43 protein-coding genes (1 of these 43 cut by a window edge) are annotated in these 47,139 nt (G+C 43.5%); 28 read left to right on the top strand and 15 right to left on the bottom strand.

The window, feature by feature from the left end; all coding sequences use genetic code 11:
- On the top strand, nucleotides 1-683 hold the 3' end of the coding sequence (locus L1028_RS01350; RefSeq protein WP_234530214.1) for an ABC transporter ATP-binding protein. The gene continues 1,009 nt to the left of window position 1, outside the view; only the last 683 of its 1,692 coding nucleotides appear in the window; the start codon falls outside the window, past its left edge; the stop codon is at nucleotides 681-683.
- Between the two features lie 130 nt (nucleotides 684-813).
- Here the strand turns inward: L1028_RS01350 and pgmB are convergent, their stop codons facing one another.
- Together pgmB and L1028_RS01360 are read right to left on the bottom strand one after the other, a co-directional pair.
- Nucleotides 814-1,506: a beta-phosphoglucomutase gene (pgmB, locus tag L1028_RS01355; RefSeq protein WP_234530217.1), complete on the bottom strand. Its 693-nt coding sequence runs from the start codon at nucleotides 1,504-1,506 to the stop codon at nucleotides 814-816.
- Between the two features lie 20 nt (nucleotides 1,507-1,526).
- Nucleotides 1,527-3,815, bottom strand: coding sequence for a glycoside hydrolase family 65 protein (locus L1028_RS01360; RefSeq protein ID WP_234530219.1), 2,289 nt, complete (start codon nucleotides 3,813-3,815; stop codon nucleotides 1,527-1,529).
- Between the two features lie 111 nt (nucleotides 3,816-3,926).
- Between L1028_RS01360 and L1028_RS01365 the strand changes: the two genes are divergently transcribed.
- The 4 genes from L1028_RS01365 (at nucleotide 3,927) to L1028_RS01380 (ending at nucleotide 6,733) form a co-directional block, all read left to right on the top strand.
- Nucleotides 3,927-4,676 carry an AraC family transcriptional regulator gene (locus L1028_RS01365; RefSeq protein ID WP_234530221.1) on the top strand — a complete coding sequence of 250 codons (750 nt, stop codon included), beginning with the start codon at nucleotides 3,927-3,929 and terminating at the stop codon, nucleotides 4,674-4,676.
- Nucleotides 4,677-4,888: 212 nt separating this feature from the next.
- Nucleotides 4,889-5,239, top strand: a complete 351-nt coding sequence (locus L1028_RS01370) for a hypothetical protein (protein ID WP_234530222.1) — start codon at nucleotides 4,889-4,891, stop codon at nucleotides 5,237-5,239.
- A 101-nt stretch (nucleotides 5,240-5,340) separates the two neighbouring features.
- Nucleotides 5,341-5,970, top strand: coding sequence for a hypothetical protein (locus tag L1028_RS01375; protein WP_234530224.1), 630 nt, complete (start codon nucleotides 5,341-5,343; stop codon nucleotides 5,968-5,970).
- Nucleotides 5,971-6,394: 424 nt separating this feature from the next.
- Entirely contained in the window at nucleotides 6,395-6,733 is a 339-nt protein-coding gene (locus L1028_RS01380) for a hypothetical protein (RefSeq protein ID WP_234530226.1), read from the top strand.
- A 16-nt stretch (nucleotides 6,734-6,749) separates the two neighbouring features.
- Here the strand turns inward: L1028_RS01380 and L1028_RS01385 are convergent, their stop codons facing one another.
- Nucleotides 6,750-7,439, bottom strand: coding sequence for a Crp/Fnr family transcriptional regulator (locus L1028_RS01385; RefSeq protein WP_234530228.1), 690 nt, complete (start codon nucleotides 7,437-7,439; stop codon nucleotides 6,750-6,752).
- Nucleotides 7,440-7,519: 80 nt separating this feature from the next.
- Here L1028_RS01385 and L1028_RS01390 point away from each other — a divergent pair, with 80 nt between their 5' ends.
- A complete protein-coding gene (locus tag L1028_RS01390; protein WP_234530231.1) occupies nucleotides 7,520-8,278 on the top strand; it encodes an HAD-IIB family hydrolase in 759 nt (252 codons plus the stop codon).
- Nucleotides 8,279-8,392: 114 nt separating this feature from the next.
- On the opposite strand, the gene L1028_RS01395 is transcribed toward L1028_RS01390, so the two are convergent.
- From L1028_RS01395 to L1028_RS01410, 4 genes are all read right to left on the bottom strand, one after another.
- Nucleotides 8,393-9,592, bottom strand: a complete 1,200-nt coding sequence (locus L1028_RS01395; protein ID WP_234530302.1) for an MFS transporter — start codon at nucleotides 9,590-9,592, stop codon at nucleotides 8,393-8,395.
- A gap of 66 nt (nucleotides 9,593-9,658) precedes the next feature.
- Nucleotides 9,659-10,276, bottom strand: coding sequence for a sugar O-acetyltransferase (locus tag L1028_RS01400; RefSeq protein WP_234530233.1), 618 nt, complete (start codon nucleotides 10,274-10,276; stop codon nucleotides 9,659-9,661).
- 30 nt (nucleotides 10,277-10,306) lie between these two features.
- Nucleotides 10,307-11,347, bottom strand: coding sequence for an ROK family protein (locus L1028_RS01405; protein ID WP_234530235.1), 1,041 nt, complete (start codon nucleotides 11,345-11,347; stop codon nucleotides 10,307-10,309).
- Nucleotides 11,348-11,457: 110 nt separating this feature from the next.
- Nucleotides 11,458-11,967, bottom strand: a complete 510-nt coding sequence (locus L1028_RS01410; RefSeq protein WP_234530237.1) for a GNAT family N-acetyltransferase — start codon at nucleotides 11,965-11,967, stop codon at nucleotides 11,458-11,460.
- 150 nt (nucleotides 11,968-12,117) lie between these two features.
- On the opposite strand from L1028_RS01410, the gene L1028_RS31590 reads away from it, so the two are divergent.
- From L1028_RS31590 to L1028_RS01460, 11 genes are all read left to right on the top strand, one after another.
- Nucleotides 12,118-12,288 carry a helix-turn-helix domain-containing protein gene (locus tag L1028_RS31590; RefSeq protein ID WP_423802995.1) on the top strand — a complete coding sequence of 57 codons (171 nt, stop codon included), beginning with the start codon at nucleotides 12,118-12,120 and terminating at the stop codon, nucleotides 12,286-12,288.
- 339 nt (nucleotides 12,289-12,627) lie between these two features.
- On the top strand, nucleotides 12,628-13,152 hold the full coding sequence (locus L1028_RS01415; RefSeq protein WP_234530239.1) for an RNA polymerase sigma factor: 525 nt from the start codon (nucleotides 12,628-12,630) through the stop codon (nucleotides 13,150-13,152).
- Between the two features lie 2 nt (nucleotides 13,153-13,154).
- Entirely contained in the window at nucleotides 13,155-13,979 is an 825-nt protein-coding gene (locus L1028_RS01420; protein ID WP_234530241.1) for a hypothetical protein, read from the top strand.
- Nucleotides 13,969-14,832 (top strand): ABC transporter ATP-binding protein, encoded by an 864-nt coding sequence (locus L1028_RS01425; protein ID WP_234530243.1) that lies wholly within the window; start codon nucleotides 13,969-13,971, stop codon nucleotides 14,830-14,832. The genes L1028_RS01420 and L1028_RS01425 overlap by 11 nt, the downstream gene beginning before the upstream one ends.
- 5 nt (nucleotides 14,833-14,837) lie before the next feature.
- Nucleotides 14,838-15,965, top strand: coding sequence for an ABC transporter permease subunit (locus L1028_RS01430; protein WP_234530245.1), 1,128 nt, complete (start codon nucleotides 14,838-14,840; stop codon nucleotides 15,963-15,965).
- 166 nt (nucleotides 15,966-16,131) lie between these two features.
- Nucleotides 16,132-19,218 (top strand): sensor histidine kinase, encoded by a 3,087-nt coding sequence (locus L1028_RS01435; RefSeq protein ID WP_234530304.1) that lies wholly within the window; start codon nucleotides 16,132-16,134, stop codon nucleotides 19,216-19,218.
- Nucleotides 19,215-20,327: a response regulator gene (locus tag L1028_RS01440; protein ID WP_234530246.1), complete on the top strand. Its 1,113-nt coding sequence runs from the start codon at nucleotides 19,215-19,217 to the stop codon at nucleotides 20,325-20,327. The genes L1028_RS01435 and L1028_RS01440 overlap by 4 nt, the downstream gene beginning before the upstream one ends.
- A gap of 206 nt (nucleotides 20,328-20,533) precedes the next feature.
- Entirely contained in the window at nucleotides 20,534-27,799 is a 7,266-nt protein-coding gene (locus L1028_RS01445) for an Ig-like domain-containing protein (RefSeq protein ID WP_234530248.1), read from the top strand.
- Nucleotides 27,800-28,001: 202 nt separating this feature from the next.
- Nucleotides 28,002-29,072: an S-layer homology domain-containing protein gene (locus L1028_RS01450; RefSeq protein ID WP_234530250.1), complete on the top strand. Its 1,071-nt coding sequence runs from the start codon at nucleotides 28,002-28,004 to the stop codon at nucleotides 29,070-29,072.
- Nucleotides 29,073-29,351: 279 nt separating this feature from the next.
- The gene (locus L1028_RS01455) at nucleotides 29,352-29,843 is read left to right on the top strand and encodes an RNA polymerase sigma factor (RefSeq protein WP_234530252.1); all 492 of its coding nucleotides are present in this window, start codon (nucleotides 29,352-29,354) and stop codon (nucleotides 29,841-29,843) included.
- Complete coding sequence (locus L1028_RS01460; RefSeq protein ID WP_234530254.1) at nucleotides 29,840-30,841, top strand: anti-sigma factor; 1,002 nt, start codon at nucleotides 29,840-29,842, stop codon at nucleotides 30,839-30,841. Before L1028_RS01455 ends, L1028_RS01460 begins: the two co-directional genes overlap by 4 nt.
- Nucleotides 30,842-30,917: 76 nt before the next feature.
- Here L1028_RS01460 and L1028_RS01465 read toward each other — a convergent pair whose 3' ends face one another.
- A complete protein-coding gene (locus L1028_RS01465; protein ID WP_234530256.1) occupies nucleotides 30,918-31,250 on the bottom strand; it encodes a winged helix-turn-helix transcriptional regulator in 333 nt (110 codons plus the stop codon).
- Between the two features lie 95 nt (nucleotides 31,251-31,345).
- Between L1028_RS01465 and L1028_RS01470 the strand changes: the two genes are divergently transcribed.
- The 9 genes from L1028_RS01470 to L1028_RS01510 all read left to right on the top strand — a co-directional run bounded on the left by L1028_RS01470 (nucleotide 31,346) and on the right by L1028_RS01510 (nucleotide 37,970).
- Nucleotides 31,346-32,278 carry an aldo/keto reductase family protein gene (locus L1028_RS01470; protein ID WP_234530257.1) on the top strand — a complete coding sequence of 311 codons (933 nt, stop codon included), beginning with the start codon at nucleotides 31,346-31,348 and terminating at the stop codon, nucleotides 32,276-32,278.
- Nucleotides 32,259-33,041 carry an NAD-dependent epimerase/dehydratase family protein gene (locus L1028_RS01475; protein ID WP_234530259.1) on the top strand — a complete coding sequence of 261 codons (783 nt, stop codon included), beginning with the start codon at nucleotides 32,259-32,261 and terminating at the stop codon, nucleotides 33,039-33,041. Before L1028_RS01470 ends, L1028_RS01475 begins: the two co-directional genes overlap by 20 nt.
- Nucleotides 33,042-33,124: 83 nt before the next feature.
- Nucleotides 33,125-33,325 carry a Rossmann-fold NAD(P)-binding domain-containing protein gene (locus L1028_RS01480; protein ID WP_234530261.1) on the top strand — a complete coding sequence of 67 codons (201 nt, stop codon included), beginning with the start codon at nucleotides 33,125-33,127 and terminating at the stop codon, nucleotides 33,323-33,325.
- Nucleotides 33,301-33,807, top strand: a complete 507-nt coding sequence (locus L1028_RS01485) for an NAD-dependent epimerase/dehydratase family protein (protein WP_234530265.1) — start codon at nucleotides 33,301-33,303, stop codon at nucleotides 33,805-33,807. The genes L1028_RS01480 and L1028_RS01485 overlap by 25 nt, the downstream gene beginning before the upstream one ends.
- A 102-nt stretch (nucleotides 33,808-33,909) precedes the next feature.
- Entirely contained in the window at nucleotides 33,910-34,149 is a 240-nt protein-coding gene (locus L1028_RS01490) for a hypothetical protein (RefSeq protein WP_234530266.1), read from the top strand.
- Nucleotides 34,150-34,282: 133 nt separating this feature from the next.
- Nucleotides 34,283-34,942 carry a class I SAM-dependent methyltransferase gene (locus L1028_RS01495; RefSeq protein WP_234530268.1) on the top strand — a complete coding sequence of 220 codons (660 nt, stop codon included), beginning with the start codon at nucleotides 34,283-34,285 and terminating at the stop codon, nucleotides 34,940-34,942.
- Between the two features lie 115 nt (nucleotides 34,943-35,057).
- On the top strand, nucleotides 35,058-36,089 hold the full coding sequence (locus L1028_RS01500; protein WP_423802998.1) for a CapA family protein: 1,032 nt from the start codon (nucleotides 35,058-35,060) through the stop codon (nucleotides 36,087-36,089).
- Between the two features lie 538 nt (nucleotides 36,090-36,627).
- On the top strand, nucleotides 36,628-36,885 hold the full coding sequence (locus L1028_RS01505) for an AbrB/MazE/SpoVT family DNA-binding domain-containing protein (protein WP_042125931.1): 258 nt from the start codon (nucleotides 36,628-36,630) through the stop codon (nucleotides 36,883-36,885).
- Between the two features lie 356 nt (nucleotides 36,886-37,241).
- On the top strand, nucleotides 37,242-37,970 hold the full coding sequence (locus tag L1028_RS01510; protein WP_234530271.1) for an HAD family hydrolase: 729 nt from the start codon (nucleotides 37,242-37,244) through the stop codon (nucleotides 37,968-37,970).
- 406 nt (nucleotides 37,971-38,376) lie between these two features.
- Here the strand turns inward: L1028_RS01510 and L1028_RS01515 are convergent, their stop codons facing one another.
- Genes L1028_RS01515 through L1028_RS01540 form a run of 6 tightly spaced genes read right to left on the bottom strand, consistent with a single transcriptional unit; the run spans nucleotide 38,377 to nucleotide 45,072 of the window.
- The gene (locus tag L1028_RS01515; RefSeq protein WP_234530273.1) at nucleotides 38,377-39,507 is read right to left on the bottom strand and encodes a YheC/YheD family endospore coat-associated protein; all 1,131 of its coding nucleotides are present in this window, start codon (nucleotides 39,505-39,507) and stop codon (nucleotides 38,377-38,379) included.
- Nucleotides 39,489-40,007, bottom strand: a complete 519-nt coding sequence (locus L1028_RS01520; RefSeq protein WP_234530275.1) for a GNAT family N-acetyltransferase — start codon at nucleotides 40,005-40,007, stop codon at nucleotides 39,489-39,491. Before L1028_RS01520 ends, L1028_RS01515 begins: the two co-directional genes overlap by 19 nt.
- Nucleotides 40,008-40,032: 25 nt before the next feature.
- Nucleotides 40,033-41,145, bottom strand: a complete 1,113-nt coding sequence (locus tag L1028_RS01525) for a YheC/YheD family endospore coat-associated protein (protein WP_234530277.1) — start codon at nucleotides 41,143-41,145, stop codon at nucleotides 40,033-40,035.
- On the bottom strand, nucleotides 41,142-42,515 hold the full coding sequence (locus L1028_RS01530) for a YheC/YheD family endospore coat-associated protein (protein ID WP_234530278.1): 1,374 nt from the start codon (nucleotides 42,513-42,515) through the stop codon (nucleotides 41,142-41,144). Before L1028_RS01530 ends, L1028_RS01525 begins: the two co-directional genes overlap by 4 nt.
- Nucleotides 42,516-43,694 carry a YheC/YheD family endospore coat-associated protein gene (locus tag L1028_RS01535; RefSeq protein WP_234530280.1) on the bottom strand — a complete coding sequence of 393 codons (1,179 nt, stop codon included), beginning with the start codon at nucleotides 43,692-43,694 and terminating at the stop codon, nucleotides 42,516-42,518. It lies immediately after the preceding gene.
- Nucleotides 43,695-43,704: 10 nt separating this feature from the next.
- The gene (locus L1028_RS01540; RefSeq protein ID WP_234530282.1) at nucleotides 43,705-45,072 is read right to left on the bottom strand and encodes a YheC/YheD family endospore coat-associated protein; all 1,368 of its coding nucleotides are present in this window, start codon (nucleotides 45,070-45,072) and stop codon (nucleotides 43,705-43,707) included.
- A gap of 265 nt (nucleotides 45,073-45,337) precedes the next feature.
- Between L1028_RS01540 and L1028_RS01545 the strand changes: the two genes are divergently transcribed.
- Entirely contained in the window at nucleotides 45,338-45,676 is a 339-nt protein-coding gene (locus L1028_RS01545) for a YlbF/YmcA family competence regulator (protein WP_042186485.1), read from the top strand.
- Nucleotides 45,677-45,801: 125 nt separating this feature from the next.
- On the opposite strand, the gene L1028_RS01550 is transcribed toward L1028_RS01545, so the two are convergent.
- Entirely contained in the window at nucleotides 45,802-46,377 is a 576-nt protein-coding gene (locus tag L1028_RS01550) for an LURP-one-related family protein (RefSeq protein WP_234530284.1), read from the bottom strand.
- Between the two features lie 192 nt (nucleotides 46,378-46,569).
- On the opposite strand from L1028_RS01550, the gene L1028_RS01555 reads away from it, so the two are divergent.
- Nucleotides 46,570-46,854 carry a hypothetical protein gene (locus L1028_RS01555; RefSeq protein ID WP_234530286.1) on the top strand — a complete coding sequence of 95 codons (285 nt, stop codon included), beginning with the start codon at nucleotides 46,570-46,572 and terminating at the stop codon, nucleotides 46,852-46,854.
- Nucleotides 46,855-47,139 lie beyond the last annotated feature (285 nt).

Raw genomic sequence — 47,139 nt, forward strand, 5'->3', positions numbered from 1 at the left:
ATGTGTCAATGACTATAAAAAATGGAGAAAAGTTAGCTATAGTAGGCCAAAATGGCGCAGGTAAAACGACTTTTATTAAACTGCTTTGCCGATTGTATGAACCTGATCAAGGAGAGATTCTTCTGAATGGAAGATCTATTCAAGATTATCGATACGATGAATATATGAAAATCTTAGGTGTTGTGTTTCAGGATTATAAATTATTTTCATTTTCTATCAAAGACAACTTATGCGCGAAGAATAGCGAAATATCGGATAAAGAAATGGAAGAAGTGCTTAATCAAGTAGGATTGGAAGCAAAAACGAAATATTTAGAAAGAGGACTAGATACACAGGTATTTAAAATCTTTGATGAAAGAGGCACAGACTTTTCGGGTGGTGAAAGTCAGAAGATTGCAATTGCTAGAGCTTTACTAAAAAAGTCACCTATTCTTATTCTGGACGAGCCTACAGCTGCGTTAGACCCTTATGCGGAGTTTGAGATGTACAACAACTTCAATCTTTTGGCAGCAAATAAAACCGTTATTTATATCTCACATCGGTTATCTGCTTGTAAATTCTGCGATAAAATCGCACTTTTTAACAATGGTGAATTGCGCGAATACGGTCCACATGATCAATTGTTGAAAGACCAACAGGAGTATAGCACGATGTGGAAAGCGCAAGCGCAATATTATCAATAGGTTATTGATGTTCGGAATCAGAAGCGGGTGTTCTGAAAATATATTTCAAACATAAGCCGGCAAGCTTCCCTTAGGAGCTTGCCGGCTTAGTTCATAACTTACATATATTGAGACTGGGATGCCCAATTATTTAGCTTACTCTATTCTTTATAGCAGCGAACTGCTGGTTTAGCTCAGAGTAGTTAAGTTCAGCAGTGTGGTTCAAGTTCATATCAGCGATGGACATATTCTCCTGTAAGGAGATATATACAGCGAACATACCTGCCGCTTTGATCGCTTCTACCCCGGCGACTGCGTCTTCGACCCCGACGCAAAATTGCGGATCTACACCAAGCGCATCGGCGGCGGTCAGGAACACTTCCGGGTCTGGTTTGTTGCGAGCAAGCTTGGCGGCATCTACAATAACTCCGAAGTCTTTCTCCATACCTAGAAGGCGGATAACTGTAAAGGCATTTTTGCTAGCGGAGGCAATGCCAGTCTTCACTCCGTGGGCCTTCAGCTCGGCGAGCAATTCAGAAATACCAGGCAGCACATCGGCCGGGGTTACCTGCTGAATAAGTTGCTGATAAAACTCATTTTTTCGGGTCGCCATCTCCTCCATCTCTTCGGGAGAGTAGGTGTGCGGAGTTGCCGCTTGTCCAAGTAGCAACTCCAGTGAGGCAATGCGCGATACACCTTTGAGGTTCTCATTGAACTCTCGGGTGAATGGGAGACCCAGCTCTTTCGCAATCATTCCCCAAGCCTGATAATGATATTCTGCGGTATCGGTAATAACGCCGTCTAGATCAAAGATTACGGCTTGAATTTGAGATGTTGCATTCATTGTGTTTCGCTCCTTATGAATTAGGCTTGCAGCGCCTGAGTTAACGGCTTCTCGTTGCCCAGAGTTAACGATTGGCCGTAGAGCGTAAGTTCAAGGGTTTCACCCTCTAGCAATTCAAGCTCCACACCTTTCTCGCGAATGGTTACAGCAATGAGACGGCCGCGGAAGGTGAGGCGGAAGTTATATTTCTGCCAGCCCGCAGGTAGGGACGGAGCGAGCGACAGGCCATTTTCTTTGAGACGTGTTCCGGCAAAACCGTACACAATGGCCATCCACGTTCCTCCCATATTGGCGAGATGTAATCCGTCTTTAGTGTTTCCGTGCGTATTGTCGAGATCGAGCCGCGCCGTCTCTATAAAATAGTTATACGCTTTGTCCTTATACCCGATTTTCGAAGCCATAATGCTGAATATGCAAGAGGACAAAGAGGAATCATGGGTAGTGATTTGTTCATAATAATCGTACGATTTGCGAATAGTTTCTTGCGACTGCTCGTCTTCCAGCAAGTAATGAGCGAGTACAGTATCGGCTTGCTTGCAGACCTGATAACGGTACAGCGTGAGTGGATGGTAATGCAACAACAGCGGATGTTTCTCCGGTGGTGTATTCTCGAAATCCCAGACCGCTTTGCGTAAAAAAGTATCATCCTGCGGATTAATGCCCAGCTTCTCGTCGTAAGGAAGCAGCATGTCATTCGCCGCCTTCAGCCAGCTATCTGCTTCTGGTCCAGTCACATGCAGGCGTACACACAAAGCTTGGAATGCAGCCTCGTCATATTTTTGAAGCCGCGCAAAAATGCGTGCGGCCCATTTTAAATTATGTTTGGCCATTACATTGGTGTAATAGTTGTTGTTCACAAGACATGTGTATTCGTCCGGTCCAGTCACTTCATCGATGTGAAACTTATCTTCGTAGTAATGACCGATCTCCATCCAAAGCCGCGCTGTCTCAAATAGCACCTCGGCGCCGTATTGGAGCAAGAACGCGTCATCTTCTTCCGCTAGATGGTATTGGATAAAGCTGTAGGCTACATCGGCGCTGATATGATATTGAGCTGTGCCGGATGGGAAGAAGGAGGAACATTCCGTACCTGAAATCGTCCGCCATGGGAACAATGCCCCTTGGGCATGGCCCATCTCTTTAGCACGTTCCCTTGCCTCCTCCAGCTTGGAATACCGGTACAATAGGAGCTGCCGGGCCAAGTCAGGCGAAGTCATTAGGAACACAGGGAACATATAAATCTCCGTGTCCCAGAAATAATGGCCTTCGTACCCTTCACCGGATAAGCCTTTAGCAGAGATGTTGCTATGCGCGTCGCGTCCGGCTGATTGCAGCAGCTGATAAAGGTTGAAACGTATACCCTCCTGAAGCGACAAGTCGTTCTCAATGACTACATCGGAACGCTTCCAGAAGTCAGCCAAATAATGCTCCTGCTGTTCCAGCATGTCTTCAAAGGAGAGGTGCTTCAATGATTCCTGTACCTGAATACCGGTATCTACAAGCATTTGTTCATGTCGTAGTGTATCGGTATAAACATTCCATTTGGTAAGCGATAGTGGCCCAGACAAGGAGGCGGTTGCCGTCACTGTAGCATCGGTTTCTCCAGCTTGAGTTTCAACCTGCCATTCACCTTCCCATTCATGCCTGGTAACACAGGAGGTCCGCAGGGCCGAAGCCATCGTCTCGTTCTCCAGGCATACATATTCACCGCGAACTTCACACGCTACTACGCTCAGGCGTTTGGAATGTCCTGCAGCTACACGCGGGTCATTCGGGTTAGTATAGTTGCTAACATCGCCATTTACACGAGAGACAACCCGAATTGGACCGGTGAAATTGACAGGCTCAACAGTCAGATGAATGGCAAAAAGTTCACGGGTAGTGAAAGAAACGAGTCTACGGAAATGCAGCTTGAGTTCTTTACCGGAGGGGGATTTCCAGTGGATTTTACGCTCCGAGTATCCCTTGTCCAGATGGAGGTTACGCTCATAGGCGAGGACACTCTCTGCTGTAAGTGCAAATGGCTCCATATCTTCACCTATATAAATATTTATCCCTTGGGAATCTATAATATTAACCAGTTTTTGCTGGGTACCTGGAAAAGCGAATAGCTTCTCCCCATAGGGAATGTCAATCACATCGTGAAAGGCGTTCAAGTATGTTCCGCGGATACTACGGATTTCTTTATCAGAATATCCTTCTTCAAAATTGCCACGCACGCCCAAATATCCATTCCCCAGCGCAAAAATACTTTCCAAATTCAGTAGGGTATCTGCCGACAATCCCTGATTGGCAATGCTCCAGCTCATGCTTATGTTTCCTCCCTTGATGGTTATGAATTGAATTTTAAGTCCGAAAGGGCTAGAATTATACTAAATTATTTAGGATATTATCAAAATTTTTAGGTGAGGTTAACAAGTATGGATCAACTTAAAGGGAAACATAAACTGCCGGAATATTGGTCCACACGTTCTGTGGATCTGTCAGAGGGATTTGTTCATCCTCCGCTGGATTATGAACATGAGCTTTTGGAAGCGATCCGACTCGGTGACGAGAAGCGGGCACTGGAAGCACTGCATAGAATTAACGCAATGGAAGCGGCTATGCTAGCCCGATATCCGCTGCGCTCCAAGAAAAACGCTATGATTGCATCCTGCACCTTGTTTACACGTGCGATTATCCGGGGTGGTGTTGACCCTGAGACAGCTTTTCAGCTGAGTGATACGTTCATCCGTGCGGTGGAAGCTACGACGGAGATTGAGGCCCTTCATCGATACGAATATGAAATGGTCCTGCAATTCATTACAGTGATGCGCCAGCAGAAGGAGAACCTTCACTATTCACATATTGTCAATCTATCCGTATATTTTATACGCGAGCATTTGTTTCAAGATTTGAACCTTAGCCTGATCTCCGGGCATGTCGGTGTGCATCCCAGTTATTTGTCCGACCGCTTCAAGCGTGAAACGGGTATGCCGCTCACGGAATTTATCAACCGGCGTAGAATTGAGGAATCGCGGTCGATCCTCATTCATACGAATCAGTCTATTTCCGAAATCGCTTTGATGTTTAAATTTTGCAGCCAAAGTTACTATACACAGTTATTTAAAAAATACACTGGCTTGACCCCCAAGCAGTTTCGTCGGGACGGTGGAGCGATTACGAAATGAGAGAAGTTGAATCATTAACGATTCAGCTTCAATAGCCAAAATCGTCTTTGTCCGCTATAAATGAGATTATAAAACCACTAAAAGTAAGAGAGATGATCAGATGGCTCATAGCCGCGCAAAGTAAACTGAAGGATATCTACCTGGCGCGGGATCAGATTGCGAAGGCGTAGACAGCCTATAAGGTATATCAGGCGTTTGGAAATCAGACTCAAATGGAAGCAATGCATAAGCTAGCGGAAGACGCACGCAAGAAGCTGGAATCTTTGGGTATAGACGAAGTCCAGTATCAGGCGGGTAAGGATCTAAGCACTTATTTTAAGAAACCAGCGGTTAAGGCATGTGATTATGATCCGTCTATCACTAGTAGAAGCGTACCCCTAGTGCAGAATGAAGCGTATCAGTTGTTACTACGGACGGCAATGGAAAAAGGGAAGAAGGGAGCCTGGGCAAAAGGCCAACTGGAAGGCATTCAAACCACCATGGAACAGATGATTGCTACTGGAGTAAGTCTGGGTGTGCACGTGATGACAAACCAAGGTGGAAAATTAGCCCGTTTGATATAAAATTGAAGGTATCCAAACCTAAGAATCTCAGAGCAAATGAAAACGACCTATTCTGGATAATTGAACTGGATGTCGATTTTATTATTAAAGGAGTAAGATAAATGAGAGTACGTTTTAAAGAGGATTTAGAGAAAAAAGAGAATCTGTCAATAAATAAAAAATATATGGTTTATTCTGTGGAAACAAGCAAAGACGGCGAGGAACTATATAGATTGGAAAATGAAATAAAACAAGTTGTACCTTATTCAATCTCTTTATTTGACATTGTATCCGAGAAAGTAAATTCTGATTGGATATTGTGGAACAAGCCCAATAATAGTTCAGCTTTATTACCGAAGCAATTTGCTTATCTAAGTTTTTGGGAAGATTATTATAATGATGAATTAGAGGCTTTAAAAATATTTAATTTGGTTAAGGAACAGCTATTTCAAGAAGAATTAGATGAGAATGAGATGCGTGAGATTTTTGAACTAGAGAACGAGGATGAGATTACATTCGTTCTTAATGTTGTTTTTAAGACAAAAGACAATAGATTTATTTATCGAGTAATTCAATATGTAAAAACAAAATTGGAAGATAATTATGGAATAGACAATACAACACTACTTGCATTTCAATATCTGAGTCTATTCAAACAAAGTGAAGTAGAAGATTATTTCATTTATTATTTGACTAACATTGAGTTAGGAAACGACCAATTAACTGCGGTAGTAAATGAATATTTTAGTTAAGAAGTAAATGACACGAATGGTGGTTAGGTCTTGCTTTTTGTCTTCGTGCAATTATTATTGTGGGGGCTACCCAGTGCCGAATGAACCCATCATTCAACCAATAACACAAATAACCCATGTAATACCCGTATGAAGATTTCGTCATTTTGTGTGTACTCACATCAAATGCTTTAATTTTATAATCTAAATATCGTTATTCCGTTACATAAAGCAGGTCGATTATGGTCAGATACCCTCATGATTGACCTGTTTTTTTTTATTCATTTTCCGGTGCCCATCCAATATCCCTCCCTAGTAAAGATTTAAAAAGGAGTAAAGCACCCCCAAAAGGGCTTTACTCCTTTTTAACATCTAGTCTAAGCTATGTTATTATTACCTTATATTTTCCTATAAATAACAAAATATAAAGTTGGGAGGTTTATGAATGAGAAGTAAGCCTAACTTGATAATGCTGTTATTGTTTGCTTTGACGATTATACTTTCAGCCTGTAATGATAAAAAATCTGCGATATTATCCATGGATGAAGTACGGGATCTAGCTCAGCAAGGCGAGGCGTTGTCGTGGAAGGATTTTGAAGGTTATCCCTTTGAAGACGTCGGTTCAGGCTTGTACATCCGCAAATATGAAATCAATGAAAACTACCATGTGTTGGTTGGTGGCGGAAGTGTTGATGAAGCTCCTCTGTATATAAATCTTGTCAAAAGAAACGGAGAAAAGATCGATATCCGTTATGATGACATCGATCATTTTATCTTCAATTGAATGATGAACTTTTAGGTTATTCAAATCTTATTCCGTTAGACATTTCATCCAAACGCTCCCAGTCGAGTACAACAATTTCTTGTTTAACTTTATATAAGATTTCCATGTCGGTGAGCCGCTGAATGACACGGTTTAAGTGGCGGGGAGTTGTCCCAATTAACGAAGCTATATCTGGGATATAAGGCGTCTGAATTTCTTTTCCAAACTCCCGTTGGAGCTGTATCGTTAATAAATAACTTGCAAGTCGTTCCTCAACAGCGCCTAGTAAGTTCGTTCGTGATGCGGATGTGCAGGTTAGAAGCTTGTAAGAAAGATGTTTCAGCAATAAGTCTTTAAAGCTATGGTTATCCATTAGGTCAGACTCAACCTTTTGTTTCGGGATAAATAAGAGGGTGGTTTGCTGTACGGCTTCCACTTGTGATTGGACTACAACCTCTTGCACGAACTCAATGTCCCCGAATAATGACAAGGGTGAGCAGAAACGTAATAACAAGGATTTCCCCGTTCCCACACTTGAAGAAACCTTAGTACGCCCCTCCACTTGAAAATAAATTCCGTCCAGCTCATCGCCCTCATGCAAAATGATTTCATTCTGCTCATAGACACGTAACTGAATTAAAGCATGTTTTGATGTCGTGAATACTTGATTTAGATTAAATTGGGTAATGTAATGTGCTATAAGATTTGGATCCTGAATAGTTTTCATTGCGTACTCCTTTTTGGACATCGGTCCTTTCTATTATATACGAACTCGTTATTATAGAGAAAAAGGGGAGGATACAGACGATGAAATTTATTTTTGATTTAGATGGAACCATATGTTTTAGCGGCAAACCTTTGAGTGAACGAATCGTACAAGCCTTGGATGAACTTATTGAAAAGGGACATGAGGTCATCTTTGCGTCAGCCCGGCCTATTCGTGATTTATTACCTGTGTTACCTGCCCATATGCATTATTATCCGATGGTAGGTGGGAATGGCGCGTTTATTGCAAAGGGTGGGAAGGTTATTTCGACGATACATTTTGACCCGCAGACTGCGGAGAACATCCTGAATTTGATTCAAGAATTTGATGCAACTTATTTGATTGATAGTCCCTGGGACTATGCATATTCGGGTTCTGATGATCATCCCATTCGAAGAAATGTAGATCCAGAACAACGCGCCAAAAATGTAAGTCCATCTGAGCTGGATGAGCTTGTGAAAGTAGTTATTTTGAGTAGCCGAAACGGGGAACAGTTATTAGATCAGCTACATAGACTACCTGTTGTGATTTATAGACATGGTCAAGAGGACATTATAGATATTAGCCCTAAAGGCATAAATAAATGGACAGGATTACAACAATTAGGCGTAGAAATGCAGCAATTTATCGCTTTTGGTAACGATGCTAACGATATAGAAATGTTTAGACATTCTGCTCATTCGGTTTGTGTTGGAGAACACACAGAGCTTGGTGAATTGGCAACGGAAAAGGTGAGCAATGAAGAGGAGCAAATTGTTAGAAAAATGCGGGAGCTGATGAGTGGGCTGCAGATCGCTTAGTCCATCAACTGATGATCTTGGTCACCGTTCGGTGCAGCACGGATAAGGAAACTCTATGATCAACAAAAAACCTGCCGATTAAATCGACAGGCTTTTTAAGTAATATAGATGAGGTTAGATAAGTTCTTGACGGCGATGTAAATAACGATATAACACACAACCGGATATTGCACATATCGCCGCACATAATCCGATAAAAGCATAACCAGCTTGAAGTCCGCGTAGCAAGCCTGTTTGTGACTCCGCACCATAAAGCCGCTTTACGCCTTCGATCACAGCACCTATAGCATAGTTGCCGATTACGCTACCCACTCCCATTAACGTGACTGTAAATGTGATGGCGGTGTCGCTACCATGTGGATATCTTTTCGCGATAAAAGCCATAACAGTAGGATAGATCATCGCAATCCCGATTCCTGCTGCGGCGAATAGAAAGGCGAGCTTTTCTCCACCCAAAATTGCGGCAAATGTACACAGGGCAGAGAAGGCTGAAAATATGATAAGCGATAGGTTAAATCCAATCTTATCAGTAACGGGTCCGAGCAGGAGTCTTGCTAACGAGAAGCAGAGAAAGAAGGTCGACAGCATCCCAGAGGCAGTAACCGTATCCCACAGGTATGCTTTTTCAAGGAAATTTACGAGCCATCCGCCTACGGCAAGCTCCGACACTACTCCGAAGGAAAGGATAAGAACCATTAGCCATAAAGCAGGATCACGGACAAGCGTTTTTAAGGGAATACGGTCCTCATATGGAAGATCGTCACCCGGAAACGTACTCCGTAAGGCAAATAAAATAGGCAGTAAAGAAAGGCTAAGCATTATTAGATACATTCCGCGCCAATCCAGAATATGACCGAATACACTTACCGTCATCAGCCCTGTTGCCAGTAGGGGAGCTAACGTGGAACTAAATCCGTAAAAGAAATGGGATAAGTTCATCATGGTCCCGGTATTTTTAATGAAGATACGTGCTCCCAGAATGGCAAGTCCAATCTCAAGCATTCCGTTTCCGATATACATCAGGAAGTATGAAGCCGAGAAGAGGGGATAGCTATGTGAGATGTAAATTAGAACGCCAGAGAATATCATGGATGCGAAAGCAATAATACTGACAGCCTTGATCCCCCACTTACGAACCAATACAGCTGTAAAGGAACAGGCGATCAAATAACCTAGTGCATTTAGGGATAGAAGGGTGCCCAGCTGCTTTTCATCCAGACTGAAGTCAAACTGAATTCTTGGAATGGCTGGCCCTTTAATATTTTCCGATATCCCAAACACAATAAACCCCAAAAAGATCGTTGCCAATTGCATGGCATAGACCTTATTAAATCCGCCAAAACGCTTTTTCAACGTGAGAACCTCCAGAATCGGGTATCTTTATTGCTCGGTGTCTCTATAGTACTCTTCTTTAAGCTTTTCCCAGTGTTGTTTATCGTCCTCTGTAATTTCTCTTAGCACTCTGCAAGGATTCCCCACAGCGATTACATTGTCAGGGATATCTTTAGTCACGACGGAGCCTGCGCCGATGATTACATTGTTGCCAATATTTACTCCGGGATTGATAACGGCATTTCCGCCAACCCAGACATTGTTTCCAATCGTAATCGGTGTGCCGAATTCAAGCATACTAATACGAACGTCCGTATCAATGGGGTGGCCAGCGGTATAAACGCTTACTCTAGGTCCAAATAGAACATTCTCACCTATCGTTACTTTTGCTACGTCCAGGATAATGCAGTCGAAATTGGCGTAAAAGTTATTTCCGACGGTAATATTGCTGCCATAATCACAGCGGAAAGGTGGTTCAACATGCAACGACTCACCCGTAGATTCGAATAATTGCTTAAGTAATTCTACTCTATATTGGCCTTGTTCTTCCGTCGTATTGTTAAATAAACGAGTGAGCATTCTAGATCTTTTACTATCTCTAGCTAATTCTTCTCCACCAGCCATGTATAGCTTTCCTGCAATCATATTCTCTTTGTTTGTTGCCATTCGTAATTCCTCCTGAAGTTCTTGTTGGTTTTACCGCCGCTTCTCAACCAGCTGCAACGAATAGGTCAAGCTTTCCAGCGTGATCGCAATTAATCCGTTCATATAGTGATTATCAGGTTGATCCAGCACGATTAAGTGAGGCATATGCTCCTCCGGAATGACTTCCAGACAACTTCGATAAATATGTGGCACATCCACTTGTCTGATTTGATTCCCTGTGAGGGCAATAGTCTCAGGATTAATAACGGCCGTCAATGACGAGATGGTGTGAGCTACCAAAGGGATAAAGGTATCGGTTTGGCCCATATGAATAATTTGCTCTTCACGCGAGATTCCAAAGGGTAAAAAAGAGACTTCACCCGCAAATCTGGTATTGCCTTTGTGAATATGGCCGTCGATCATGATCCCTGCACCGGGAAAAGTTCCTTTGATAAAAGTCACCACAACAATGGTTTTATCCTCTTCATAATCCTGCTGTTTATAGAATCCGTAAACAGTCAGATTCATGTCATTTTCGATCGTAACCTCAATCTCGTATTTCTCACGTAATTGTAATTCTAGAGGAACATCAATTAACGTATAAATATCACAAATATTGATAACGCCTCGGTGATCTAGCCCAGGGATTCCAATGCCCACTGCTTTGATGTTGTTATATTGTTTGATTAGTGTACCCAATAGATGATCGATGGCTGCTGCGTCAACGCACTCTAATTCTAAAAATCCATGATCAACACGCTCACCGACTGAATTGGCCACAGCATAAGTTAAAGATTCTATACCATCTTCTATCTTGGCGTAGATACATGCAATATAAGAAAAATCCACATTATAGATAAATCTTCGAGCCGGCCGACCTCCATTCGAAGCCTCCAGTTCCGTCTCAATGACTTCACCTGTCTCGATAAGCTCATTCAGAATATTTCCGCAAGTGGCAATACTTAACCCGGTGGCAGTAGCAATCGTTGATTTGGTTCCTTCTTTCATTGACTTCAAGGCTTGCTTGATAAGCTCCTGATTGATCTTTTTAACACGAATAGAATTGTTTGCGATTTGGTTTATTGTATTCACCTCTAGACTTTTGAAAATGGTTATTAAAAGTGTTATCAATACTATAACTTGGTGTTTCACAAATGTCTATATTAGTTGAACCTTTTAGATTGTTTTCAAGTTCAAAATGTCTAGCCAATGATCTTATAATAAAAAATCGTCGCATGTAATTCACCATTAGCTGATATCGCATAGCTCGGTATACGTCCAGCTTGTATGTAGCCCATTGAAGTATAAAGGAGGTTGGAAGAGTCACCTTCTCTTGTATCAAGCACTAATAACGATCGGTCTTCCTGCATAGCTCTTTTTTCAGCCTTTTCTATAAGAGAACGTGCAATACCGTTACGACGATAATTAGGGTGTGTCATTAGCTTTGCGATTTCGGCTCGATGCGTTCCGTTTGCTTTTGTACATAAATGTAGTTGTACACTTCCCACGATAATATCATTCATTGTTGCGACAAAAAGGATCACATCGGGCGCCAAAACATTGTGCCAATATAATGTAGAGTCTGACGGATCTAAGGGTGGTAAGAAACCAATGGAGGCTCCATCCTCCACAACCTGTATTAGAAGCTTTGAAAGCTCATCAATAGATTCTTTAATCGTAAGTAATTGTTCGATTCTGACATTGCTAACCATATAAATTCCTCCAGTACTTATAAGTTTCAAAATATAGCGAAATCATAACTGAATACATATAATTTGTATAACGAATTTTATAGATCATAATCATTAATATTTTGAATCATAGAGGGTGCTATCCATGGACTTATCTCAATTAGAAGCTTTTTGGCGGTATGTAAAATCCGGAATTTCACCAAAGCCTCAGAACATCTACATATCTCCCAGTCCGCCGTTTCCGCAAGAATAAAAGCTTTAGAAAACTCCGTGGGCAAGGTGACTCTATCCGAAGAACTGGAGAACTATATCATTTTGAGTGGACCCGGGAGATTATTCTGATCTCCACACAATTAAGAGAAACGCCTATAAGCAGGGAGGATTTTTTTCAGCGGGAGTATTGTCATTTAGAATGGGGAGGTCCGTTTCCGGAAGGGTTTACTAGTATCGTTAGAGCGGGATATGTGCCTATATTTCTCGCTTAAACGCTTACCGTCCTTATAAGGACGCCGAAGGCGTTTATACTTATGTGGAATTATGGATTCTAGTAAAAATGTACATAGTAGGATGCGTCTACTTCATAGGTGATTTCGTTATATGTAGTAGAGTGGAAGATAGGAGGGAATTGAAATTAGCGAGGACAGATGGATCATAGAAGCACAGCAAGGGAATGAAGCGGCAGTGGAGCTATTAATTCGGCATACTTATAGTGATATTTATCGATTTATTAGATGGAAAATACATAATGATGAATTAGCATGGGATCTTGCACAGACGGTTTATGAAAAAGCTTGGGCCAAGCTTGGAAGCTATCAAAATGAGCAGGGGAGCTTTCGGGCTTGGCTAATGGCAATCGCACAAAATGTCTGCATAGACTATTTTCGCAGTAAAAGTACTCGGCAAGCAGAGTTGAACCAAAGCATATCTGATGAGATCACAGTTGGGGAAGATTTTTTAGAAGGCATATTACTTCGTGAAGAGGTTAAGACGATATACGCCGCAATCTGCTCACTTCCAGACGACCAAAGAGATGCACTCTTATTAAGGTATAAATATGAATTTACGTTTACAGAAATAGCTGCTGTAACCCATGAACCGACATCTACAGTGAAATCTAGGGTAAGTCGTTCTTTATTGAAACTACGTGAACTACTTAAGCAGTCCAAGCCCAATGATTTATCTCACCCTTTTAAGAAAGGAGTATAGAAATGAGCACTCAACGTAACGAACAAGACTACATGAAATTGAATTTACAGCACGAGATGACGGGAGAGGAACTGAATGAGATCGTGACACATATCAAGTATATTCCTGAACCGCCGCTACTTGAAGGTTTTGCAGAAGAAGCAATGAATCGATGGAGAAGCTCCAAGCGAGCTTTACCGGCGCAGGAATCTCCAGTTCCTCTATCGGCTCGGCAACAGATAAAGATTCTTTTTTCACAGGGATGGTGGAGAGAGCTTATACTTGGCGTGATCTTGTTTGTAGTTGGATATCTAGTTCTAAGTGTTACAGAGATGGTCAGCTCTATGTTTATTTTGTCTATAGTGGGTTGCATGCCTTTACTGGTGGTCGTCTCCCATACGGCGCGTAATACACTCTGTGGGATGGGTGAACTCGTACGCAGCTTTCGAATCCCTCTGCATAAGTATGTACAAGCACGCTTCCTTATGGCAGGTTTGATTTCAATACTGCTTAACCTTAGTGTCACCGCAATGGCATTCCCAGTATGGGATCATGAACTAGTGTTCCGTACGACACTGTTATGGTTCATTCCAATTCTAATCAACGGGGCAGTAGCGTTAGTCTTATCTGCGCGGTTCCGTAATTTCAGACATTTGACGACTGTGCTTTTTATGCTACCTGTCTTTTGGATGGTTCTCCTTTCCGGAGAAGTGGCAGTGAACTGGATGACCTCCGTCCAATTACTTGGGTTGATGGGTCTAACTGTGCTGTCAGCAGGGATTTTTACCATAGCGATGATCTTCCAATCCAGAGTGCTGAGAAAAGGAGGTTTTCTGATTGGAGCTTAAGCTGCAGGGTATCGAACATAATTTCGGTAAGAAGCGGATTCTGAATAGCATTAACCTTACTATGTCTCCTGGTGTGTATGGCCTTCTCGGTCCCAACGGAACAGGAAAAACGACATTGATGCGTATTGTAGCAGATGTTCTATATCCAACCCGTGGAAAGCTACTGCTGAATGAACAGGACAAAGATGAGATGGGGGACTTGTACCGGGCTCAGGTTGGTTATTTGCCACAAGATCTGGGGATGTACAATCATTTTTCAGCTCGCGATTTCTTGTATTATGTTGCCGCTCTAAAGGGGCTGTCCAAGAAAGAGGCTAGCGACCGTATAGAGGTATTGGCTCAAACGGTGAATCTATCTGGTGAGATGGATAAAAAATGCGGAAAGTATTCCGGAGGCATGAAGCGTAGACTTGGCATCGCTCAAGCCTTGCTTAATCATCCGAGCATCCTAATTCTGGATGAACCGACGGTTGGGCTTGATCCCATGGAGCGCGTACGATTTCGAAATCTGATTTCTGAAATTTCAGCTGAGCGTATCGTTATTTTGTCTACTCATATCGTTTCCGACGTTGATCATATCGCCAAGCAGGTGCTACTGATGGGACGAGGGAAGTTACTACGTCAAGGAACGATTAAGGAGTTGACCTCTGATCTGGAAGGGGAAGTTTGGGAGGCAGTTGTACCTGCACGGATGTTAGCGCAAATCGAAGAAAAGGGGACTGTAGTGAACGTTCAGCAGGCAGATAACGGATTAGCACTTCGGGTAGTTAGTAAAGATCCACCATGTGAGGACGCAAGGCTAGTGACTCCTTCACTAGAGGATGTATATATGCACTACTTTCGGAGGGGATAATTCGCATGAAACGTCTGATCATATTTGAGTTCCGCAAAATTATGATCCCAAGAGTCTGGATTTCCATAGCAGGAGGTTTGGCGATTGCAATTTTCTATTTTGTCAGCTTCTATCCATCCGGTACAAATAGTTTATTGGTTGTAAATAAGGAACAACCTGAGGTTATTGCTGCCCATACAGGACCAATTCAACCAGATTTAGCTCTTAAATACGCACCAAGGCTTAAAGAAGAATATGCCGAGGATAGCGTGGGATCTAAAGAGGAAAAAATGACTCGAATTCTGGAGCAGCGTTATGCAGCTTCGGCTTATAGTCTGGATCTATTCAATAAAAATTTGAACGAGTTAAGAGGGCAGAAAGCGCTGCTGGAGAGGGAGGATCAAGGGTTATATGTATTAAAGGATGTTACGAAAAGACTTTCAATGCTGGAAGGGATTCAGCCGCCCGGATTTTATGTGACGAATGACTGGGGATCTCTGTACAGATTTTTTTCAATCCCGGGTGTAGGCAATATGTTGATAGGGCTGATTCTAGTCTTCGCTTTGTCACCACTATATTCCGGAGAGGCAAACTACAGAATGGATTCTCTTATTCTATCCAGTAAATATGGGAGACTTAAGATTGTTGCTGCAAAATTATTAGCGGGATTTATAGTAACCGTGGGCTTTGTGACGCTTTTTTACAGTGTATGTGTTTTGTTTTCTTGTGTGCCATTTGATTTCGTAGGTTGGAATGCACCCTTGAATAGTTACTTTGCAGGGAGCCCGTATGACTTAACCCAGCTTCAGGGACTGCTCGTAAAATATGCCGTTACCTTGCTAGCTGCATGTGGCATTTTATTAATGACTGCGCTGATATCCGCTTTGCTTCGGAGTAGTCTAAGTTCTCTTGGTCTAGCAGCATGTGTAGTTATGTTGCCTTATTTTTCACTGCCAGGTGTTGTCGGTGAATGGATAGATTTTTTGCCGTCAGGCGTAATGATGAGCACATCCTTAATTGAGAGATATGTATCTTATAATATTTTTGGTACACCTCTATTGCATCTGCCCTTATCCATCATTTCGGTGATGATTATAGGTGTGATTGCCTTGCTACTCCTTCCAAAGGCGTTTGAACGTCGATTAAAGGCTTAAGTTGTAGATAGACGCCTATCCGAGTGCCGATTATACTGAGTAATGGTACAATTTATGAGAGTGATTGGAAGCGACTTACAATCAGGATCTTGAGAGATTTTTGTGAGAGCAGTGGGGTAGAATGATAGAATTACTCGCATAGAGAGGATCCTGAAGGTTGAGAACGATGAAATATCGTGGAATAGTTGGGATGGGGTTGTTTTTTATCCTTGCCTTTTCCCTATTAGTAAGTATTTATTCTCCCACGATTCAGGACCAAGATACCCCGGTGGCCAAGCAGGGCGTACTGGATTTGTCGAGATGGGACTTTGAGAAACAGGGATTAGTTGATCTAGACGGAGAATGGGAGTTTTATGAAAATAAATTACTGAGTCCATCTGAGATTCAGCAAAGTATAGATAAGAAATCTACATATCTATCTGTCCCAGGTACATGGAAAGGCAAGATCATAGAAGATGGGATGGACCGTAAAGGGGCTGGCACTTATCGACTTAAAGTGTTGGTCAAAGATTCGGATGAGATTCTTGGTTTGAAAATAAGAAGTATCCGTATGTCTCAAAAGTTATTTATCAATGGGAAGCAGGAAGGAGAGGACGGGGTTCCTTCGACTGAAAGTGAGTCATTTAGGCCAGGGAATACTCCGTATACTGTATTTTTTCAATCTAATACCCAAGAGATAGAAATTGTAATTCAAGTGTCTAACTTCAACTTTATTACTGGGGGGATCGTGAATTCAATCCCACTGGGTGTGCATACGGATATTACAAAACTGAACAGTATTCAGACGGGTACTGACATTGGAATTATATTGATTCTGGGGATGTTTGGAGCATATCATCTCAGCTTCTATTTCGTTGGGCGTAGAGAAAAGGCCTATTTGCTCAGTGGTTTATATTTGCTTTTTCTTTCTTTGAATAATTCTCTATATGGAGAGAAGATATTTCAACAGTTATTCCCCCATTTCCCTTTTGAATCAACTTACAAGCTATTGGAAATAAGCCAGTTTGTCGGTTCGATTATCATTATTATGTTTTACTGCTCGGTCGAGTCCCGGTTGATGTCAAGTAAGAGGATGAAGATTGTGTTGTCTCCATTTGTCCTATATCTTGTATCGGTTTTGGTGCTCCCGTATGGTGTACATATTCGTATGAAGTATCTATTTGTAACCTATCTTGGAATCGTTATGGTGGTCATCATTGTTAGAATGATCTATTTATATGTTCGCAGCCAGAGCCAGACGACGGATCGAAAAGAACTATTTTTGTTCATTGGCGGTGCGATTTCGCTCCTGATATTTTTCTTTGATGTAAGTCTTTACTCTGAAAATGTTCTGCAGACCGATTTGGTGGGTAAATGCGGAGTCATTGGTTTTATTGTTTTCTTCAATATTATGTTAGCTGTACGATTCTCAAACACTTATGATAAGACGGAAATGCTGTCCCGTCAGTTGCTAATCTCGAACCAGCTTAAAGATGAATTTCTGATGAACACTTCTCATGAGATCAAAACTCCGCTGCATGGCATTATGAATATGACATCCTTTTTATTAGAAGATGGCGAAGATAATCTGTATCCGATACAGAAACAGAATCTTTGGTTAATTAAGGATACTTCTACGAAGCTGTCTATGCTAATTCAGGATTTGATTGATGTTAGTCTTTTGAAGCATGGAGAATTACGACTACAGCAGACAGTGGTTGATCTAAGGGTGGCTTCGCAAATTGTATTTGATGTGTTGCAGTTTGAGCTCGCAGGGAAATCTGTGCGATTAGATAATCAGGTGGAACACGATGTTTGGGTGCTTGCGGATGATAGTCGATTAAGACAAGTCATGTACAATTTAGTTCACAATGCGATCAAGCATACGGATAAAGGATTTATTACCATAAAAGCTTATGTAGAGGGAAATACGGTGTCTGTTACTGTGGAAGATTCAGGAACTGGGATATCCCCTGATATGCATACTGCCATATTTGAATATTTTGAACAAGTCGATAAACCACTTCCACAAGATGGTTACACAGGAATGGGTGTGGGTCTGTATATTAGTAGAAAGCTCATCGAGCGGATGGGCGGTGAGATTCGGGTGGATTGGTCTGAGATTGGTCAAGGCACTCGAATGATCTTCACATTGCCCAAAATCGAGCGGATCCCAGGCTACCGCGAAGTAGCAGCTACAGGGGTGGGGCAGCACGCGCATTTTGAACAGACCTCGCTTGATATAGTGGATCAGAGTGGATATACGATCCTTATTGTGGATGATGAGGCCTCTAATATTCATATTCTGCTGAATATTCTTAGACGTCATCATTACAATGTAATTACGGCGTTTTCGGCGAATGAAGCCATGGACAAAATGGAGCAATACCCGAATGTGGATCTAGTCATATTAGATGTCATGATGCCGGGGATTTCAGGAATTGAATTATGCCGAACGTTGCGGGTGCGTTACTCTATTCTGGATCTACCTATTTTGTTTGCTACAGTTAAAGACGCGCCAACAGATATTGCGCTTGGCTTCAGGGCTGGGGCGAATGATTATATAACCAAGCCATTTGATGGAGAAACGCTGATTGCGAGAATTCAAACGCTGATTGCAATGAAGACATCGATACAGGAGGCGATACGAAATGAGTATGCCTTTCATCAAGCGCAAATTAAACCTCATTTTCTGTATAACGCACTGAGTAGTGTGATTTCTTTCTGTTATACGGATGGAGAGAAAGCCGCCTATTTGTTATCCATGTTAAGTCAATACATTCGTTATATTCTAGATATGGACCGCTCCACTTTAGTTGTTCCTCTGCACCGGGAGTTAGAACTGATTCAAGCTTACGTGGAGATCGAAAAAGCTCGCTTTGGAGAGCGGTTCGATTTTATTTTCAAAATGGATGAGGGCCTACGTTCTGTGGAGATCCCTTCCTTATGCATTCAGCCTTTTGTTGAAAATGCGATCAGACATGGATTATTCGAAAAAGAGGGTCAGGGCAGAGTGTCGCTTACGGTTCAAGCAGGCGGTAGCTATATGAAAGTTATTATCGAAGATAATGGGGTGGGCATGCCAGATGCCCTGCTATATCAATTAACCGGAGACGGGCAGCTGGATGGCAGTATCGGTATCCATAACATTCGAAAGCGTATAGGCGCTATCCCCGGAGCCACCCTTACCATTCAGTCCGACCTTGGGTTCGGAACCAAAGTAACAATGTATTTACCAGCAAGCCTTGGGGGCATGGAGGGAGAAACACGATGATTCGTGTAGTGATTGTTGAAGATGAGGAGCCAATTTTGAATTTGATGAAGGTATTGATCGGCCGTAATTCAGATTATACCATTAGCGGGGCCTTCTCTAATCCATTAGAGGCACTGGAGTGCATGCCTGAGCTACTGCCGGACGTTGTATTTATAGATGTTGAAATGCCAAGGATGAACGGGATCGAGCTGGCAAGCAGAATCCAGAAGCTGATGCATCAGCCGGAAATTGTATTTACAACGGCCTACAAGAATTATGCACTGGAAGCGTTCGAGGTAAGTGCACTAGATTATATTCTTAAGCCGATAACACCCGAAGCGATCAATAGGGTCACTGAACGACTTGTTAAACGAATGAGACCGGCGATGATACTAGAGCCTAAGAAAACGGACCCGATGATCCGCTGTTTTGGTGGATTTGAAGTATGTGATAAAGAAGGGAAGCCCATTCATTTTCGAACACGTAGAGCAGAAGAATTATTCGCTTATTTCCTATGTAATGCAGGTCGTTATATCAGTAAATGGAAAATAATAGATTTGTTATGGCCGGATATGCAGGATGAAAGAGGGGCATCCAACCTGTATAATACGATTTACCTCTTGAAAAAGATGCTAAAAGAAAAGGGCTTCGGCATGGAAATCCGCAAAATGAATGATGGTTATATGCTGGAGACTGGAAATGAAAGTTATGATGCTCTTGATTATCAAAGGTCTCATTTAGAAATGGCTGAAGGAAAACAAAACGCTGCGCAAATGGAGCGGCTTTGTTTTTTATATCAGGGGCCTCTGCTGGATGGGAAGCCTTATCTATGGAAGATTTCGCTGGAGGAAGCTTATTGCAAGCATTTTACAACCTGGACTCGATTGCTGGTGGACAGTGATTGTGCTTCTCAGGACTGGCATAAAGCGGAGCAACGACTAGAAAAGTTCTTAAGCTTATATCCACTGCATGAAGAAATGAACCAGCAAATGATTGATATTTATGCCAAACTCGGAAATAAAGAAAAGATCGCACGACTTTATGAGAAATTCGAGGGTGCTTATCGTACTGAGCTGGGACTGGTCCCTTCAGCAGAGTTTAAAGAGCGTGTAGCTGCATATCTAGTCTGAAATTTTAATAAAAAGAGAAAGCAGAGGGAGAAATCTCACTGCTTTTTTTGTGTTTTTCGGCATTACCCGACAATTTGTGAGATTTTGGTGAGTTAGGGTTGATATGATTTCTTAAACATGGGAGTAATAAAATACATAGGAAAGAAGTTGAGAGTGTGCTTCGATTAGTCAGGTCCAAGAAAGCTATAAGCATTTTATTATTGGTATTGCTGGTCAACATTTGCTCGTCCCTTTTTATTAGGGAAGGAGGGCGTGTATATGCGGCTGAGGATAGCTCAGTTCAGGTATTTAATAAAGCGTACATTACTAGCTTTTCTAATGGCACCGTTGATGTTGTAAATCTGTCGGATCTCACGGTGGAAAAAGCGAAGATCAAAGTGGGGAAGACACCCAACAGTGCTGCCATAAATCCGGATAAAACACAGGTATTTGTAACGAACCGGTTAGATAATACCGTTTCAGTTATTGACCCAGTAACGGATACCGTTAGTACTACACTTGCGGTTGGGAAGGATCCGAATGGGGTTGCCTTTAATCGGGATGGAAGCAAAGCCTATGTGGCCAATAAATTTGACGGTACACTTTCGGTTATTAATACGAGAACACTTGAGGTCGTTGATGTAATAGCAGCGCCAGGTGAGCCTGTTGCAATGGTTGTAATTGGGGATAAGCTTTATGTAACAAGGCATGAAGCGGGTATGGTTTCTGTTGTAGATATGCTAAGTGATTCAGTAATTTCGGAGATTTCTGTAGGGCAGCGTCCATTTGGACTTTCAGTTAATGCCGCAGGCACCAAGATTTATGTAGCTAATCAGGGACATGAACAACAACCGGGATCAGTGTCCATTATCGATACGGCAACCGGAGTTAAGGAAGCCGATGTAACGCTTGGTAAGGAAACCTCTGCGACAGAAGTGAGTCCAGATGGCAGTAAAGTGTATGCGGTAAATACATATGACAATACGTTGTCGGTGATCAATACGGCCACTCTTGAAGTGGAATCCACAATTTCTGTTGGTGGTAATCCATACGTTATTGGTCTTTCCAAAGATGGTCTTCAAGCGTACACCGTTAATTATACTTCGGATAATATGAGCGTAATTGATACAACTACGAACTCAGTTATTAAGACGATACCACTCAGCCCAGGACCTTATATGGTAGGTACCTTCATGGTTCCTGTAGCTGTAGCTGTCAATACAGACCCCGGGAATAGTGGTGGTCCAGAGGATAAAGAAGCGCCGATAGTATCGACATATGCCCCTGAGAAAAATGCGCAGAATGTGAAGGTCGATACAGATCTTACGTTGACTTTTAATGAGGGTGTAAAGGCAGTTTCCGGTAAAAGCATATCGATTTGGAAACCGCAAGTCACTTCTAATGCTGGTGGTTCCGAATATCCAGAACTGCTTGTAAGCTCAACCAAAGTTGAGACGATCGCCGCTGATGATACAAGTAAAGTGACGATTTCGAATAATATAGTAAAGATCAATCCAGGTACAGATCTAGATTATAAGACGAATTATTTCGTGAAGATCGACCCGGCAGCGTTTAAGGATTCAGCAGGTAATCTCTATGAGGGATTGAATGGAGAGATAGAGATTCTTGATGGCCAAGTACATGTGCGTGATGGCTTCACGGCTGCTGAGGTATGGGATTTCAAAACAGGCGCCAGTAATGATACCACTGCACCTATAGCAACAGAGTTCTCTCCTGCGAAAAAAGAACTGAATGTAGCAGTCGATGCTAATTTGACGCTTACATTTAGTGAAAATGTACGTGCGGGAAGGGGAAAATTTATAAGGATTATGGAACCGGGAACAATGTTCTCGGATGGATCATCTAACAATTATACAGAGGCTGTCGAGTTCGAACGGATTTCCACGAGTGATACTACAAAAGTGACGATTTCGGGCAATAAAGTTACGATCAATCCGGCAAAAAACATGGCAAATAATAAATATTATTATGTGACCATGGATAGTGGAGCTTTCCAAGATACTTTCAATAATGATTATGTTGGGATTGCCACTTCGGTACAGTATATTAATAATGTACTAATGGAGATTGGCACAGCTCCGTGGTATTTCAAAACCGGAGCCCCAGCTGATCTAGTCGCGCCAACGGTAGTGGGATTGACTCCTACCAATGATGCCAAGGATGTTCCAGTGAATACCAACCTCGTATTGGCGTTCAGCGAAAATATCAAGGTGACTGGTAAAACGATCAAAATTCTTAACAAGGCAGACGACAGTGTTATAGAGACGATTACAGCGAGTGATCCTACGAAAGTTACAGTATCTGGAAACAAAATAACGATTAAGCCTGCTACAGATTTGACGTATGGTACTGGGTACTACGTGCAGATTGAAGCTGGAGCCGTTCAAGATATCGCAGGTAATAGCTATGCAGGTATCAGTGGCAAGACAAAATGGAACTTCACAACAGTGGCACCAGATGAAACTGCTCCAACAGTGACCTCTTTGGCACCCGCTATTAATGCAACAAAAGTACCTCTGAACACGGAACTCACTGTCACGTTCAGCGAGAAAGTAAGGGCATTAGTGGGGGAAGAAAAATATATTAGAATCATGTCACCGGGTAGTGCTTTTTATTCTGAAGATTATTATGAATCTCATCCCCCTGAAGAGGTAGAATTGATTGCTATTGATGATACTAATAAAGTAACAATCACAGGGAACGTGGTAACGATTAAACAGACCAAATTGGATTATGGCCAAGAATACTATGTAACCATTGATCAAGGTGCTCTGGAAGACTTGGCAGGTAACCTCTATGAAGGTCTGAATGGCCATGCGCAATATGAGCAGTACGCAGGTCAATCTGGGATAATCAAGAATGTAATGGAAAACACATGGATTTTTGAAATGGTAGCTAGACCAGACACTACACCCCCAATAATAAAGACGTTTATGCCTCTCAATAACGCGTCAGAGGTTGCGGTCGATACGAACCTTGGGTTGACGTTTAGTGAGAAGGTAGTTCCAGTTACTGGCAAAAACATCTCGATTCGTAAAACGTCCGATGATAGTGTGGTTGAAACTATCGCAGCTAACGATACGACTAAGATAACGTTATTAGATGGGAAAGCAACTCTTACGTTGTCGTCCAGCTTGGCAGCCGGAACAGGTTATTACGTGCTGATCGAAGCGGGTGCTTTTAAAGATGAAGCTGGCAATTTGTTTACAGGCATTACTTCTAAAACAGGCTGGAGATTTACTACAGCTGCGGAAATTGCAAAAGGACCTACTGTAATATCACTATCGCCTGCTGATGAGGTAACAAATGTTGGGGTGGACTCCAGTTTGAAGCTTTCATTTAGTGAAGATGTACAAGGAGTGGCGGGCAAAAAGGTTATGCTCAAAAAGGAGCTCGATAACAGTACTGTTTATGCGTTTGATATGGGCGATATAACCAGTGTTAGCGTCTCGGGCAAAACAGTGACGATCAATCCTTACTTGATGCTGTCAGATCATGACGGAAAATATATGGACTACAATACGAAATATTATGTACAGGTTGATGCCGGAGCAATAAAGGATGCGAAAGGTAACGCTTTTGCAGGGATTACGGATAAGACCACTTGGAACTTCACGACAGGATTAGCTCCAGATAAGACGGATCTTACGGCTACATCATATTCGCCGGTAAAAGGGGCTACGAATGTAGCAGCGGATACCAGTTTGAAGCTGACATTCAGTTCAACTGTTCAAGATGTGTGGGGTAAAAAAATTGAAATTCGCAAGAAATCTGATGATAGTGTTGTCTACAGCTTCGAAACAGGTGCTATGGGCGTCACTGTATTGGGTAACACCGTAACGTTTAATCCAATGATTGTAACGCCTGGCAACGGTGTGAAAGTGGGCTATCTACAACCAAGTACAGAATATTATGTCCTTGTTGCAGCTGGGGCGTTTAAGGATGCTGCCGATAACAAGTACGCTGGAATTACGGATAAAGCAGCTTGGACTTTTACGACTGAACAAGATACGGATGGGGACGGTATCCCAGATAGCTTAGATCCATTCCCAACCGACCCAACAAAGCCAGGTAACGGTGGTGAACTGGATACAGATGGAGATGGTATACCAGATAGCCTAGATCCAGACGATGATAACGATGGTCTGACGGATGAACAGGATATCGTGCTCGGAACAGATCCGAAAAAGGCGGATACAGACGGCGATGGAATCAACGATAAGGATGATCCGTTCCCAACGGATGCAACGAAACCGGGAAAAGTCGGTGATGAGCTGGATACAGACGGAGATGGTATTCCGGACAGTCTAGATCCAGACGACGATAATGATGGCCTGAGCGATGAACAGGAACTCATTAACGGAACTAATCCGAAGCATCCCGATAGCGATCATGATGGAATCAATGATAAGGATGATCCATTCCCAACCGACCCGACAAAGCCAGGTAACGGTGGTGAACTGGATACAGACGGAGATGGTATTCCAGATAGTCTAGATCCAGATGATGATAACGATGGTCTGACGGATGAACAGGAAATCGTGCTCGGAACAGATCCCAAAAAGCCGGATACAGACGGCGATGGAATCAACGATAAGGAAGATCCATTCCCGACGGATGCAACGAAACCGGGAAAAGTCGGTGATGAGCTGGATACCGATGGAGATGGCATTCCGGACAGTCTAGACCCAGATGATGATAATGATGGCGTGAGTGATGAACAGGAACTCATTAACGGAACCAATCCGAAGCATCCAGATACAGATCATGACGGAATCAACGATAAAGATGATCCATTCCCAACCGACCCGACGAAGCCAGGTAACGGTGGTGAACTGGATACAGACGGAGATGGTATTCCAGATAGTCTAGATCCAGATGATGATAACGATGGTCTGACGGATGAGCAGGAAATCGTGCTCGGTACAAATCCGAAAAAGGCGGATACAGACGGCGATGGAATCAACGATAAGGATGATCCATTCCCAACGGATGCAACGAAACCGGGAAAAGTCGGTGATGAGCTGGATACAGACGGAGATGGTATTCCGGACAGTCTAGATCCAGATGATGATAATGACGGTCTAACCGATGAACAAGAAATCGTGCTAGGCACCAATCCGAAGCATCCCGATACCGATCATGACGGAATCAACGATAAGGATGATCCGTTCCCAACGGATGCAGCGAAACCAGGAACAGTAAATGGTGAGTTGGATACGGATGGAGACGGCATTCCGGACAGTTTAGATCCAGATGATGATAACGACGGCCTGACCGATGAACAAGAACTCCTTAACGGAACAAATCCGAAGCATCCCGATACCGATCATGACGGAATCAATGATAAGGACGATCCGTTCCCAACGGATGCTACGAAGCCATCCTTAGGTAATCTAATAAATGATTACAATAAGTTGGATATTATCTATGGTGCAGGGGATCATGCGAAGCATGTGACCAAAACATTATATTTGACTGAAAAAGGTTCTTCCGGAAATACATCAATCACTTGGGAATCAAGCAAACCGGATGTCGTTAGTGCAACGGGTAAAGTAGTTCAGCCTGGACCTGATGAAAGTGATATCGAAGTCACTTTAACTGCAACGATTCTTGACAAAGAGACTGGTGAAAAGCGCACAAAGACATTTAAAGTGACCATTGTCAGAATGTCAGATGAAGATGCTGTTAGAGATGCTGCTAAAGCATTAGGGGTAGATAAGGCTTTTAAATTTTCGGATGGAGATACTTGGGAGTCGGTTACAAATGAATTCTTGTTGCTTGGTACAGGAAAACATGGAACGAAGATAACATGGACCTCGACCAATATCGATGTTCTTAAGCTATCCAGCAAAGATGGTGAGGAACATGGTACCGTGAACAGACCTGAAGTGGGTGATAAGAATGTAATTGTTACCGCTACAATCTCTAAGGGTACCGCCAAAATCACAAAGAGTTTCCTTCTGGTAGTTACTAACAAGAACATAGTGAAGGAAAAAGAAAATACACGCCAAGAGAGCGGAAGAACGGCTGATGTAAAGACAAACGCAAATGACATGATTCACACGGAGAGTCTGAACATACTCAGAACAACGCTCAGCAATCAGGTTAAGATTGATACTGTTATCGTTGATCCGTCAAAAGTGGAAAGTCTGACGAATTCTTTTAATCCTCAGGAGGGAGATATTGAAAACCGGACGCTAACTGTTGAGATTAAGCAGCAAGCGGATGATAAGGCAGATGAGATTGCCATAGAGATTCCGGCTGCAGCGGTTTCGGCACTGGCTGACAGAAATGCGGGTATGAATATCTTTACTGATGAAGGTTCTGTAAAGTTAAGTCAGGAAGCTTTAAAAGACGCAGCGGCTAAGGGTACAGATCTTTATTTCCGGATTGTACCGATTAAGAACGTACAAGAGGATAGTGAGGCTAAAAAAGCAGCGAATACTGACCCTAAGGTTACGTTAGCCGCTGCAGGGAATCAGATTAACTTACTGGGTCTGCCAAGAAAGATCGAAACTAACTTTGGCGGATTTACCACAAAGGTTGTTCTCCCATTAAGTGGAGTTACTATTCCAACTGAGAATAGACAAGCTTTCCTAGACGCTTTAAAGGTGTTCATCGAACATACGGATGGCACGACAGAGTTGGTATCAGGAACTATTCAATATGAGAACGGCGTAGCAAAAGGGATCCAATTTGAGATTTCGAAGTTCAGTCGTTTTCAAATCGTGAGTTTCTCCGCTCAGCCGAATAAAGAGAATAATTCGGAAGGAACGAACACGTCCGGTGGCACTACAATCACTAATCCTACTAAAAATAGTGGCACGGACAAGGAACAACCTAACAATCCAAATATAGTCCATGAATCGCATAAAGGATATATTTTAGGCTATGCGGATGGCAGCTTCAACCCGGAACGAATGATTACCCGTGCAGAAATGGCAACGATTTTGGCACGGTTATGGGGTAAGAATGAAGCACAAGTTTCCTCATCTTATAAAGATGTAGATACAACTTATTGGGCTTTGCAGTCTATTAGTATAGTTACAGCACAAGGATTAATGAAAGGGTATGCGGATGGCAGCTTTAAGCCGAATCAGCTAATTACTCGTGCAGAAATGGCTATCATTGTAGAGCGCTTGCTGGATAATGCACAAAGTGGGACCAGCAGCTTTAAAGACATTAATAGTGGACATTGGGCAAAAAATGCGATTGATGGGGCCAAAGCAGCTGGTATTATCAACGGATATTTGGATGGAACATTCCGTCCGAATCAAACATTAACTCGTGCAGAAGCCGTTGTGATGATTAACAGACTTTTGGGCAGAGGACCATTGCTTGGAGCACAGCAGAAGTGGAAAGATGTTAATGATACGCATTGGGCGTATGGACATATTCAGGAAGCAAGTATGGACCATTCGTTTGAGAAGCAAACATCTGGCGGGGAGCAATATATTCCTGCGAACTAATTGAGGGAAAGACAATCATTATAAAAAAATCCTCTTACGTTATACAGTAGCTACACACTGTTAGCCGTAAGGGGATTTTTTGCATAGATAATTTAGAATTTCTGAATTTCTGCTATTCACCCGATAATAACTGTAGAGGATTAACAAATAGAACTTTAATAGGAAAAATTCAAAGCATGTGAAGGGATTGTTACACTTGAAGATGACGAAGATATGGGTGTTAAGCCTTATCGCGGGGACAATTATGATATGCGGCAATGTAAGCTATGGAGTTAACGCTGGCAAGATAACGTATGAGGACACTGGGGCTTATGGAGATGTGGATGAGGACGCTGAGGAGAATCTGGAATCTCCGCTGTTCCCGGATGTTCAAGGCCACTGGGCCGAGCCTTTGGTGCGATGGGCGATCAGCAACCAATGGATGGTTGGTTATGAGGATGGCAGCTTCCGACCGGATCAGTCTATTACAGAAGCGGAATTTCTGAAATTGTATTATCTTTCTTTCGGTTATCCTAAGGCTACTAGCATAAGTGAAGAATGGACCGCTGCACCGTATAGAATGGCTAAGTGGTGGAATCATCCAGTTACTGGACTACAATATCAAGTGGCAAGATCGACTCCAATCACAAGAATGGCCGCCGCAAGGTTAGTTGCTTCCGGTCTAGGAGTGAATTATAACGACGCAGATTCAGTGGTCTTTTTGCTGGGTAATGCCCTACTCCCACTTCCCGAAGAGCCAGCATTAGTAGGCTTTAAAGGAAACCTCCCGCTTACAAGAGCAGAGGCTATTCAATGGATGAGGATGCTCAAGCTTAAGGGAGTATATACCGTAACTACTCGTCCAGAAGAACGATCAGACCGTAATCTATTACCTCCATTACCGGAACAGGGTACTGGTTTAAAGGATTTTGAAGCAGTTCCTGTTACTGATCGTGATTTTGGAATAGCTGATAGTGAACGTAATCTTATTATTGATTTTGGTAGTTCTAGATGGTTAGTAGAAGAGCATTATGGGGATTCAACAGGTCAAGATGTGTTCAACAATGAAATGTATAAAGAGATATATGTTCATTATGATAAAGCAGGTCGGTTGAACTCTTGGAAGATAGACACGGATATTGAGAGCGGTGAGCTAAAACACATAGGTACATTGGGCAATATTCGGCCGGGAGTAAGTACATTGGCAGATGTACTAGAGGAATACGGTACATACGTTGCAGTGGGTGGCGACTACGGAATTATTGCGAGTTATTGGTTCGAGAACAAGGATTGAGTGTATGAGCCTCGTTTGTCACCTTTCGAAATGGAGAATTTGGAGGGTGGGTTCTACATCGGATTCATTATTGATAAACAAACGCTAAAAGTTCAAAGTATTCTGGTTGCTACAGCTCAACAAGCAATGTATCCTTCGGATAATTGATGAATTGTATTTGAGATTTATTATGACGGCATGTCCTTTCTTAGGCAGCCGTCTTTTCTTATATAAGTTTTTTCACCCCACCAGCTAACTTTCTGAGAACTTCACCGTTATACATACGAAGGGAGGTGCAGGATGAAGCCCGGGCAGCTACATCAGATACTTCAACCTAAAATGCTAGAAATCCAAAAATACTTGATTCGTCTCGGGGCACCTGCAGCCGACGCGGAAGATATCGTACAGGATACGGTGTATAAGGCTCTACTGTATATCGATTCCATTGATGAGAACAAATTCAGTGCATGGCTATATAAAGTGGCGATTAATCGTTACTACGATCTGGGCCGCCGTAACAAACGAATAGTCATTCCTATTGACTATGTGGATGTGCCGGATATGGAACTGCCGGAGGATCATGTGCTGTTAAAAGAGAAGCGGGAGGACATCGAACGTGTACTAGATGAGCTTCTTCCTCTCCACAAACAGCTCATTATTATGAAGTACGAGCTGGAGCTGTCCTATCATGAGATAGCAGAGCTCCTAGGGATCACAACAGATACGGTCAAATCCGCATTGTTTCGTGCCCGCAAGCAATTCCAAAAAAAGTACAGAGGTGAAGCGGAATGACAGCTCCATGGGAACAAAAGGATGATCAGAATCTTTCCAAAATAATTAAGAAAGCAAAACGAAGAACAATGATCCGTAATACGGTCATTTCACTGATCGTGACCATTATTGTATTGCTCGGCGGCATGCTCGGTATCACTCAACTGACAAGTTGGTTAGCGATGCGTGGTCTGGATGAGGAGAGGATTATGATGGAAATTAGCAGTCCTAATCTTCATGAGCTGAGAACTGAGCTGGATTTAGGATTTTTATCGGGCAAAGTTGAACTGAGTACGTACAAGGTTGTCGAGGGTGTACCTGTCGTGTGGGATACGAAAAAACTATATTTTAGTATGAGCAGCCGCTTTTCTCTGCTTAATAGGGGATACTCTAGTATAAATATTCCTGATCCAGTAATGACCAGCCAAAATTATGAATACTACCGAGGATATAACAGTCAAAATGGACAGCGGGAAATGATGTTCTATGTACCTGGGGTAAATTATAACGGAAAAGTGCTGAATGACTTACCTACGCTCGAACAAATGGATCCCAGTAAGCTGGTAGAGATGGCAGTTTCGTTTGATAAAAGCTATACGCAGGCCGAAGTTGAAACAATGCTGCCAGCTGAGCTGACACAGACATGGTATTGGGTAGATACGTATGACAATAAAAAGAAGCTTGAGTTTATTAAGAATGATAGCAGCCCGAATAAATATGCTTTACCGGAATCAGCAAGACAAGTATATGGTTACGGTGTCAAATGGGAAGGGTTATTTAAACCGAAACCAGAGGATTTTTTACAATCCCTAACATATGGGCTTCAGAAGGAGGGCAAGTATTACGGAGAATTTGAGAGAATCTCGAATTATTTGAAAAAGGATAAAGCGGCACCGGATGCCAGTGATGTACAGCTATTCGGAGTGGTTGTTACTGGAACTGCGAAGGAGCTGCAAAGCCTCAAAGGAAAGCCATATGTAAATACGGCAGTTCTCGGCGCGGTTGTGGATAAATACTAGATCGTATAGTAAAAAAGAAGCCCCGGGAACGATGATCCCGGGGCTATTTTGATCATATCACAATCTACCATTTATATTATGTCCATTTGGCCGAACATAGTTTCATTTCCTTCAAAATTTGATGCAAATCCTCACCTTTTGGAGTTAAAGAATATTCCACTGTAACCGGTACGGTAGGAAACACATGGCGCTCAAGTACACCGTGTTCCTCTAAATGGCGAAGGGTACTGGTCAACGCACGAGGGCTAACATTAGTGATTTTTCGCTGGAGCGCTCCAAAGCGTTGGGTGCCGTCGAATAACTCTCTTAGTACGAGAAAAGCCCATTTCCCGCCCAATACCTCAAGTGTTTTTTCCACATTACATTCAATAGTAAGTGGGGTTTTAGGAATATAATTATTAAATTTCACTTCTTCCCATTTTATACAAACTATTCTAGAATGAATATGTGCGTTAGGCAACCTGCCGAAATCATAACACGGAGCTATGGAAAGGAGCAGTTATTATGAAATATCGTAGATTAGGCGGAACAGGCCTAAAAGTTAGCGAGATTAGCTTGGGAAGCTGGCTGACATACGGAGGATACGTAGAAAGAGATAATGCTGTTAAAGCCATTGCAACCGCTTACGACCTAGGCGTGAATTTTTTTGATACCGCAAATGTTTACGAAAAGGGTGCTGCTGAGAAAGTGCTAGGGGAGACCTTGCGGAACTATCCGAGAGAATCCTATGTGCTGGCAACTAAAGTATTTGGCGAAATGGGGACAGGGCCTAACGATCGTGGTCTATCCCGCAAGCATATTACGGAACAGTGTCACGCAAGCTTGCAGCGTCTCGGCGTAGAATACGTGGATATTATGTATTGCCATCGTTTCGATACGGAAACTCCAATTGAAGAGACCTTACGTGCGCTGGATGATCTGGTTCGTCAAGGCAAGGTATATTATGTCGGTGTAAGTGAGTGGACTGCTGCGCAAATGACAGATGCGTTAGCTGTAGCAGACCGCTATTTGCTGGATCATATCGTGGTTAACCAACCGATTTATAATATGTTTGAACGTTATATTGAGAAAGAAATTATTCCGCTCGGCGTGCGCCGTGGCATTGGACAGGTTGTTTTTTCTCCACTGGCTCAAGGGCTATTGACAGGAAAGTATAACGCGGACATCCCTGAAGATAGCCGTGCGGCTAAGCTGGACCGGTTGAAAAAGGCGATTACAGAAGAGAAGATTGAAAAGGTTCGCCAACTAAGCGGGGTAGCTGCGGAGTTGAATATTTCTGTGGGGAATCTGGCTTTGGCTTGGATTCTACGTCAGCCTAATGTAGCAAGTGCGCTAGTGGGTGCCAGTCGTCCGCAGCAGGTCGAAGAGAATGTTAAGGCTTCGGGAATAGAGCTTTCCGAGGATATTTTGAAGAAAATTGAAGAGATTCTTAACTAGAGATAGATTCATAAAAATCCGCGGATTCCTTGTGTGCCAAACGATCATTGCTGATTTGAATAACTTAGGTGAAGTGTATGGCGTACTAGCAGGCGCTGATGCAGTTGTGCATTTGGCTGCGATCCCAGCCGCTAATATAAAGACGAGTGAAGTCACCTTTCAAAATAATGTAGTATCCACCTATAACATTCTGGAAGCTGCTGCTGGCCTAGGCATTCGCAAAGCAGTTATTGCTTCCAGTGAATCCTCTTATGGCATCTGTTTTGCGGTTAACCCGTTGGGACCGCAGTATGTACCTATGGATGAAGATCATCCACAACTCCCCGAAGACAGCTACGGTCTGTCTAAGGTTGTGAATGAGCAGACAGCGGAGATGTTCCAGCGCAGAACGGGCATACAAGTCGTTTCCCTAAGAATCGGAAATGTCATTGATCCATCGACGTATGAACGTTTCCCTTCCTTCATTCATGATCCCGAGCAGCGAGACCGGATTCTGTGGAGCTATATTGATACAAGGGATGTAGCGAGTGCTTGTCAATTGGCGATTGAAACGGACGGATTGGGCGCAGTTGCTCTTAATATATGCGCAGATGAAACTAGTATGGCTGTTCCTAGCAGAGAGCTAATGGCCGCACGTTATCCAGAGGTGACAGATTTCCGACAGCCGCTGGAAGGACATGAGTCGTTACTCAGTAATGCGAAGGCTAAGAAGCTGCTGAATTGGCAGCCAAAGCACTTATGGCGGGATTACGTTAACGAATAAATGACGAGCTAGGTTTACTTTTACTATAAATCCTTCGTGATCAAAAGCGGACTTTTTGACATCCTCTATAAGGAGCGTGTGAAATGAAGGTATTATTTATCGGGGGTACGGGACTGATTAGTCAGGCTGTATCCCCGCTCGCCGTAGAACAAGGAATAGAGCTGTATTTGTTCAACAGAGGACAAAGAGGCGAATTCGTTCCGGATGAGGTGAAGCTGATTCAAGGAGACATTCGTAATCCGGCGGAGGCTCCGAAGTATTGCGAGACTACGATTTTGACGTAGTGGTAGACTGGATTGCTTTTACACCGGAATATGTGCAGATAGACATAGATCTTTTCACAGGTAAAACAAAGCAATATATATTCATCAGCTCGGCCTCGGCTTATCAGAAGCCGCAGCGTAATTATGTAATCACAGAAGAGACACCCCTAGAAAATCCTTATTGGGAGTACTCTAGGAATAAAATCGCATGTGAGCAGCTATTGATAGAAGCACACAAGAGCGGCGGATTCCCGGTTACGATTGTTCGTCCTTCCCATACTTACGGAAACACAGCCATCCCTGCGGCACTCTCGAGTGGACAGCATCCTTGGTCCTTGGTTGATCGTATCCGTCGTGGCTTGCCTTTAGTCATCCATGGAGATGGAACATCTTTGTGGACACTGACGCATCACTCAGATTTTTCCAAAGGGTTTGTCGGATTGCTTGGGCATCCGGATGCGAGATTGGGGAGGCCATTCATATTACATCTGACGAGGTATTGAACTGGAATCAGATCTATGCGGCTATCGGGCAAGCGGCAGGGGTGGAGCCGAAAGTGGTTCATATCTCAACAGACTTTATCACAGCCTTCTCTCCTCCGGGGGGTGACGGATGGCTTGATCGGCGATCAAGCTGTCAGCAGTGTTTTTGACAATCGTAAAATCAAACGTCTCGTGCCTGACTTCCAGGCGGCCATTTCTTTCTCTGAAGGGATAAAGCAGTCGGTTGCTTGGTTTGAGGCACATCCAGATCAATGCACTGCGGAATGGTCTAAGTTACTGGATTCGTTGATTGAGAAACATGGAGTTGAAGCGAAGCTGCTTTCATACTTCTCATCATTGTAGGTCCTTAAAAAAGGCGGTCTGTTTCCTTCGGGAGCAGCCGTCTTTTTCTTGTCTATGTAAGGTTATGGCATGAATCAGCAAATCATGAATATACTCTCACTACCTTAAATTCCGTTAAAAAGGAGTCCTGGCCATGCCAACACATCCCTTTGTCTCGCGTTTTTTTGTAAACTCAGATGCAAGCCGTGAGAAGTTAATTTATGATTTGCCAGAATCCTGGTGGAGCCGTCCCTTTGAATATGAGTGGTGTATTAACTTTATTTCTCCACATGGTGTAGTGCTGGATGCTGCTTGTGGAATTCCTCATCCCTTGAAATTTTATTTAGCTGGGGTATGTGCAGAGGTTTATGCTTGCGATATGGACAGCAGGGTTATTTACCGGGAGGACATCTTAAATGCGATTACAGATGAGATCGGGGAAAAAGCGGCGAAGCAGGTTATAGCTAGAAGAACTAACAACTTGCATCTTGCTCAGGCTAATCTTGCGGCTCTTCCATATGAGGATGAGAGCTTTGACACTATTTTTTGCATATCAGTGCTGGAGCATTTGACCTTAGAGGATACGGTGGGCACTTTACGGGAATTTCACCGAACTTTGAATGAAGAAGGGCTGCTCGTGCTAACGTTTGATTACCCAACGGTAAACTTAAATCTCATGAATGATTTGCTGCTGCAGGCTGGATTTCAATATTGGGGGGAGACGGATTTTGAGTTGCCTGCAGATGCTGTGTCCACAGATTTGTGGGGTGGGTTACAATGCTTCCGGGCTGTTTTGAAAAAATCAAAGAGATAACAGGTCTTCTTACCCTTAAATTAGTAATCTATTTCCAGTAAGCTAGAATAATAGCTATTATAGATTCCATAATGAGGATAGGAGGCTGTATTTTTTGAGATTAGGGTCGAATGTACTGCGCAGCATGCTACTCACTACACTTCTATTATCACTGATCTTCCCTTCGACGATTGCATCTAGTGCAGCTTCGCCATCTTCAGAACCTATCAGACTTGTGTTTGCTGGTGATATTCTCCTGGACGGTTTTGTGGGCGATCAGATCGCGAAATACGGAGTGAACTTTCCGTTTGCGAAAGTCGCACCTACCTTGCAAAAGGCAGATATCGCCTTCGCGAATCTGGAAACGCCAGTGTCTATTCGAGGGAAGGCTGCAGAGAAGACCTTTGCCTTTAGGTCCAAACCAGCAGTGCTTAATGGCTTAACCTATGCTGGGATTGACGGCGTATCTTTGGCTAATAATCACATTTTAGATTTCGGAACAGACGCTATGCTCGACACACTGGTGCATCTGGATCAAAACAAGATTGGCCATACAGGAGCAGGCAAAGATGTAGAGGAAGCGTACAAACCGTATACAAGGACGGTAAAGGGGAAGAAGATCGCTATCTTAGGTGTTAGTCGTGTGCTTTCAGGCCCTTCTTGGTATGCCGGTAACAAAAAACCGGGAGCTGCCTCAGCGTATACCTCGCAGCCTATGCTTACGGCTATTCAGAAGATGTCTAAGGTGAATGATTACACGATTGTGTACATTCACTGGAATGAAGAGTTTAAGGATTATCCTGAACAATACGCCCGCACGCTAGCCAAACAGATGATTGATAGTGGTGCAGATATCATATTCGGCGCACACAGCCATTGCCTGATGGGCATCGAATACTACAAAAATAAACCAATCTATTATTCACTTGGAAACTTTGTGTTTAATCGTTCAACACGTGGTGGAGAAAAGACGCTTCACTCGATGCTAGTGAATGTTGAAATTAATGATGCCCAGGTGACGAGTAAGATTACGCCAGTCAAGATTATTGGGGGACAGCCCAACTTTATGGATGATTCTTACAATAGGAAGACGATCAAGCTAATGAATAATCTTTCTTATAATGCAATTGTTGATGCGAATGGCAGGGTTACGGAGAAGCCGTTATAACGATAGAGTAGATCGACCAGAGATCACTGGTCGGTTTTTTTTGTATTAAATTCAATTTAGTATACTAAATTTATCCATTATTTGATCTTTCTATTAATAATATGTAATACTGATATTAAATCAGTGCATAGTAGAAAGCTGGATTGTCGAAAAAAGTAGATGCATAAAGCATAAATAGTCTGTATTAACTCTACTAAACGTTTCCTTGCTATGATATACGTCGGAGTGTTTCCAGACATGATGTATTGGGTAAATGAGAGTATTAATAGGGATACTCGCAAGCTAATTTGTAACCGCAATGTTGGATATTTATTAATTTCAAGACGAATAATTTGGATCGCTTTACAGCATTTTGTCGAAATCGTACATATTTTTGTCGAATAATTGTCGATAAATATCATATTTTGTAGAAATAAAATTGACAGGGAATGAATAGCACTTTAATATTAGAGTATAGCGTAATCATTACTATCACATAGAAGCCTACATAGCTTTTAGCAAAAATGATTATTAATGTTAATTCAAGGGAGGATGTACGATGATGAAAGCGACAGGCATAGTAAGAAAAGTAGATGAATTGGGACGTATCGTAATTCCTATTGAACTACGTAGAACGATGGGAATTGACATAAAAGACCCGCTCGAGATTTTTGTAGATGGAGAAAAAATTATTCTTAGAAAATATGAGCCAACTTGTATCTTCTCCGGAAGCGCAGAGAACCTCATCAATTTCAAAGGTAAAATGGTAAGCAAAGATGTTCTTGATGAGCTGATTTCCAGCTTTGACAGAGTGTAATTGATGGATTACACATTTTTGTTAAAAAAGAACCGGTACAGCAAGTGCGAATTGTGCATGCTGCCGGTTCTTTTTTTATATCACATTAAAAAAGCAGCAAATTCCCTTGGAAATAGGAAACTTGCTGCCACACAAATGCTTATTCAGACTCCAGCACACTTTTAATTGAAGTGACATGGATATCTCTTCTTTATATTTCAACTTGATATATTACAAGTTCAAATATAAACTGCAACAAGAAATGTGGAGAGCATGGACATTCCGAAGTGATATCATATATCATAGGGCTTGTACTGGAAATTTCGTGCAGATGAATGTGCTTACCTGAAGCAAAAGAGAATGGGGAGGAACAACAAATGAGTAATGATGAGGTACAAGGAACAGAACTGAGCGCGGTTCACTCGGAGTTGAACAAGCCAGAAGCGATTGTTTTTGATATGGATGGAACATTGTTCCAGACTGAAAGTCTTTTATTACCTGCATATCATAAAATGTTTGATATTTTGCGGGAAGAGGGATTATATACAGGACCTACACCGCCGGAAGAGCGTATTCTAAGCAGCTTAGGGATGCTATTGGCAGATATTTGGAAGAAGGTTATGCCTGATGCCGATGAGGCGGTGCACCGCCGTGCAGATGAGCTGCTATTGCAGCTAGAGGTCGAAGGACTTGAAGCAGGTGGGACGTTACTGTATCCTCAGGTGGTCGAAACACTGACTGCCCTAAAAGAGCGTGGAGTACGGTTGTTTGTGGCTAGTAATGGGCTGGAGGAATACATTCACAGTATAGTTGTGGTACATGAGCTTAAAGAGTTATTTGAAGGATTGTATAGTGCGGGTGGTCAAGGCACTGCGACGAAGACAGAATTGCTTCGCATTTTGCTGGACAATCATGGAATCAAAAGTGCCTGGATGGTAGGCGATCGCTCGTCTGATGTGGAGGCAGGAAAGGGAAATGCTCAAACCGTCATTGGCTGCGCGTATGCAGGCTTTGGACGTCAGGATGAGCTGAAGGGCTCCGATGTAATTATCACTTCCTTCGATGAGTTGATAGAATTGTACGACAACGCATCGGTTAGCGAATAGGAATATCGCGATTTATTTTTGTCAAACGAACAAAAGGCAAACCTCATTTAAGCAGAGGATTGCCTTTTTTTATGTTAAGGTTCTAAATGCAGATGCAGGAATAGCTCAAAGCTAAAAAGATATACATAAACAAAGGGGATGATCCGATAGATCATTGAAAGGGGTAATTCCTATATTGATTCCTTATTTTTTTATATTGCTGTTTTTTTGTTGTGTATCGTGAGCTATCTTTTGTTTATAAAACATCTGTTAGAAAAGGACTTACGCCTTGGCTCAGCTAATCAAAATCTTCAACTCAACGAGAATTTTCTAATATTAGTTCCTCGGAACATCAGAAGTCATACAACAACCGCACTTTCTGCATCCTGCAGAGAGGCGGTCGTTTTGTTGTTGAGTATCATTTAATTTATTCCTCAGTAGTCTTAGCTGAGGCTGGGGCACCTTTGTTATTATATAGCCATAACGCATATTCCAAAGGTCGCACTAGTGCTTTGCGATAGGTGTTGCCGTCCCCTGATCGGGCAAACACTTCACGTGCAGGCTTTGGATTAACCTCCAGCACATAGATTTTTCCTTCTCGATCAATGGCAAGATCCAGTGCAAGTTCACATAAGGCTCCGAAACTTTCTTCCAGGAAGGCAGCAGCATCAAGACCTAACTTTTCGGCAGTTTTCATAACCTTATCGGTTTTATCTTGACTCCCCAGCCAATCCTTCAGGAGCGTTTCAGCTCGAACGGCATGCCCACCGCCATGAAGATTGGAGGTTACGCTTCGGGCCGCACCGACCCTTGCTGCCATACCTGTCAGTTCCCAGACTCCTTGCCCATTCTTTTGAACGAGCATGCGATAATCATGGAAACGTCCGCCAGGCAGACGTAGTGGAATCCCCTGTTGGACGAGGAAACGTCCACCAATACACCATTGTCGAACGATGGAATCTAATCGGGAGGCAGAGACCTTTCGGGGTGGAATAATCCGGCGATCTTGGCGACGGCCTTGAATATCAAATACCCCTTTACTGTTCTTTATCCGCTCAATTCTAAGGATACCGCGTCCACCTGTGCCGTTTGCTGGCTTGATATATAGGACCGGGCTCTGCTTTAACATTCGGTGCAGATCCGCAGAGGCGTTATACAGTAATGTTTCTGGCATATGCTGCCGGAAGCGACTCTTTTGTGAGAACGTTTGGTGAATGGTCCATTTGTTGCGCAGTGGACGATTCAGAAACAGCAGATGTTTATAACGTTCACGGAAACGAAGCAACTGTTGAAAGCGCGTGCTGCGCTGGATACGGCAACGGTCATAAATCATGTTCGGGAAGGAACGCCATTTGCGTGACCATTTCCCGCTCTTTGGATCAAAGACAAGGGCATGGATCTGCTCTTTACTGGGATGGACATCCATGGGGGTAAACACAAAAACATCCAGGCCCATTCGATTGCCCTCAATGATCATTCTCCGGTACACGGCCTTTTCTTCAAGCTGCTTGGCTTCATTTATATACAAAGTAAGAATGCCTAAGACGGGCTCTGGCACAGGAGTTCACCTTCTTGTAGAGAGTTTGTAGTACTGGCGGTATTCTGTGGTGAGCGGATCAATAAAGTTGGCTTGCCAGTAGGGCCACTAGTAAGCGCCACTGCGGCAAGACCAACATTGAAACACATTTTCAGGCTGGCAGTATTATCGCTGGCAACACTGCATTCCAGGCGGCCTAAACGCTTTAACTGGGCGGTCATAAGGGCGGTGCCGATATGCCTATTTCGGTATAAGGGATGCACGGCAACGAGACAAGCCTCTTCACCGAAATCGGATATGAAGCTTACTCCTGCTAGTTGGCGCCCATTCTGACCGCGTACGGTGGCGACAAGCAGCGAGACACCTGGCTCTGACAATTGTTCTGGAGTTAATCGGGCCATTACCTTGCAAGCTTGGTTTGTAATCCGACGCTCCCCATGCTCTCTTATAAACTCAAGCAGTCCGGTTAGCCGCGATTTCCACTTTTTGGCATCAATGTCGTAGATGGAGGATATCTGCATGCTGTGTCACATCCTTTAATAAATTCTACTTGGGATGGCGTGCTAAGTGCTGACCATATTGAAAGATTCGCTCCAAAGAAAGCTTGCGAATCGCGGGCTCATCAAATTTCATCGGCCTTGAGTTTGCTTCAAAGAACCAGAGTCCACCGTTCTCATCGACACCAAGATCCATCGACATCTCCCCGAGCATAGAATCAGAGGCTCTTTCAATTTGTCTGGCAATTAACAGAGCAGTTGTAGGTACACTTTTTAAGATGGAGGCTGCTCTTTCGGTTCCAAATGTGCTTTCCAGCATGGTGTAGGGCTCCTCAATACTTCCGCCACGAGGTACATGCGTAGTGATGCTGCGGGCACCAGCTAGACGCGCACCTATGCCGGTCATCGCCCAGCCGCCTCTGCCGTTTTTCTGCAGAAGTACACGTAGATCAAATGGTCGTCCTCGGTGAGTCGCTAGCTCAATAGCTTGCTGTACGATATAGCGCGAGGTTCCCTTTTCTTTGCCTATCCGTGCCCACAGGCGTTCTACTGAGGCAGCTTTGTAGGTCACATTTTTTTTGCCGCTTTGAATCTGCAGCCGATAGGGTAAGGTGGTATCTGCACGGTATTTTAAACGCATAATTCCTTTACCTGCTTTGCCATTCTCAGGTTTAAGGTAGAGACTGGTATGATTATTTAGCATGGCGATAAGCGTGTTTGCACTGCGTAAACGTCTGGTTTTTGGAACATGCTTTGAGGTGGCATACGAGCCTTTCAGCCATTCAAATAGACTCCATTTATTGAAAAAATATGGATTATATAGCTTAATGCCTGGATGTTCCAGGCATTGAGCTATTTTGCGTACGACAGCAGGTTTTTCTTCATCCTCACGGGTAGGAATTCGGTTATAGATGATTTGTGGAAGAGGTACAGGAATGCTGTACCATATTCTTCCGTTGGATGATGGGACATAACCGTTCACCATCCGTTCTTCGAGCTTCAAGTCACGGACAGTGACGACGTAGACAAGAAAACCCAGTTCCTTGCCTGTGCGAATGATGTCCCGGAAGTTATTACGGTTGCCATTAAATTGCCTTAATTTATCGCTGGTTGTCAGAATGGCAATAACGGGTTTTGTTTCATCCGGATTATGGGTGTTCACATCTCATCCCTCCTGCGGAATTTGCTGAGGTATAGACAATGCTCCAGAATGTGCTCGATGGAAGCTTTGCCCTCAGCGCGCAGGGAAGGATGACGGAAGATGGAACGTCCTGGTTTGGCGTTGGCCTCGAACATCCAGATGTCTTCATCCTGATCAATGCCGAGATCAAAACCAATTTCACCGAGCAAATGACGATGCTGGATTTCTAAGGATTCTGCCAGCTTAATGGCTGTACTCTTCGCACGCTGTAATACTTCATCTGCTCTGCCGCCGAATACACGCCCGAGCGCCTGCCCAGGTGTAAGCAATGCTCCCCCGTTTTTGAGGTGAGTGGTGACACTGCCTCGGCCGGCTTTCTTAGCACCAATACCGACTACAATCCATTGATTACTGCCGTTTTTATGCATATGGAATCGGAAGTCAATGGGGCAGCCATCAATTTCAATCAAACGTATTCCTTGTTGGACGATATAATTTTGCAGGCCTTGACCGTGTCGTGACCGAAGCATACGCATAAGGCTTTCAAAGGTAGTGAAGCGCAGAAGTACGTTTTTTCCACCTTTGCGGTAGCGGGCAAAATATCCCTTTTTCGGCAGATAGGTAAGTCGGTAAATCCCGTGACCCAGGCTGCCTGCGGAAGGTTTATAGTATACAAAATGGTGGTGATCCAGCATTTCTCTCATTTTTTCGGAGGAGGGATTGCTGTGTGTCTCAGGTACGTAACGGTTTGCAGCTCCGTCATTTTCTAGCAACCGATAAACATCGGATTTATTGAAAAAACTCCAGTTGAAGTAAGGGATTTTCTTGCGCATAAAACGTTCGCGAAGCTGGTTGATATAAGGTGAGGTCTCCGCTCTCCGACTGGGTAGCCGATTGTAGACAACATCAGGTAGAGGAACCATTTTACGTTCGAATTTGCCGCCTGCGGTTAAGAAATAACCATAGACTTGCTCCTGCTGCCAGTTAATATCACGTGGCATAAAGGCAAATATATAACATTTATTACTGCCTTCCCGCAGCAATTGCTTTATAAAGCCAGTGCGGGAACCGAAGGGTTGATTTGAAGATGCTGGCCCATCGGTCAATACACCGACTAAAGGTCCAAGCTGTACCTCGTCGTTTTGCAGATTGCGTAAATAGATACCACCAGATTTCGGAACCTTGATAGCACTCTTTACACCAGTGGCGAGGAATAGGTGATTTCCGGCGCGCTTGATGGGCTTGATCATGGTCGGGATGGCATCTTTACCGAGTCTAAGGCGAATGTTCTTTTTCCCGGTTAATTTCAAGCTTTTCATCAGTGCACCTGATACATATACAACTCTTTGGGGCTGCTTAGTAAAATGCACATTGCAAAAAGTGAGACTCATTTATGAATCCTCCTTAGGAACCATTGTTATCATTCTCCCGTTTATAACGGAGCTGTCCGTAGATAGGGATGGTATCCGTCGCTGTGTGAGTAGCAGATGGCGCGCATAAGACAGTGGATTCTCGGCGGCGAGCTTAGCAGCCCGGCGGTCGCCCGTCAGCCGGAATACCGTGCGCCCTGGCTTGGAATTTGCTTCTAGTAAATGAATCCGACCGCTCGAATCAATACCGAAATCTAGGCCGAGTTCTCCAAGCCTACCGCATGCGGCCTCCAGAAGAGGAGGCAGGTATGCAGCTTCTGTAGCAAGCTCCTGCATGATGTCTTTTCCGTCCTGACCATATTCTGCAAGCAAAAAGGGCAAAGGAGGAACCGCAGTTCCACCGCCATGCAGGTTCGAAGTCAGAGAACCATGATTACCCAGCCGAACGGCCATGCCAGTAAGATCCCAGCGACCGAAGCCATTCTTTTGCATCAATACACGCACATCGAACGGTTGCCCCTTACGATTAGTTAGGTGCAGATAAGGCTGTATAATATAGCGGCGTGTGCCGATAAATTCATGAATCCAGTTCAGTCCTTCATCCTGCGAGCTGAATACATATTGAAAGGGTGTATTTGTCCCATCACGCCCTCGTACTCTTATGCCTCCTCCAGAGCGTCTGTTCTGCAGTATGGCATGCAATGTACGTTTGCCATGAGAGCCTGCTTTGGGTTTTAGGAAGACCCCGTATTCTCTTTCAGCGAGCATATTGCTTAACTTGCGTGTACCGGTATAGAGAACAGTTTCCGGCAGTAAATTAGCTGCTCTTCGGTTGCGCTTCAAGATTTCGTATACGCCCCATTTATCAGGTAAACCTCTTGACCAAGGTAGTGAGCGGTGAAGGAAAGAGAGTGCAGACGAAGCTTCTTTTCTTTCTTTCGGACTATTGTAAAAACAACGATTATAAATGATGTCTGGTGGTGTAGAGGTCGCATTGTGCCAGCTTCCGTCTTTCCATGTATAACCGGTTATAGATGACCCGTCTGCCGCTACTCCGTCCGGATGAAATACGAGGACTTTAAGGTTATATCGCGGAGCTGCACGGCATAAATGACTGCAAAATTCTGGCTCGGCAATCGGAGGATTCCCGTGGCGACGGCCCGTCATAATGCCGAGGAACCCCATAGCTGTTTCAGTCATTGTGTCCTCCTTATAAACCGGCCAAATAGCGGCAATACAGAATCATTTGCTTGACGGACGGTCTGGTTTTTTGATCGTTTAGCGGTGTATTATCGTTCTTGGAAGGTTTGGAGTTAACCTCCAAGAGCCATATTCGTCCGGATTGATCCAGTGCCAGATCGATTCCGAGCTCTCCGAAATGAGCAGGGATAAAGGTTTCTACTCCTCTTGCAATGGCAAGTGCTGCCCTTGGAAGCTGAAGCTGTACGCTATCCTTGGTACCTGGAGGAAGGCTGCTCTTGCTAACGGCTTCACGAACAGTACTGAGACTGCCACCTCTTGCTAGATTGGAGACGAAATGATTGCTTCCAGCGGTGCGAGCGACAATGGAGGTAACCCCCCATTTTCCGGTACCATTCTTCTGTACAAGTGCTCGAAAATCTACAGGACGCTTACCGAGCTCCATCAAAGGCAATCCTTGTTGAATCTGGTAGCGCGTTGTCTTCATCTTGGGAGCAATGGACTGGTATAGTTTAGCTAAAGTCGGGTAGCTTTGCTTGCGTGTACCTAATGAGGTAGTTGATAACAAACGGTATCCTCCGCCTTCATCTTTGGAGATTCGGAGAATGCCTTTGCCGAGACTGCCTCGTACGGGCTTTAGAAACACGCTTGGATATTGGCTACACATCTTTTTTACAACGGCAAAACCGTTTAAAGCATGCGATTCCGGTAAATACCGCTTCAATGAAGGGTCTTGCACTAGAGCTTCAAATACTTCTGTCTTGTCAAGAAATTTTTCGTTGAAGAAATGCGTTCCATACCGTGATTTTACATCCGCCAAAAAATGCTGTACGCTAGGTTTATTCTCCACCTTTCGCGTCGTTAGCCGATTGTTGATTACATCGGCGATGGGCAGACTCATTTTCCTCCAGCCCTCGTTGTATACCCAGCCCTGGATGGAAGAGCTGCTTGTTTCCAGCGCTTCCGGGGTAAAGAAATATACATAGGCGCCTTGTGCGTGGCAGGCATTTGTTAATTCTCGACAGAACATGGTAATGGATCCAAACAGCCTGTCGAGATTATCTGGATGGTCACGGCTGACGAGTACACCGATCAACGGTCCAAGTCGCAAGGTACGACTTACGGAGCTGTAAGAGGCGTTGAGGGTTTGCCGATGTTTCCATCCGGTCCGCCGCGTCAGTCCTTCGCTTACACGCAGGCTTTCGGATTTGGGAGCCGGGATAATGGTAACCTCCTGCCGGAAAGAGCCGAAAGCCAGCTGGAGCGTTCCGTGAGCCGGGATTTTGAGTCTTTTCATGGATCGTTCGCCAAGCATTATAGCGTTTTCCTGCAGGATGCCCGATTGGACCGTAAGGACCGGGATCTTGAATTGGGACATCGTGGATCTCCTTCCGGTAGGCAACATGATGCCGGCAATTTGGTAGCTAAGGGTTACATATCATTCATCATATGGAGACGTATGACCCTTGGTGATTGACCTACTCTTTAAAAACCTTGCCGCATCATTTCATAAGTCTGACCCAAGAAGCGAAACAAGCATGGGATGAATCAATATTTGGAAACTTAAGCAGTGCTTCCGAAGTGAGTTTTGCACGAAGCAACGCAGGAAGCATATGCTTACAAAACTTTTAGGAGGAATCATAATGAGTATTCACGACAAAGCACATGAACTGGCGAAAGCCATTAAAGAAAGCACTGAGGTAGCGGATATCACTAACGCGATGAAACTGGTAGAAACAGATCCTGAAGCCAAGGCGATGCTCGACAACTTCCGCAATGGCCAATTGGAGCTTCAACAACGGATGATGAGCGGAGACATGCCTCCGCAGGAAGAAATGGAGAAAATGGAGAAATTATTCGAGGTGCTTAACATGAATCTTGGGATTCGCCGTCTGTTCGATGCAGAACGCCGTCTGAGTGTTGTAATCGAGGATGTAAACAAGATCATTACCGAGAGCTTGTCGCAATTGTATGGCGAATAAACGCTTTTAGTGAGCGAGTATTCACCTGAAAATTTGATCAGTGCAATCTAAATAGGGTGTTCCCGCAGCCGTTTGGCATTGGGAACACCCTATTTATTCTTGTGACTAGCACATGAGTAAACTCGCTAATCTTGTTTTCCTTCGATTGCGCAGAGAAGAATACCAGCAGCCAAACCTAGGCGGCGATCAAGCATTCCCTTGGGATCCTCTGAGAAGTCAGCGATGATTTTTGTAACGAATGGATTGAAATTTTGTTTGAAAGCCGGGATTGTTGTATCATTCATCTCGATATTATATTTTTGAGGGATAATAGAGATGAAGCGGCGAAGTATAGCCATCGCGGTGCTATCTTCCTTGATTTTTCCGATTTCCTGATCATGACGATCGAGAATCGCCCATTCATCTTTCAAAATCGATTTGAGTCCCTTACGCCGAAGTGCACCAACGTGCTCGCCAGTCTCCGAATCATGCACATCATAAACAGCACTAAAGTCGATGGCATTGCGGGCTTTTATACGCAGAAGCTCCTTTTGCATAGACTCATCCGTGTACAGTGCAATATCCTCTTTCAACTTGAATGCTTTCATTTGTGAATAGAGTACAAGCTGCTCGGTGTTATCATAAATATGAAGCTTCGCACCCATGATCGAAAATACCTTTTTTCGAATTATGTATTCGGTATGAGTATAAGTTGCATTCAATTCTAAATCGCCCCCTAAATGAAATAATCATCTCATATATAAGCTTTGCTAGCTACATAAATGCGTACTATTTTATTTAATTTTTTGAGTAGAAGTATATTTTTATGGACTTGTCTCATATTACGGGCTTCATGTTCATAGAGTAGAGATATAGATTCAATCGAATATCTTGTCTACGAGGAGCTGTTAGTAATGAGAAAAAGAAACAAGTTTAAACATGGTGTATATCTGTTGCTGGCGTTGGCCATGCTTTTGTATGCTCTGCCGAAGTTATCGCTTGCGAATGGGCCAGGCTGGGTATTTGGTTTTGGGGTGGTCTGGTCACTTTTTGCCTTTATGGTCATTGCGGCACATCTGCATTTTATTATCGGTGTTGATGAGGAGAAGACCAAGCGTTTGGAAGCTGTACGAAAAGCAAAATTGGAGCAATGGCAGTCCAAATGGAAAGAAGAAACTAGAGTTACACAAAGATCATAGAATTGGGCTGCGTTCTAAAGTAACTAGATTTGAATATTCCCGTAAAAAGGACCGAACTGGCGAAAAGAGGGGTATAAATCCCCTAGATTCACAGAAAAGGGGCTGTCCCAAAAGCCATGAAATGGCTGCTTGGGTCAGCCCTTGTTCTAGTAGGATATACGTGGGCGCTTTGAGAGGACGCTCCGCGAACGGACCGTTGTTCCAATCGCTGTGCTCTCCAGATTTTTTTCATTCCCCTTTGCGGTGAAAATCCGGAGACCAAGGCGAACGCTACCGCTTTTCCAC

This window comes from Paenibacillus pseudetheri (assembly GCF_924513355.1).
Classification (GTDB): domain Bacteria; phylum Bacillota; class Bacilli; order Paenibacillales; family Paenibacillaceae; genus Paenibacillus_AQ; species Paenibacillus_AQ pseudetheri.

Bases quoted from the DNA above. Each gene is read 5' to 3' on its own strand.
- pgmB (WP_234530217.1), bottom strand. From the start codon at position 1,506: ATGAATGCAACATCTCAAATTCAAGCCGTAATCTTTGATCTAGACGGC.
- L1028_RS01360 (WP_234530219.1), bottom strand. From the start codon at position 3,815: ATGAGCTGGAGCATTGCCAATCAGGGATTGTCGGCAGATACCCTACTG.
- L1028_RS01365 (WP_234530221.1), top strand. From the start codon at position 3,927: ATGGATCAACTTAAAGGGAAACATAAACTGCCGGAATATTGGTCCACA.
- L1028_RS01370 (WP_234530222.1), top strand. From the start codon at position 4,889: ATGGAAGCAATGCATAAGCTAGCGGAAGACGCACGCAAGAAGCTGGAA.
- L1028_RS01375 (WP_234530224.1), top strand. From the start codon at position 5,341: ATGAGAGTACGTTTTAAAGAGGATTTAGAGAAAAAAGAGAATCTGTCA.
- L1028_RS01380 (WP_234530226.1), top strand. From the start codon at position 6,395: ATGAGAAGTAAGCCTAACTTGATAATGCTGTTATTGTTTGCTTTGACG.
- L1028_RS01385 (WP_234530228.1), bottom strand. From the start codon at position 7,439: ATGAAAACTATTCAGGATCCAAATCTTATAGCACATTACATTACCCAA.
- L1028_RS01390 (WP_234530231.1), top strand. From the start codon at position 7,520: ATGAAATTTATTTTTGATTTAGATGGAACCATATGTTTTAGCGGCAAA.
- L1028_RS01395 (WP_234530302.1), bottom strand. From the start codon at position 9,592: ATGCAATTGGCAACGATCTTTTTGGGGTTTATTGTGTTTGGGATATCG.
- L1028_RS01400 (WP_234530233.1), bottom strand. From the start codon at position 10,276: ATGGCAACAAACAAAGAGAATATGATTGCAGGAAAGCTATACATGGCT.
- L1028_RS01410 (WP_234530237.1), bottom strand. From the start codon at position 11,967: ATGGTTAGCAATGTCAGAATCGAACAATTACTTACGATTAAAGAATCT.
- L1028_RS01420 (WP_234530241.1), top strand. From the start codon at position 13,155: ATGAGCACTCAACGTAACGAACAAGACTACATGAAATTGAATTTACAG.
- L1028_RS01430 (WP_234530245.1), top strand. From the start codon at position 14,838: ATGAAACGTCTGATCATATTTGAGTTCCGCAAAATTATGATCCCAAGA.
- L1028_RS01435 (WP_234530304.1), top strand. From the start codon at position 16,132: ATGAAATATCGTGGAATAGTTGGGATGGGGTTGTTTTTTATCCTTGCC.
- L1028_RS01440 (WP_234530246.1), top strand. From the start codon at position 19,215: ATGATTCGTGTAGTGATTGTTGAAGATGAGGAGCCAATTTTGAATTTG.
- L1028_RS01450 (WP_234530250.1), top strand. From the start codon at position 28,002: ATGACGAAGATATGGGTGTTAAGCCTTATCGCGGGGACAATTATGATA.
- L1028_RS01455 (WP_234530252.1), top strand. From the start codon at position 29,352: ATGAAGCCCGGGCAGCTACATCAGATACTTCAACCTAAAATGCTAGAA.
- L1028_RS01460 (WP_234530254.1), top strand. From the start codon at position 29,840: ATGACAGCTCCATGGGAACAAAAGGATGATCAGAATCTTTCCAAAATA.
- L1028_RS01470 (WP_234530257.1), top strand. From the start codon at position 31,346: ATGAAATATCGTAGATTAGGCGGAACAGGCCTAAAAGTTAGCGAGATT.
- L1028_RS01480 (WP_234530261.1), top strand. From the start codon at position 33,125: ATGAAGGTATTATTTATCGGGGGTACGGGACTGATTAGTCAGGCTGTA.
- L1028_RS01495 (WP_234530268.1), top strand. From the start codon at position 34,283: ATGCCAACACATCCCTTTGTCTCGCGTTTTTTTGTAAACTCAGATGCA.
- L1028_RS01505 (WP_042125931.1), top strand. From the start codon at position 36,628: ATGATGAAAGCGACAGGCATAGTAAGAAAAGTAGATGAATTGGGACGT.
- L1028_RS01510 (WP_234530271.1), top strand. From the start codon at position 37,242: ATGAGTAATGATGAGGTACAAGGAACAGAACTGAGCGCGGTTCACTCG.
- L1028_RS01520 (WP_234530275.1), bottom strand. From the start codon at position 40,007: ATGCAGATATCCTCCATCTACGACATTGATGCCAAAAAGTGGAAATCG.
- L1028_RS01530 (WP_234530278.1), bottom strand. From the start codon at position 42,515: ATGAGTCTCACTTTTTGCAATGTGCATTTTACTAAGCAGCCCCAAAGA.
- L1028_RS01535 (WP_234530280.1), bottom strand. From the start codon at position 43,694: ATGACTGAAACAGCTATGGGGTTCCTCGGCATTATGACGGGCCGTCGC.
- L1028_RS01540 (WP_234530282.1), bottom strand. From the start codon at position 45,072: ATGTCCCAATTCAAGATCCCGGTCCTTACGGTCCAATCGGGCATCCTG.
- L1028_RS01545 (WP_042186485.1), top strand. From the start codon at position 45,338: ATGAGTATTCACGACAAAGCACATGAACTGGCGAAAGCCATTAAAGAA.
- L1028_RS01555 (WP_234530286.1), top strand. From the start codon at position 46,570: ATGAGAAAAAGAAACAAGTTTAAACATGGTGTATATCTGTTGCTGGCG.